The sequence below is a fragment of the Sphingobium bisphenolivorans genome (assembly GCF_000412635.1).
Classification (GTDB): Bacteria; Pseudomonadota; Alphaproteobacteria; order Sphingomonadales; family Sphingomonadaceae; genus Sphingobium; species Sphingobium bisphenolivorans.
On the sequence record NZ_ASTG01000030.1, the window covers coordinates 1 to 42,480 of the forward strand.

The following is a 42,480-nucleotide window of genomic DNA, read 5'->3' on the forward strand; positions in this document are numbered from 1 at the left end:
TGTTCGGTCACAGGCTCAACCGGGATCTGATCGTCAGCCACTGGCCGGATATCGAACGCGTCATCGGCGCGATGCGTGATCGCACCGTTACGCCCTCGCTGATCCTCAAAAAGCTATCCGCCTACCGCCAGCAGAACAGCCTCGCCGCGGCGCTCCGCGAGGTAGGACGGATCGAGCGCACGCTGTTCACGTTGCGCTGGTTCGACGATCCGGCGCTACGCCGCACGGTCACCGCCGAGTTGAACAAGGGCGAGGCGCGCAACAGCCTGGCGCGAGCGGTCGCCTTCCATCGGCTCGGTCGCTTTCGCGACCGTGGCTTGGAGAACCAGCAAACCCGCGCGGCTGCCCTCAACCTCGTCACCGCAGCGATCATCCTGTTCAACTGTCGCTATCTTGGGCACGCCGTCGAAGAAATGCGCCGCCGCGGAAGCCAGATCGATCCGGCTATGCTGTCTCGGCTCTCACCATTGGGTTGGGATCGCATCAATCTCACCGGCGATTATGTCTGGTCCGATCACCTCGATCTCGACGCCAATGGCCTCATGCCGCTGCTCATCAAACCGCTACCGTGAATCTGTGTCCGCATAATGCACAGGGGCCGAATTGCAGAAGATCGCGGCCATGCCCTGGCCGCCACCGGCCAACGGCGAGAGTTCTGGATGAACGCCCTGCGGCTAGCCGGGCACTGCCAATTTATGAACCTAGCACGAGAAGTCGCATGAAAGCTTCCGCAAGCCGACCACGACCGATCTGGACTATGCGATCCAAACGGTTGCCGAGCGGCCCGGGATTGATGCCAATGGGGCAAAGTCGCCAGCGCGCACCAGCGTAACCTTCCCAATCTTTCGCTGCTAACCCGGCCCGATTTGCGGAACCATCATCATCAATGTCGTCTCATTGTGATTGTGCACACCAAGAAGCGCAGCGAAGCACCGTCAACGTAGGATTACTCTAGTCCTGATTGCGCAGCTTCCGAAAGCCTCATACTGCGTCAATTCTTTCGCCTAACCGCACGCACAATTCGTCGAGCGATCTGACGACGAAATCTGCCTGCTCATCGGCATGTGCGCCAAAGTCGGTTGCATCTGAGAGACCAGTCGTCACACCAATGCTCGCGGCGGACGCGGCCCGCGCCATTCTCATTTCTAGCCCTGGGTCGTCACCCACGACGATCAATTTATGCGTCGCATCAGTCGGCAGACCCATCAAAGATCGGGCGCAATGCAGTGCTGCGAGCGATGGCTTGCCGAGTATGACAGGCTCGATCCCCGTCATCGCGGTGATGGCCGCATTAATCGCGAAGCTAGTTCCGATCTTGCGCCCGCCCTCCGAAGCGAAAAAGGGAACATTGGACGCCGTTGTGAGCTGCGCGCCGTCTTCGAGGTCCGCGAGCACCGCCTCCAGATCGTCGAACGTGAATGCGCGGTGATAGGCGACATAGACAGCCTCAACCGCGCAAGAAGGAGCGGCATTTTCGACGACTTCGATACCAGCGGCACGCAGCGGCACGAATGATTCGCTACGCCCCAGCGCCCTGACTTTGCGGATCCCCCGTTCAGAAAACCAATATGCAGCGGCCGTCGTCGGCGTCATCACAGCACTGTCAGGCACCTTCAACCCGGCAACGCGCAGGTTATACGCATATTGAGCCGGGGCTATGGCAGACCCATTGGTGAAAATCCTAAAGGGCATGCCGCGCGCTGTAAGTTCTTCCAGCAGCACTTCTGCGCCCGGAAGCGGGCGATATCCAGAACTGGCGCTGTCGCCAAGTACAAGCGTGCCGTCCATGTCGAAAATGAAACCCGATGCACCAGCAAGCCGGGCAGCCAAGCCGTCAAGCGATTCACTGACCATTACATTTTGCCCGCGGAAGCGCCAGAATGAAGTGCCAATCGTAAACCTTTTCTGTCGATTACGACATCTTTCAGGGTCGGGTTAGCAATAAGTTCTCGTAGCAATTTCATCAACGGCGCAGCCTCCGGAGTATAGGTTGCGCGGCTGGGTCCCATCGCAAGCATTGCGTCGACCTGATCCGCCGGCATCACGGCGCGCAACAGAAATTCCTCATCGTCCAGATGCGCGCCAAACTTGCGACGGAGATCCGAATAGTCAGGGAAATCCGGTTCACCAGCTATCTCCTTTGCCCGCGGTCGATCCATGATGACATCCAGGATCACCGGATCGATTGGGCTCGTCGGACGCCCAAGCTTGCCCATTGCATAGCGCAAAATCTGATCCGATACCTGAACGTACCGCTGGCCGCTGACGATATTTGTTGTCGCCTGCGTCATCACCATCTGGGGAAAGGGCGTTACCATGATAGGATATCCAAGTTCAGCACGAACACGCTCCGTCTCTTCGACTACCGCGCCAAAAAGGTGCTCGAGCTTCAGTTCACTCAGTTGTCGACGAGTGGTGGTCATCACCCCTCCCGCGATCTGGTGACGCAGAAAACTGGCATCGAAGGCTTGAGGCGTGCCCGGTTGGAGGCCTTCCGCCTTAGCCAGACGCCACCAATAATCGGTAACGTTTGCTAGAGCCCTGTCATCGATCGGCACACTATGGCCTGCTTCCCGCAAATTCGCGACAAGCCTACCGGCCTCGGGCAACGAACTGCCATCCCCGAGGGGGCCGATACCGACATGAATGCCATCGACAGCTCCGCAATCGGCGGCCGCCAAAGCGGTAAGTGGACCATAACCGATCGTGCAGTGCGGGTGGACTTCCAGCGATTTCCCGCCGATCACCGCCTTGATCGCCGGTGCGAGTGTCTTCACGCGATCTGGAGATAGCAGGCCGCCCGGATCTTTGATGTAGAACAGGTCGATATGGGGCGATCTGGCGAGTTTCGCTGCGAAATCTGCATAGAATGCATCATCGTGCACGGCAGAGAGGGTGAATGTCAGCGCCGCCATAACTTGCGCATCACCCTCTTCTTTGATGAGCTGAGCTGCTTCAAGAACCGCATCTATGTCATGCATGGGATCAAGAACAATGAAGCGGCCGATGCCATTATGTTGGAGCCGGCGATAGACGATTCGCATAAATTCGGGACCAGCCTGCTGCCAAGCAATGAATCGTAGGCCGGTGGTGATAAATTGAAGCGGTGTGTTGGGCATGGCAGCCCGGACACGCCTGATACGCTCCCAGGGATTGTTACGGAAATAACGCACTGCTACGGCCATGTGGGTCGATGATGTGAAATCGATTGCTCTAAAGCCTACGCGATCCATCTGGCCGGCGACCTGGAGGATCTTTGCTGTATCGAGGCCTGTCGCGCCCCACAGCGACTGGTTGCCATCGCGCACCGAAACGTCGACGAGATTTATTTCAGCCATTGTTCAAATTTCCGAAGAAGCGGGTGTCGACGTCGCCGGCACGGAATCGCGGATCAGCCGCGATAATGGCGTGAAGCCCAGCTGTTGAATCCATGCCTTCTAGCTCGAATACCGATAAGGCAGCAGTCAGGCGCTCAATAGCCTCGGCTCGGTCGTTGCCATGGACAATGAGCTTCCCGGCGAGGGAGTCGTAAAAGGGCGGGACGAGGCCGCCATTGAATATATGGGTATCGACGCGTATGCCTTCGCCCGCCGGCCACTTGGCCGATGCGGCGCGCCCGGGCGAGGGCTGGAAATCTTCGCGCCAGTTTTCGGCGTTGATGCGCACCTCAATGGCATGACCGCGAGGCCGTATCATCTCCTGTGTCAGCGCCAATTTGCTACCGGCTGCTACTAACAGCTGTTGCTCAATCAGATCGACGCCGGTGATCGCTTCCGTTACGGGATGCTCTACCTGGATACGCGCATTCATCTCTAGGAAATAAAAATCGAAAGTAACGGCATCTACCAGAAATTCGACCGTACCTGCTCCTCGATATGCCAGAAACTTGGCCAAATCGACCGCCGCCTGCTCGATAGCCGTGCGCTTGTCATCGGGAAGAAGGGCTGCTGGAGCTTCCTCGACCAGCTTCTGGAAGCGGCGCTGTATCGAACAGTCGCGCGTGCCCAGATGAATCGCATTCACACCATCGCCAAGCACCTGCACTTCGATATGCCGGCCGCTCGTGATAAAGCGCTCGACGTAGATGCGTGGATCCCCGAAGGAAGCCTGCGCTTCAGCCATGGCAAGATCGATCTGACCATCTAGCTGCGATTCATTATCGACTCTTTTCATTCCCTTACCGCCGCCCCCGGACACAGCTTTGAGCAATAGCGGATAGCCCGTTTCCTGCGCGCGCCTTCGCGCTTCCTCCTTATCGCCTGCCTCACCGCCCGGGACCACCGGGAGGCCCGCTTCGATGCCGACCTTACGCGCCATCAGCTTGTCACCCATTGCCTCGAGGCTGGATGAGGAAGGGCCGACGAAAGCGATCCCCGCTTCCGCGCAAGCACGGGCAAGGCCCACATTTTCGGAGAGAAAGCCATAGCCGGGGTGCAGCGCATCCGCCCCACTTAGTTTGGTCGCGGCGATCACCTTGGCAACGTCGAGATAGCTTTGCGCCGAGGGAGCCGGACCGACCTTTACGATATGATCCGCCAGCCATGCGGCCGCGCTATTCAGATCCGCTTCGGACGCCCCAAGGACAGTCTCGATGCCCAGACGCTTTGCTGTGCGAATAACTCTAAAAGCGATTTCGCCGCGATTGGCAATGAGGAGACGCCTGATCATTTGACGAGCATCAAAATGGCGCCGGCATCTACCATCGCGCCATTCTCGACTAAGATTTCCGCGATCTCGCCTGCACAAGCTGCGGGGACGGGATTGAAGAGCTTCATGGTCTCGATGATACCGACATTGGATTCTGCCTCGACGCTGCTGCCGACCTCAACGAAGTATGCAGTTCCAGGAGCTGGGGAGCGGTAAAAGACGCCAGGCAAAGGTGCGCGAATGGCATGCATGCCTTCGGGAACCGGGATTTCTTCCTGACCCGACTGGGCAGTCGCCCCGGCAGGCGACGCTTCGTCTTCGAGCGACCACGCCTGGCTCCAGCCTTCCCCTTGACCTTCTCCTGCATCGGCCCTGCTGACGCGAAGCCGATAGCGATCGGTTCGGATGTCCAACCGATCATATTGACTGCCTTTCAGGATTGTGACGATTTCGTTCACATCCTCAGGACTTAGAGGCAGATCACCTTTCACGCATGCACTCCGATCTTGAGATAATCGCGGGCCGCGAGAATGATGCGGTCAGCAAACACTTCATCATTAAAGTGAGCATCCACCGCTTCGACCGGAATAGCGCTGGGAATGACTTTGCGAAGATATTCGGCGAAGGGGCCGGGCACATTGATATCGTGGAGATGCCCTTCCGGGCTGTCATGGCTGGAAAAGCCGCCCAACGGTACGAAAAAGCGTACAGGTCCTTTCGCTTCAATGACCATTTTGGCATAGTGATCGGCCAGATTTCGTAGCTCCTGCATCTGTGTGCGAACAGCAGTCAGCGCAGCATTATGCATGTGATAGCGCGTGCCTGGGAACCGCTTCTTAGCCTCCGCTAACGGCCCGCCGATGATGAAATCGGCATTGCCGGGAGCCAAGATCGTCGGAATGCCCTTTCGCAGCGCCGCCATCGCACGCTCAGGACCACCATCTGTAAGGCCGCCGTGAAGATGGTCGACGATTTCTGTTGCCGACAAATCGAGCACTAGAGCGACATCACGTCCTTCAACGATCGCATCGAGGGTTCCGCCGCCGCCGCCAGCACAATGGAACACCATGACTTCGTTGCCGTCGTCCTGAAGCGCTTCCCTTACACGTCGAACTGATGCTTCGGTAGTACCCAATGTGGTCATAAGAACGAGAGGTCGATCTTCCCTCTGTGCGGCAGGGTCATAACCCTTCGCCATGCCAGCAATAGCGAGCGCGGCGTTGCGATAGACATCGCGGCTGATCGAATTGATGCCTGAGACATCCGTGACGGCATTGGACATTATGATGTCCTTCGCCCCTACGAATGGTGCAGTGAACCCCGACGCCATGGTGGAGACCATCAACTTGGGAAGACCATAGGGAAAGGCCTTCATGACCGCTGTGCCAAGCGTTGTTCCCATCGACCCGCCGATAGAGATAATGCCGGAGAAGGGTTGCGCCTCATGATGATGAAGGGCAACTCGGATAGCACCCTCGATCATCACAGCCTGGCATTTGCCCTCATGACCAAGCGCACGCACTCTCTCAATGCTCCACCCCGCCGCTTCAGCAACCTCTTCGGGTGGAATCTCGGGGCTTCCGACCGTACGCCGCACGCTTGGATCGAGATGGACTATTTCGCATCCAGCTTCTTCAAGGCAGGTTCTGAGAAAACGTCCCTCGAATTCTTTCGTGTCGTGGGTGACGATCATCAGAACAAGTGGCTTCTTTCCAACCATCCTCTTCTCCATTATAGCCCGCTGATTTGCGCACGCTGATAGACCGGCTCCATCATTCAAGAATTCGGGGTACTCAGGCCGAGGATCTCACGCGCCTCTGCGGAAGATGCGATGTCAATCCCCAGTTCCGTCGCGATGCGGCGGGTTCGAGCCACGAGCTGTTCATTGGTCGCTAACTGCCCGCGGCTATAGTAAAGATTGTCCTCTAGGCCGACGCGCACGTGTCCGCCCAACAGCATAGCCTGTGTGGTCGCGGGCAGCTGCGCCGCCCCAATCGCCGACACACAGAAAATCGACTGCGGCGGCAAAGCCGCGATCATTGCCGCTAGGATATCGTGACTATAGGGCATGGCGCCTTGAAAGCCCTTGTCTGCGCCCAGGACCATATTGATGTAGTAGGGAGGCTTGTCATAGCCTTTCTGAATGAGTCGTGTTACATCCTGCAATATATGGGTTGGTGAAAATACCTCCCATTCAGGCTTGATGCCCCTGTCCGTCATACGCTGCACCAGCGTTTCGCAGCGGCTGGGCGGCGTGATTACGCATATTTCCCGTCCGCCATGGACGTCGACGAAGGTCATGCCATCGAAGGTCGCCATCTCCGCACCGGCTTCGCAGCCCTTTAGTCGTTCCTCGAAGCTTGATTCGAACAATCCGTCCGGCCTCTCGACAAGCATGTCACCGCTTGATCCGCCCCCGGTGGAATTGTTTATAATGATGTCGCAGCAATCGCGAATACGTCCGTTAATATCACGGTAAATATCCGCGTTACAAGTTGCGCCATCATCCGGCCTACGAGCGTGAAGCGCAGCAACTGCTGCCCCTTCCTTGTAAGATGCGTATACGGAAGCTGCAATTTCATCGGGTTGCGTGGGAAGAAGCGAACTCTGCTTCTTGGATGCCATGCCGCCCGTAGGAGCAACGGTGATAATCAGCTTGCTCACGACGAAACACCTTCATGGATGGAGGGAGTGGAAAGCGCGGACACGATTTCAGGGGGCAATGGAATGCCTCGCAATCTTCCGCTCTCCTGGTCGATGGCAGACCAAACGCGCTTTTCGAATGCCTCGATCGCCAGATCCTCACCTCTGAAGACGCGATGTGACACCTCAAAACTACTACGGCCAATCTTGGGAACGGAGGTATGCACCTGAATTTCTTCACCAAACCGACTGGGAATATAAAAACGGGCTCCGGTATCCACCATCGGAAAACCAACAATCCCGTACCTCTCAATCATAGCGCGCTTGTCAATACCGGTCACCATGCGAAAAATCGCGGCGGTGCAGCTGTCAAACATTCGGAAATACTGGGGATAATAAACTATCCCGGCGGGATCGCAATCACCCCAACTTATCTCAACGGAGATTTTATTTACAAACATGAGGGCATGTCTCACGCTATGCCGGACGCCGGACGTGTCGGCGCCGAATTAAACCAGTTCGAATTGAGATATTAGACCGTTTTGCAGGCCTAGTCTCATCAGACGCCCGCCTGCATCTAGCAACAGTTCATCGTCCCTCGCGTCCTTCAACGTCGCCGTGGCCACGCCAGCCTCTCTAAGCGAGCCAATCGCGTCTTCATGCGAACTGGAACGCGTCCCACCGGTGCTGCCCATTTGCAATTGAGCGGCAAGATACTGCCTTGCATTTGCGCCATGCTCATGGGCCAGCGCTGCTTGGAAAGCCTGAAACGCGGCTCGCTGAGTAACGTGAGCGCCCAAGCGCGGTAATTTACTCGTTCCATAGTTGACAGGCCAAGTCGCTGCTTTCAGGCGACGAATCCGATTACCTTCACACTCATATATGATAAAGAACTTCACCGTCATCATGTCGCCTGGCGCCAACGGTCCAAACGGAAAGTCTGGCCGCGACTTTAGTGCATGAAAATCCATGTCGATCTCACGAAAATGACCCGACGGGCCATCAAAGCCTGTGATAGGCCGAAATATCTCACGGATACCATTTCGAACGAAATGGAACAAATTCAACCATTCATCGCGGCCCGTCACCGTTTGACCGCCATCCTCCCAGACCACATCCTCCGTAAACCATTGATCCACGAGATTAACGTAATCCCCGGAATTGAATGCATCTATATATGTGGTGAAATCCATTGTTTTAATTCCCAACTGGTAAGTTTGATTAGACTTGGTTTAAATCGGAAACTGTCCTGGCAGGGTTTCAACTGTAATCCAGCGAGTTTCAGTAAAACTATCGATCCCCTGTTTGCCTCCGAACCGGCCATAGCCAGACGCTCCGGTACCCCCGAAAGGCATCTGCGGCTCGTCATGAACCGTGGGCCCATTGATATGACAGATGCCTGATTTGATCCTCTTCGCGAGCATCAACCCCTTTGCGATATCGCGTGTGAAGATAGCCGCAGAAAGCCCGTATTGGCTGTCATTGGCAATCTCCACCGCTTGGTCGGCATCGCGAGCACGGATTAAGGCCACGACCGGGCCGAAGCTCTCGTCGCGATAGAGATCCATTGCGGGAGTTACGCCATCAAGCACGATGGCAGACATCACCACATTGTCCCCTTTTCCGCCCGTCAAGATCTTGGCACCTTTCTCGATCGCATCGTCAACCAACTCGTTGACGCGGTTCACAGTGCTCATGTCGACCACCGAACCCAGCGGCGCCTTCCCTTCACGCGGGTCGCTCGCGACAAGGGTCGCCGTCTTTGATGCAAACTTTTCCGCAAAAGCCTCTGCGACTGCGTCAACCACGATAATTCGCTCGGTGCTCATGCAAATTTGGCCTTGGTTCATAAACGCACCAAAAGCTGCCGCCTTGACGGCTTCGTCGAGATCGGCATCTTCCAGAATCAGGAGCGGCGCCTTACCGCCAAGCTCGAGCAGGCAAGGTTTAAGATTTTCCGCCGCCCGACGAGCGATAATCCGACCGACATGGGTGCTGCCAGTAAAGTTGATACGCTTGATCTCTGGCGCGTCGATCAGCGCGCCGACTACTTCTGCAGCATCTTCTGGCGCATTAGTCACGATATTTACTACCGACTCGGGAAACCCCGCGTCAGCGAAGGCCTCGACGATAAGCGCGTGGGTATTTGGACATAATTCACTAGCTTTGAGGATCACCGAGTTCCCACAGGCAAGCGGCACCGCGATAGCACGAACGCCGAGAATAATCGGTGCGTTCCAAGGTGCTATCCCAAGCACGACCCCGACAGGTTCCTTCATCACAAGGGCCAGACAGCCGGGCTTGTCCGAAGGAATTACTTCACCGCATATTTGAGTAGTCAGCGCTGCCGCTTCTCGGACTATACCGGCAGCAAGTTCCAGATTGAACAATGCCCAACCACGTGTGGACCCAGTCTCTTGCATCATCGAAGCAACAAACTGGTCCTTGCGGGCCTCCAAGGCCGATGCCGCCCGCAGCAGAACCATGCGACGAGTGTTGGGACCCAGCGCTGCCCAGACCTTTTGACCTTCGGCAGCCCTATTGCCTAAGTTCGGAATGTCAGCGGCCTGCATAGCCTCAGCCGAGGATGCTACTTCGCCAGTGAGTGGATTGATTCGTTCAAACCGCATGTTTCCACCTCTTTAGTGGTAAATAGAAGATCAATGGAGAAAGCAGGCCGTCCCTACGAATCAGAAATTAAATCTAGCTCGAATTCCGTAAGTCCGAGGAGCTTCAAGTGTAACTACAGGAAGACCGACGATTGGTTGTACAAACGAGGTCGCCTTTAACGTCTCGTTCTCGATATTATCGATATACACAGCAACAGAGTAGCGGTTTTCAGGGCCGCGCCATGTCAAACTCGCATTCGACATCATATATCCTTGCTGAGCGAGATCGTCCAGCGGGTAGGCGTCGTTATAGGCTGTCAGTCGTTCGTTTTCGGGACCAAAGAACCATTCGTTCCCGACGATCGCGGAAAATTCCGTGAGTGCTGCGCGCATTGACGCCTCAGTCACGCCGTTAGGCAATATCATGGTCATACTCCCGGAACCCAAGTCGTGTGAAAGGCGCTCCTGAGACGAATCGGCAATCGGGCCGTTGCAAGCGGCCCCTCGGAGATGGCGCGCGCGTCGAAGATCAGCAGATCGGAACGGTTTTGGTCATGTCGATCGGCGATATTGATATACCAACCTTCATCTTCGCCAGGCCCGCGCGGGATGAACGCGCCCTCCTGGAAGCTAGTCTCGTCAGTCCCGTGATAGGTTTGGACTTCGCCGGTCGTCAGATCGATTTTGCCGATCATGTTAGCGCCCATGTAGGTAGGGCCGGCCATCAATATCCGCCTCTCCGGATCCACCATTGAGATATAGGCGTAGCGATAATCCCGACCGACGCATCGCGGATCGATGAGCGGCAGCTCACCGCCATATGGGGCCAAACTCTTCGATGAGAATCCTCCATCGACGGCGTTCGACGTCATGTCGAAAGACCAACGCGTGGGATAGGGGACGCCATCCTGAGGATCCGCGGCCGATCCTGCGATGTCGCCGATGTAGGGGAAGCCATTCCGCTTGGAGATCATCATATCGAGATGGACTATTGTGCCTTCGTTAAAGCCGTTGATGACGTGAAAGCCACACGACGTAGGCACTTTGAACCATCGGATATCGGTCGTACTGCCGGCTCGCGGCATAATGCCAACCCAACTAGGCAAACTCCCGTCCCACTTCCAATGATCCCCACCTGCCTTCAAGCGCTCGGGATCCATTGTCGTCGGAAAGATTGGAAAGATCACGTAATCAGTCGTGATCGCGAAGTCATGGACCATCCCGACATATGGGGGATCGAACCACTCTTCTTTAACAAGATTCCCACTTTTGTCCTCGATCAGGAAGCACATTGGCGACGAACCATCACCTTCACATTCATAGCTAAACAGAAGAAGCTCACCCGTAACGGGGTCTATCTTCGGGTGGGCTGTAACTGTTTTACTTTTAAGCTGCCCATTCCAAGTGAAATCGCCCAAGGTGGCTAGAGTGTCCGGATCGACAGCCATCGGCACATGGTCCTCCTTGAGCACCAGGAGACGGCCAGCGTGCCAAATTGGCGCGGTATTTGCGGTCCCTCGGCTTTTCCCGGCGACTTCAGGTTTATCAGTCCACGGATTGCGATATTTCCCATAGAGAGAACGTCGGGCAGCCCGCTCAGCTTTCCATCTTTCGGTCTGAATATAGCGCATCTTGAAATCGACATGGCCGTTCTCGAAGTTAAACATCGAGATCATCCCGTCCCCATTCACGTAAATGTCGTCTCCCAGATATGGCGGATATTGGGGATCCGGGCCGGAGCGATACCATCTACCATTAAGATCCGGGGGAACATCACCCTCCACCTCAAGATCATATATATCGCATTCAATTCTACTTGGAGTGTTGTATCCACTGAAAGAGAGACCGTCAGGAAATAGCTTAGTCATGAACGCATGCCTTTTTAAGTGTTACGCGCCTGCGCTTTGCTGCAGGAACATATTCAGCGAATAAAACATTATGAAGTTTGACTAGCGGCGCGAATAATCGTGTATCGGTTGGGATTGAGGACTCGCCTATATTCGATGGCCGCCCGTCGCTCCCACTATGAGGCACCTTCAGACGAGATCGGCACGAGTCCGCCATTTCACGACGCGTACGCGTAGCGTTGCCGCGTTCGCATCGCGGCGCTCCTATCACCATACATCCTCTCCTAACTTCCCAAACCGCTGCGTCCCTTCATCGGGATCATGCAAGCTATGAGCGATGTTGTCGGCGCATACATTGCAGGCGAGATTTACGATGTCAAGTGGAGAAGCGAGGCGGGTAGCCGTAGTTCGTGAGACCTCAATCGAACGCGCCACCTTCGGCTTCCAGATTGGGGAAGGGCCTGAAATAAAGTTTCGCGCAGTTCAGCGGCCAACTAAGTCGTGATCTGTAATTTGCGATCGCTTGGCGGTTGTCCCTTGAGGGTCTCAAGGATCTGCCCGCACTCGCCGACCCTGAGGCCGGTGGTGCTGTATCGGGTCTCACAAGGCCGGACGTTGCATTGACTTGAAGCGAGCTCGGCGGCCCATCCCTCGACCTTCGCAGATCATCCGACCCTGCGTTCCCTCGCGGGACACCGAAGTCGACAAGCTTTCTCACCGCAATCGGGAGGCAGGGGCGCAGATGCTCGCGAATGTCCGACAGATCGACAAAACCGGTCAATCGAGCGCAGCAGATGATCCGCCGGCACATGCCGCTCCAGGCTGAAGGTGTAGAACAGCGCCTCCTGCGCCACTGTCAGCTCGCCCATCATCGACCCGTCTCCGCCACTCGCGCAGACTGAATCAGGACACCGGCGCTACTTCAAGGCCGAGTCTTTTTAACGGATAGGGACGATAGCCGAATGTGGCGCACAGGCCGCGGATCGTGTTGTCGAGAAGCCGGTGTACGCCAGTTGGGCAAGGCTGGCCGCATCATGCGGATCGGTCTTGTTCGCCTTCATCGCCTTCAGGCTCTGGTGGGCCTGACGCGCGTCGATGCAGATGATCGCGACACCAAGTTCGCGCAGCCCGAGCGCAACCGACGGACTCATCCGGCCCGTTTCGATCACAGCGCGCTCAATGGGACCATAGCGCTCCAGCACCGCGGCGATCGCCTCTGACGTGCTGTCTACGCATTGCATTCCAACCTTGCGCCCATCGGCATCGACGACGCAGACGTGCGACGTTTCCATCGACAGGTCCAATCCGGCATAATTTCGGATCGAACGGTTCCGCAGCATAGCCACCTACTACGACAGGTACCCCAAGAACAATCTCGTCGCCATCAAGCTCGTCTGTACCCACATCTGCGCTGTGAAATCCGCAGCCCAGGCGGAGATACGACCTTTGAAATTTATGAATATGCCTGCGCACCTCCAATCTGACCCATACACATTCGATCGGGTATTTGGCTGCTGCGGATTTATCGACCGCTTGTCCGTAATCATTGAGAATACCCGAGGTTTCTGCCAAACTCCTCGCATGAGCAAAGATCGTCCCTACCACCATGGAGAGCTTCAGAGTGCGCTCCTTGACCTTGCCGTTGTTGAAATCGAACGGGTTGGCTACGGTAACCTTTCCCTTCGGGAAATGGCCGCCGCAACCGGGGTGTCTCGGGGAGCGCCTTATCGACATTTTGCTAACAGACGCCGTTTCCTGGAAGCCCTGATCTCTCATGGATTAAGGATGATTAATGACGGCTTGGCCCAAGCAGCCGAGCCTTATGAAGCGCCTATCGAAAAGGTACGTTCCGTATTTGATAGATACCTTCGGTTTTCCGAGGAGCATCCGCAATTATATCAACTATGTTTTGCAGCAGATATATTTATAGATCTCCCGGCGAGCGACGATTATATGCGAGACGTACAGAATAAGTTTAATATATTTTCTAATTATATATCTCTTTTGGTGCCGAAACATGATGAGCATTATTTAGAGGCTCTTGCAATTTCTTGCTGGTCTCTCCTGCACGGATTTGCGATGCTTTCGACCACCCGCCGCCTTCAACACATTTTGCACGATAAAAAGTACGATACTCTATGCAGATCATTTGTGATTGAAAAATGCCTTTCTTTGCCAAATGTTATGCCACGAGTGCGGCATGGAACTATGGTTATCGGCGCCGATTAGACCCCGATTACGAAGTACGCCTAGAAAGTTATGTAGATTATATATGGTGAGTTCCGCTATTCGTGATTTGGATAATTAGGCGTGCAATTTTCGACTTGATCATCTGTCATCCAACTCTGGATAAGTCATAGGAATTTAATGACATACAAGTCATATGCATTTTTGAGGGGAATAAAACTGACGAAGCCGTGATGACGCGCTATGACGAACGAGAGCTACGGAAGTCCGTTGGAGACAGCCCCACATGGCGGCTAAAGAACCGGGAAAAATAGGCCGGGTCCGGAAACCCGAGCGAGTAGCCGACTTCAGCGACCGTTAGATTTGTATAAAGTAGCGAGCGCCGTGCTTCGAGCAGAGCGCGCTGATTAAGCACTTGGGTCGGGGACATGCCGGCAACTTTCGAGCAGGCCAGGCGTAGGGTCGTTTCGCTCACCCCCAGCGTTTCGGCGTAGACAGAGACGGGCTCTCGTTCCCGGAACCTGTGCTCGATCCTCTCCCTAAGACGCGCGACGATTCCGGCATAATAGCCTGGTCTTCTAATCGGCCTGTCGTCTAGCGTAGCGTTGCGCAGAACAACGACGAGAAGCGAGAGAAGAGTTGCATCGACGGCTGCCCGGTGGCCCGGTGCCGACCATGCCAGTTCGCGCATAAGTTCCTGCACAAGACGCTCAGCTGTCTCCTTTTCGAAATGCGACAACGTTAGCGCTCTTGCGGCGTCAAATATCCGTGCAAGCGCGTGATCATGGCGCGCGAGGTCGCTAATGTATCGCGTCGCCATCGTGACGACCGTTCCCGATGAATCCTCATCCCAGGAAAAGCCATGCACCACCGTCGCCGGTACGACCAGAAGGGATGGCGCTATAAAACGCAGCACCTGGCCATCGGCACGCATACTCCCTCCACCGGCCCAGATCAGGAAAATATGGCAAAGCTCGGCGTGAGCATGTGGCTTGATCGTCCACTCACTTGGCCGGGATCGATCGTCTAACGACTCGACATGTGTAAAGCAATCTTCGACGAGTCTATGTGGCTCCCCATAGAGGTAAAAGGTTGGGATCTGCTGCCGTGCGGTCATGGTCCGACTATAATTTTTGCCGTTGAATCGTCCAATCTTTTTATCGGCCGTGACATGGTGCGTAGCGTATTGCCAGCTAATTTGGGGCGTGGGGTGGCCATGCGAGCCCGCCGTACCAATAAGAGGATTAGATGCGAACCCAAGTCGCAATCATTGGCGCCGGTCCGGCCGGCATGCTCCTTGCACATCTGCTTGCCGCTGAAAACATTGAAGCGATAGTCCTCGAGCGGCGTGATCGCCATTATGTGGAAGGGCGCGTTCGCGCCGGCGTGCTGGAGCAGGTGACCGTGGACTTGATGCGTCGCCTCAAATTGTCGTCTCGACTGGACCAGGACGGCTTAGTTCATAGCGGGACCAATCTGTCATTGGACGGTCAAATCATTCATATCGATTTGGCGAATTTGACCGGTGGCTCCACCGTAACCGTCTACGGACAACAGGAGGTAATGCGGGATCTGTTCGACGCGGCCGAGCCACGCGGAGTGCATGTGATCTGGGATGCGGATGAGACCATGTTGCATGATGTCGATAGCGAACGGCCCTTCCTGACTTGGAAAAAGAATGGAACTGAGCATAGGCTCGATTGCGATTTTGTGGCGGGGTGCGATGGTTTTCACGGCCCTAGTCGGATGGCAATTCCCAACAACGTGCTTAAGACCTTTGAGCGCGTTTATCCCTTTGGGTGGCTGGGAATTCTGGCGGACGTACCGCCTGCCGGACATGAGCTGATTTATGCCAACCATGAGCGTGGTTTTGCACTCGCCTCCATGCGCTCGGCCACACGTAGCCGTTATTATATCCAATGTTCGCTGAACGACCGGGTAGAGGATTGGCCCGATGAGCGGTTCTGGGATGAAGCGTGCCTACGGCTCGGACGAGATGTTGCCACCAAAGTGACGCGAGGTCCATCATTCGAAAAAAGCATCGCGCCGCTGCGCTCCTTTGTATCCGAGCCGATGCGTTGGGGCCGTTTGTTTCTGGCGGGCGATGCAGCGCATATCGTGCCTCCCACCGGCGCCAAGGGCTTAAATCTGGCAGCGTCGGATGTGATCATGCTTAGTCAAGCCCTGCGCGAATTTTATCGCGACCATTCTTCCGCAGGCATCGACAGCTACTCTGAACGCGCACTGTCGAGGGTCTGGAAGGCGGAGCGCTTTTCGTGGTGGTTTACGTCTATCACGCACCGCTTTCCCAACATGGATGGGTTCGATCGTCGCATCCAGATGGCGGAGCTGGATTACATCCGCGGCTCGATAACAGCGCAGCGATCGTTGGCCGAAAATTATGTCGGCCTACCTTTGGAGACGATATAAGCACTAAGATTTACGATAACCGCACGTCGGCGCTAAGGGGCGAGTTGTTCGACAGAATGACTATTATGTGGGCGTCTTCGGTTTATCCGGCATGACGTGCTTCCCTGATTGTTACCAGTCCGAGGCAGCGTCCGGCTCCTTCATAAACTACACCCGATCATAATTGGAATTTTCCAGCTCAAAACGGTCCAGAATTCGGGATGCAGTCACCGCTCTCTTCTATCGCAGGGAAACGCCATCTCAAACGGGACTCAGCGCATCTGCCGTCACTCGAGGCGCCCGCAGCGCTGCCGTCCGCGCTCAGAAGCTTCGTACTGCCGGAGCCCGATGAAAAGGCTACCACTCGAGGCTGGCCTGCTCAATCGTCGTCGTGTTTTGGGCGACGAATGGGTGGACCGCTCGCTCGCCAATTGCACATCGTGCAATAGCGATTTCTAGGCGATGATTACACGTATCGCCTGGAATGAAATCCAGGCCGCACCGGGCTCGATGACCATATCCGGCGCCTACTTGTGCTGGCGTTTGCCGCCAGCCTCGGCCGTTGGGAAGAGTCTGCACTCCATGTCCGCGCCGGCTTGACCGGTGGCGGCTTCACGCGCGACGAGTTGACGTAAGTGCCCATGCAAATCGCTATCTAAGCCAGCGTGCCCGCCGCCAATACTGCCTTTGCAGAAGCCGGGAAAATCATTTCTGATATCGATGCAAACCAGTAATCGACGTGAAACGAACACCTTCCATAGCTCGCTATCCAGCGGCGCTCTGGTATCAAATATCTCCGATCGCCAGAATGAACCGAACCGTCATTCGGATAGTCCAGCTAGATGTGTCCAAACCCAACCAACACCCTGAGCATGGCGGATTTCTATGCAGTCGCAAAGCGCTTCGCCATGCGGGCGCCTGCTCCACCTTTTGCGGCAAGCTTCGCGCCATATCGCATGACGGTCTTGGGATCACGCCAGCGATAGGCCTGCATGATCGCCGGCAGACTTTCAGCGGCAGCAAAGTTGTCCTGTGCCACCCCGACCCGGATCGAATGCGACGACACCGCCGTCACCCAGCGCTCAAGCTCGGCGTTCGACATCTCGCCGAGCAGCTTCTTCGCATGGGCCGCGCGGATCAACCGCCTGTAAATGAGCGTGATGCTGTTGGGATGCAGCGCCCTGCGCCCGATCGCCGCGACCGTCCCGTCAAAATGCGTCTCGACGCGCCGGAACAACGGCCCCTTGTCGATATGCGCGGCCGCGCGCCAGCGCGCGATCGCCTGCATCGTCGGGGGCGCAAGATAGGCCCAGGCCCCCTCCCCTTCGCGATCTGTCTTGCTTGTCGGAATGAACAAGGCCCCTGCCCCGTCCGCATCCGGCCCGTGGATATGGTCGACGGCGATCGCCACCAACTCCGAGCGGCGCCCAGCGCTGTCATAGGCCACGCGCAGCAGCGCCGCGTCGCGATAGCCCAGCAGATCGCGCCGGACAGCCTTGAGAAGATGGGCGAGGCACACGCCGGAGGGCGGTGAATCAAAATCGGCAATGTCGCCCTTGAAGCGGATCGCGCGGGCCTGCTTCTGGCGCACGCCCACTGTCTTGCGCGCCGCTTTCATTTCGAGCGTGACCAGCTCCCCGGCGGTGGGATCGGGCAGGCCCGCCATACGATAGGCCCAGCCAATGTTGACGATGTAGCGTTCGATCGTCGCCATCGCGCGGACCTTTTCGGCCGAGGCGTCAATCCCGGCGATCTGGCGGATATAGGCCGCCACGGCGCTGACCTCCGCCTTCGGCGGATCGAGACGCCGGCGACGGCACCACGCTCCCCAAATTTTCAGATCCGAGCGGAAGGCGCGACGCGTGTTGTGCGACCAGGCCCGCACGGCCGCCTCGATCAGCTCAGCCTTGATCTCCCGCACGGTTCCGGCGAGCGCGCGCACATCGTCGACAACCTCCCCGACATCGGCCGAGGGGGGCGGCAAGGCCGCTGGCGGCCCGGAAGGAAGAGTTTCAGGCGGGAGCGCGCTCATGCGCCGAGGGATAGCGCGCCCACTTTCCAATGTATAGGGTGTTGATAACGATCCATTATCAACACTATGCGTCCGGGCATGCTTTACCGAGAGGTCGTTTCAGTTCACTATTGGCTATGGAAAACCGGCCCTCGCCCATCCGATACGGTCCCGACTATACCCCAAAAATGGTCACGGCGATAGCGGCCGCGACAGCCGCGATTGCCCGTCTCGATGCCCGGATTATCGTCAGTCCGGTGGCCAAAGCATGGTCCACGCGCGCCGCGTGGAGCGGCTATGCGCGGGCCTTGCAATTGCAGTCGGCCGAGGTTGAGGAAATTGACGTATTTTCGTGGGGCTGCGACCTCAAAATCCCTGGTCGTCCTCCCCTCCCCAGCCATCTCGACCTGTTCGACCGCTTCGCGGAATGGCGAGCAGCGTTGCAGGATGACGATCGGCTTCGCTGGCGCGACCGCCTGCCGACCGCGATCGGAGATCCAGCAACGGCGACCGAGCACGCCCCCCTTGTCCGCGCGCTCGATACCGTCCGCCAGCTCGCGCGGATCGACCACAGCATCATGGCCTGGCTGTCCTTGCCATTCGCGTTGCGCGACCGCGGCCTTGTGGCTAGCCCCCTCCCCTGCCTTGCCGGCGGCGCCAAGGCGTTCCGGCTGAAGCCCCGGCCCAATGACGATGATTGGCTGGCCGTGCTGCGCGCCCTCGAAAGCGCGGCGACGATCGCGCTGCAGCGGCTGCACAGCCTCGAGCGGCACTATCGCGACGCTCAGCGCGCGATCGCCGCCGAATACCGCCCTGGCGCCCTCCCTGCGCTGCTGGCGCTGATCCAATATCGCCCTTTGCTCTCCCCGCAATCGGCTGCAGAGTTACTTTGCATGAGTATCGCCGGAGCGAGCAAGCTGTTCGAGCGCGCCGCGACGGCCGGTCTGCTCGTGGAAATTACGCAGCGGCGAAGCTGGCGCCAATTTCTGACGCCGGACCTGGCCGCAGATTTTGGCTATGTGCGGCCAAAGCGGGGACGGCCTGCTAAAGAGCCCCCTCCCCTTCCCGTCGATCGCGATCTGGCTGCGGTATTCGATGCGTTCGACACCGAAATGGCTGCATTAGACAATCTCCTCGCTAGGAAATGCGAGCTCAATTAATTCCAAAGCGCGCTTCTCCCTTCCAGGAAATATGCGTTTTATCAGCCACTTATATTTGTGCAGCGTTATGTGCCGCATATCGTGCGGCGTCTTGTAGCGCAATGTATAACGCGCTGTGTGCTGCGCGGGCGTATTCGCATGTGCGTGCGACTGCGCGGCTACGCGCGCGCTCTAACGCGCCGCTACAGTGTGATGGTGATGTGCATGCAGCATCGCGTGGCCCAGCACGTTCGAGTGCGGACGCGCGGCATACTTGCACAGCGCCTATACCCGCGTTATCACATCCGCATACGGTTGGTGCTGCGCATCCTTACGCACGGTCGGCCTGTGCCGCGCAGGTGAACGCGCGGCCTTATATTAGAGGAGCTAACGAATGCCGGTCATCACCATCGCGCAGAGCAAAGGAGGCGCGGGTAAAACCACACTCGCTCTCGCGCTCGCGTCTGAATTCGAGGCACTAGGCGGCTCCGTATTCATGCTCGATGCTGACCGCCAGAACAGCCTGCTAAACTGGCACCGCGATCGCCGCGAAGAGGGAAGGGGAGGTGACTCCCTCATCACTGTGGAGGATGCCTCCCAGATCCGCGACGCCGAGATCGGCGCAGCTATCAAAAGGGCGAGGGAAAGTGCACAACTGGTGATCGTGGATTCTGAAGGGACGTCCAACTTCAAGACCGCATATGCCGCGATGGACTCTGACTTTGTCGTGATACCAACCCGCTCCTCGCGCCTCGACCTCGAAAGAACCGTGGAAACCAGCGAAATGCTGCAGAAGATGGGTGGCGGGGTGCCATACCGAGTCCTCATTACCCAAACCGGACAGGTCGCGCGCTCGCGCGCCGAGTGGGAAATCGATGCCCAAATCAGCAGTGCATTGCCGATATTCAAGGAGCAAATGCACACACTCGATGCATTCCGCGCCATGTCGAATTTCCGCATGACCCTCGCGGAAGTGGAGCAAGCTGGTCTCGCCAAAACGGAGAAAGCCCGGCGCATAGCCCAGAGCATCCTCGCCGACGTCCTCGGCGAAATTCAGAACAAGGAAGCATCCAATGGCTGAACCCAAACCCGCAACTCCGGCCATGGGTGACATCATCGGCAAAACCCGGCAGCGCCTCGAAACGAATGACGATCCAACCGCTCGCCTCAAAAGCCTGATCGCGTCTACACCGCCGGCGGGTGCCGCGGTCGACCCATCCCCAACCCGGGAACCGCTCCGGCCAACGCCCCCGGCGAATTATTTTCCGCAGGTCCAAGCCGAAACCGCCGCAATTCCCAAGCGCAAACCAATGCGCGGGCCAGCGCGGACCAAACATATCACTATGCGCCTGTCGCAGCCCGAGCGTGACCGACTAGTCCTCTGGTGCGAGGCCAGAAACCTCAGCCTACCCGACGGCATCATCGCCTTGCTCGATCTCGCCGAAGGGGAGGGGCCGGTCTGACGCCCAGGATGCGTTTATGTGAGTAATTGGGGGCAGGGGCCTATGCACGCCCACGTTGCTGCACGAAGGATTTACAAAACCCCTCCCACGACTTGTAAAGTGCATCCCCAACCAGGTTATCCAATCGAGACCCCATCGTCTTGCGATACCCGCTCGCAATGAGATCCTTGTCCCAACCACCGCCATAATCCGCAACGATCGTCAACAAACGCGTGTCGGGGCAGAAGTGCAGGGAATCGCGGGGAAACGGCTTACGCTCGATAATCTTCGGCCGATCCGCGATCGCGATCGTCTCCACCGTGCCCTCACGCCGCGCGCGCCGACCAACCCTAGGACGATCCAATTCGCGCGCGGTTTCCTTCTGATCCTCAAGATCCTTGGGGTGAAACATCAGTTTCACGGCCTCGACCGGCCGACCGCGGCCCGATCCCCGGATTTCCTCCCATTCAACCGTGAAATCCGCCAGTTGATCGATCTCCGCCTTCGACTTCGCCAGCACATCGCGCCGGAACTCGGCAAAGTTCTTAAAGCTGCCGTCAGGAACTCCAAGCTTCCGCCGCAGTTCATCGACCTTCATTTTGTACACCCGGTTCTGCCGATTGATGATCAGACACCCCAGATCGTAAAGGGAGAGAGCATAGCGAGACTGCAGCGCAAGCATCACACCGAGATTGACGCGCGCATAATAGTCCGAACGCTGCAACACCCGCTTGAAATTATCCGAGAACTGAAATTCGACGACGCTCATCCCGTCTTCGGAAATTTCCTCGACACAGCTCGCCAGCAACGCCTGGGACATCACCGCAGGTTTACCCTTCGACGTCGTCGTCCGAATACGAACAATGACCCGAAGCAATTCATCCATCACGGTCTGAATACGCTCATTACCCTTGTGGGAGCCTCGAAGCTCCTTCTTCGTAATAACGAACGTCTTGTCTTCATAGGCTTCCGGACCAGCCTTGCGCAGCATCAACGCAAAAGCTTTGCGCGCAGCAGCGCCAAGCGAGCCGGTCTCGAACTCGGACTCGACCAATTCGCCGGGTTTGCTTACAAAATCGAGATCACGGCGGCGAATCACATCCGCAACGCGCAGCGTCCGGCTCAGACTCTCCAGCCCTGATGTTACCTCGATTTCCGATATGTCCGAATCGAGCTTCATATGAGTTGCATACCATCAACGTGTCATAAAGAGAACCCGCCCCCGTTTACTCACATAGACGAACCCCCGCCGCCTCATGAAAGAGGGCAGGGCGCTCTGTCACCAGCCCCCTAGTCCTCACATGAACGCGCCGCGAAACCCGCAGAAATACACGGGTTTAGGAGCGCCCCCGATTCCTCACATAAACACGATCGGTTGGCCTAGATCATTCAGCTGCCGAAAGACCAAACAATGTGCGCCCCCAGCGACTCACAATAACGCGGCGCCAAGCTGCTGATCCGAATCGGTTTTCCGGGGCTCCCCCGTCCACTCATATAAACGCCGATCCAAAGGACTGACCGCTTACCACTGCAAGCCCAGACGCCCCCGATCACTCATATAAAGAACCGCACGACCGGCGTCAGCCAATCCCGACCGCCACCATCGCCCTCAAAATCGACCCCAAATCCAGCACAGTCGGCCAACAAAACGATTCATTGGGCTGAATCAAGCCCTTCCAAAGGCCACTTCATATCGAATCCCGGCCACCCCCAATCGCTCACATTAACCCCCGGACGCTCATTTAGTTGCCCCCTTCCGCTCGCATTAAAGCCCCCTCGCGCTCACGCTAAAGCCCCCACCGGCTCATATAGAGGCATATCAACGCATTGAGTTTCAACGACTAAATGGCCCTGAATCTTAGAATCCTGAATCTATAGAAGCTCCCGCGCTCCGCTTGGGCGTTTTTATAAGATGATTCTTTAAGAGGGATGCAACCGCGAGGTTCGTTCCAGACACCACCGGCCTGCCCAATCGGACACCGTAACCCACAGCGCATCAAACAACGGCCCTGGCACTTTGATTATGCTAGAGGCAGCAAACTGTCGACCATCGCAGCGTACATTGCCTCCACCTCCGTTTGCGACGTAACGCGGCTATCAGGGCTATCAGCTGGCGCTGTCCGCCACGGTATTCCTCTCATAACGCGCTTCGAGCGACGTCAAGGTCCAAGTAGGGGAGGGGGGAGGGCGATTCACTGCCCAACGCAGGGTTTGCGACAATCCCTCACCCCTTACTCTGATGAAAGGCCCCTGCTATGCCGACCACGTCGGAAACCTCCGCCGAGCGCAAACTCAACAGCTTCCAGCGCGCCTGGGAATATGCCTGCCGTCGGAGCGAGCGGGCCGGCTATCCCCAGACCATCGTACGAACCGGTCTTGTCGAACAGCCATTCCTGGTCACCGCAACCCCAGACAAAAACGCCGAGATTGCTGCACAGGTCATGCCGTGACAAAATACCCCGCCCGGAAACCCTCTATTCTCTCAACCAGCTGGCGCCCGAAATGTCCGCCACGATCGACCAAGTGGAAAAGACGGTGTGAACAGGCCGACCGGGCCATCCGGTTCCGGCGATACATAGGGTGAGATCGGATCGCTCACGGGATGGTGACGGGCTACACTGCCCCGTGTCTTGAGTATCCCGGCAAGCCAGTCGAGATCGTCGAGCATATGGGACGCACCGCGTCCGGCGAGCGCATAATAGATCGAACGCTGGTAATCATCGCCTCGCTCTCCCAGAATCCGGCCCAGCTTTCGCCGACCATCTGGATGGCGGGTACCGACAAGATGCACAGCCTCGAGCAGCTCCACCACAGAGTAATACGCGTCGTTCGCTTCGACACCGATCGACAGCGCCGCAATCGCCCGGCGCTCCGGACGCTGCACATGATCCAGCGACGCATCGACAAGCGTGATGTCGATATCGATCCGGCCAGGCAGTTTCTTCGGGCTGCTCATGTGACATCTCCTAGACAAGCAAAAATAGGAACATATCACGAACAGGGCCAATCGACCAGAGCAACTTCCTCCAGACCGTTATCAGGCGATACGCCATGTGCTATGCTCCTCACCGAACGCCAGTGGACAGGAGAATGTGCATGCTGACAGGATCAGCGGCATGCCCCCGATGTCGCCCTGGATCGTTCCATGTGGCTGGTTGATCGCGGGGGCAGGGGGCACCAACGTATCCCGATCGATCCGATCGTGCGCAACGCGCTCGTGCGATGGTACGTCGGAAAGGGCAATCACGACGACGAAGAAGCCGGCGTGGTGCTCGTCGAACAGGCTAGGCTCGGCGACATGTGGATCGCTTGCGACTGCCTGGGCGCGCAAGTCGCTCCGCCGCTGATGACCCCGGCCTATCTCAGCGAAGCGGAAACTTTCTACCTCAGACGTCTGACGGGTCCGGGAAGACCCGAACATCGCCTCGATTGTCCATTCTTCCATGCCCAGGCCGCTCCCGGACACATGGCGGCTGCCGATCCGGTTCGGCCAGTCGACCGTCTCGATGGCTATTTCTCGGTGCTGAAGAGGGCTCCGGTTCGTCTCGCGCGCGCACCCGACGACAGCGCGAGCGGACGTATTCGCCAACCACATATCCCGCGGCTTGCCCGGTTGATGTGGCGACTACTCGATCTTGCAGGTCGCAACCAGGCCATGCTGTCGCCCAGTGACGAACGGGGCATCGCCAGCGAATTTGCCGCAATCCAGCAGGTCGCCGCTCATATCGAAGTTGCCCCAGGCGTCGAGTTGGCGAGGGTGCTATGGACGCACGGTTCGGCCTTCCGGCACCGGCGCGTCTATGCCGGTATTCGCGCGCTTGCTCCCCGTTGGCCACGCGGACACGCGCCGCAAGGTTTCCTCCTGCTGTTTGCCAACAGCATCGAGGGCAATATCATCCATGCCGCCGGCTGCGATCCGATCGAGATCGCGACCCGCATCCAGCACCCATCGATCCATGGCACACCCGTCGCCGGCCCCTATCTGGCACTGATCGTCATCGGCGAGCTGCCGCAGGTGAAAGGCTACGCGCCGCTGCGCGCTTACGCCCAGCCCATCTATTCCGGCCAGCGCTTCATACCGGTCGATTCCGATTTCGAACGCACCGTCTTGCGCGATCTCCTGCGGATCCAGCACCGGCTCGACGAACATTATTACGACAGCGCGATCACCAAGCCCTTGTTCGATATCCAGACACCCGTTGGGAACTGCCGGCCCGACTTCATCATCGAAACATACTCTCGTGAAACCGGCGAGAACCGTATCGCCATAGTCGAGGCGATGGGCTTCGACACAGACGCCTACCGCGACGCCAAGGCGATCACGCATCCGCGCATGGAAAAGATCGGCCCAGTCATCGATATCAATGACGCTGAACTTCGCAACGGCTTACTGCACGCACGTCTGCTGGATTTGATCACCAGCGGCTGAAGCCGCGGCCTGGCTCGCCATCATTTTTTCCAAACACACGAAAACGACCAACCTGGCCTGAGGCCCGATGGGCCACGAAAGGCAAGGGGGAGGGGAGCGGAATGGACTCGCCGGAATGAAGGCGCACGGCCGTGAAGGACGGGTCCGCGACATTCCGCAAGGAGACGTGTCTTGGACGCACTAGAACCCAGTCCCGAAATCACCCTGCCGCTTTCCAAAATCGTCAAAGGAGATAATCCGCGCCGCTATTTCGACCGAGCCAAGCATGAGGAACTCGTGGCGTCGATCCGTCGGCGCGGCGTCTTGCAGCCCATCCTGCTCCGACCAAAGGAAGGGTTCTTCGCTATCGTTGCCGGCGAGCGGCGTTATCGGGCCTCACTCGAGGTTTACGGCCCGGAAGGCGAAATCCCGGTCGTCATTCGCGACATGACCGATCAGGAAGCCCTCGAAGCGGCAATCGCAGAGAACCACGATCGCGACAACGCATCGGAGACCGAACAGGCCGATGCCGCCGTGCGCGTCCTTGCCGCATGTCATGGTGACCGCGCGGAAGCCGCAAAGCGTCTGGGATGGTCACGCACCATGTTCGATCGCCGGCTTGCCCTCGCGGAACTATCCGAACCGGTCAAAACCGCGCTGGATGAACGCCGGATCAAGGTCGGCCATGCCGAACTGCTCGCCGCGGTGCCGAAGGACAAGCAGGACAAGGCTCTCGAAACCATCCTTACGGCCCAGCTCGACGTCGCCAAGACACAGGAGCTTCTCAAGCGTGTGACACAGGACCTTGCGTCCGCCTGTTTTGACAAAAGTGAATGCACCAGGTGCCCCTATAATTCCGCAACCCAGCGCGCGCTCTTCGAGACCCATGTCGACGACGGCTATTGCACCAATGCCGGATGCTTCCAGCTCAAGACCGAAGCCGCCGAGGTGTGAAGCGCCCCGGCTTTTCAGGAGGCAGTTTCCATTGGGCTATGCAGCCATATCGAGGTTCTCGAGGGCTGCATAGTAATTGTCTTCAGCCTCAGCGGGCGGGATGTGCCCGATAGGGCCGAAGAGCCGGTGATTGTTGTACCAATCGACCCAGCGCAGCGTTGCCATTTCCACGGCCGAAACGCTTGGCCATGACCGCTGCCGCCAGATGACCTCGGCCTTGTAAAGGCCGTTGATCGTCTCGGCCAAGGCGTTGTCGTAGCTGTCGCCGACGCTACCAACCGAGGGAACGAGCTTGGCCTCGGCCAAGCGCTGAGTATAGTTCATCGCGAGGTATTGAACTCCCCTGTCGCTATGGTGGATCAGCCCGTCATCGGGGCCTGGCCTGCGGGCATGAATTGCCTGCTCCAGGGCATCCAGAACGAAGCCTGCAGTGGCTGATGTGCTGACCTTCCACCCCACAATCCGCCGAGCAAAAGCGTCAATCACGAAGGCGACGTAGACGAAGCCCGCCCAGGTATGCACGTAGGTGAAATCGACAACCCACAGAGCGTTGGGCCGGCTGACGCGAAACTCCCGATTGACCTTGTCCAGCGGACACTGCGCCTTCGGGTTGCTGATGGTGGTGATCGTCTTCTTTCCACGCCGGACGCCCGCCAGCCCCATGGCGCGCATCAGCCGTTCCACCGTGCATTTCGCCACCATGATGCCTTCACGCCGCATCTGGTGCCAGACCTTGCGTGCGCCATAAAGGCCGAAGCTGGCCTCATGGACCCGCTTGATCTGTTCCCTGATCTCCTCATCGCGCCGGGCACGTGCCGGACGCCTTCCGGGATCGGCACGGCGCGCGGCATGTTCACGATAAGAGGAAGGGGCGATTGCCAGCTCGCGGCAGATCGGCTCGATCCCCAAATCCTCGCGATGGGCGTCGATAAACGCCATCATCATCTCCCGGGGCGGTCGAGCTCCGCCATCGCAAAATATGCTGATGCCTTGCGCAAAATCTCGTTGGCCCTGCGCAGTTCCTTCACTTCGCGCTCAAGCAATCTCAGGCGTTCCCGGTCATCAGCGGCAAGCGCCGCTGGCCCCGCTCGTCGGCTCGCCTCCTCGCGGCACCAGCGGCGCAGCGTCTCCAGCGAGCAGCCGATCTTCGCCGCGATCGACTTCATCACTTCCCACTCCGAGCCATACTCAGCTCGCTGCTCCGCCACCATACGAACCGCCCGCTCGCGAACTTCAGGTGAAAATTTGTTGGTCGTCTTGCTCATATCGGATGCTCCTTCTCACAAGTTGGAGCCTCCGGAAAAGCCGGGGCGCTTCAGTGATCCGGTTTGAGAAAGAAGCGCAGGCTGAAGCCGCGGCAAGGGCTGCGCTCGCAAGATCGCCTAATGATGACGGGGCGCCGCCCGCCGATACGGATACCGATACCGTGCCGTCCGCGACTTCGCAGCATGGGGAAGGGGAGGGCGAGCCACCTTCGGCACAGTCCGAAGCCAATCCATCGCCGACGCTTGCTCCGGCCACTCCGGTGAAAGCGACGCAAAGCTCCCCGAAGCCCGGTGTGACCGCCAAATCGATCGCCGCACGCACGAAGGAATTTCGAGAAGCGACATGGCGAACCGCCCTTGCGCGCGCGCTTGCCGGCAATACCGATCACGCCCGGACGACCATCCTTGTTGCGGCGATGTCGGGCAGCCTTGCACAGATCAAGGCCGAAACGCTGACATCGCGCGCAGGTTTCCTGGTCGGCGAGACTTTCCCGGATCTCGATTATGCGGAAAAGATCGCTCAGATCCAGGCGCTGAACGATGCCCGCTCGGCGAACGTCTTGTCCGTCATTGGCGCCGCTTATGCCAAGGACGTCCTCAGCTTCAGCCACGTCGCCGATCTCGCACGCGTGTTCCAGGTCGATCTGCGCGACAGCTGGCAGGCCGATCAATCCTTTCTCGAGCGGTACACCAAGGACGAACTCAGCTTCATCGCCCAGGAATGCGGCCTCGTTGCCCACATCGGCGCGAAGGCTTTCGCCAAGCTTCTCGCCTCCAAGAAGACCGAACTCATCACCGGTATGCTCAACCGCAGTGGGTTCGACTGGGCCGGACGACTGCCCGGCGCAATGACTCTCGACAGCATCTATGGCCCGCCGCCGGCCCCAACACCCGTTCCCGAGGAAGCCCCCGCGCGCGTCGCCGAATTCGTCGCCTGATTACCCTCCCGATCCCCACACGAAAGGACTGAACACCATGCTTGTCACAAGCCTGCTGCCGCTGCTCGCCCGCTATTCGCTCAGCTTCGATCTTGTCGCAGGACCTGACGACACCGTCACCCTGACCATCATCCCCCGCAAGGCTGAAGGCGCCAGCGACACTCTCGACAAAAGCGAGACACGCCCGATCGCCATTACGGCAAGCGCGACCGAGATCGATGCCGAACTCGCCAGGGGATCCGAAGGAGCACTCGGTCAGCTCATCGCCGCGCGCAAGACGCTCGCTGACCAGCTGGCAGGACAGCGCGAGGTCGCCGAAGCCGCCAAGACGGCCGCGATCGAAGCAGCGAAGGCGAAATCAGCCTCGACCCCCAAGATCCCGGCATCCAGCCCCGCGGCCAAAGCCCCGGCTCCGGCCTCTCCGCCCGCGGACGCGAAAGCGGACGAGCCTGCGAGCCTGTTCTGATCCCTCACCATCCGTTTCGACAACCAGCAGTCAGGAGACCCTAATGCAGATCAATCATCTCGAACGCGCCTACCGCTACGATGGCATTGACCTCCCCGTGCCTCCGCACCTCGCGGCCGAGCCGAACGCCCTGCGCACCTACCATGCGACACTCTATCCCGCGATTATCAACGCAGAGATCGTCGATGCCGGCGTGGTCGGAGGCGTCCATGTCACCGAATATCGCCGCGCCGTCGGGACAAAGGGCTGAGTATGGCGCGCCGCAAGCCCGCACCCATACCGCCCGCGCCCCGCAAATCCCTGCTCGAATGGATCGAATGCGATGACGGCAATCCTCCTGGAACCCAGCTCCCCGCCTGCAGCATCAAGGCCCAGACCCTCCATGCGCGGGTCGCCACCAATCCAGCCCTGGCCGGGCATGGTATCTCCGAACCGATCCCCGCCCCCACGGGACTTGCACTCCCGCCGCTCGGCTAATCTTGTCGGGCGGTCACCCGCGGTGTCGAACAATATCCCCGTCCTGTTCGATGGACCGCTGGCGCCGCACCACAAGCTGATCGGTCAATGGGTCGCGGCGCGCACTGCGGAGACGCAAAGCTTCACGCGTCCGGAAGCGCGCCGCCATATCGAACGGGTCTTCAGCAAGGCGGTTCACGAAATCCTCGGCCCCGTCGACATGGTCGAGCTACGCACGGTTGTTCTTCACGGTGACGATCACGGACCGCCTGCAATCGCAGTCGTCTGCGATAGCCTGGGCCAGATTGACCTTGGCTGGATCGAAACCGGTGATGCCCCGATCCGTTGGCGCGCCACTGTCTACAAGGCGCTTGGGCAGACGCTGGGCCGCGCTCTTCCGATCTTCGGATACGACGACCTCTTCGAAGAAGTCTCGATGTACTATTGGGAAGGCGAGACCGACGATGAAGCCGCCCGCCAGAGCATGATCGACATGTACGGCGCCGACGAAATCGAAAACAGCGAGATGACATTGCCGTCGACGATGAACGCGCGGCGCCCCGAATGGATGATCGCGGACAATGCCGCGCGGCCCTCACGTCTCCCGGCACGCTTGCGCCAGCTCCTCGCCGAACTTCACGACGCCCATGCAGCGCTCGGCAAATGCGATCCGAAACGCAGCGCCTGGCATTTCGACTTCGAGACGGTCTGCGAATATGTCCCCGGCATCGAGGAATGCGCAACCCTGCCGCCGCTGACCCTCGTACCCTTCGACCAGTTCGCGCGAGAACTCGACGATATCGGCCGCCATGGCATGGAAATGGGCTTCATGGACTTTTGCGGCCTGTGCCCTCTGCCGGACGCCAAGCGTATCGACGACTGGTTCGCCACTTTGCGCGCCGGCGCGCGCTTCCTCGACTGCGCCCAGGCCCTGCTCAAATACGACCCGACAAGAAGGTGAGACTTTCATGTCCGATTATTCGACCCATTTCGAAGCCGTTGACGGCCGTCTCGTCCTGGCCAACGCGATCCTGCTCTACCGCAGCGATACACGGGGATTGTCCCGTTCCTCTGGCGATGACAGCTTCGCCTTCGCCAGCATGCACCCGGTCACGCTCGACAGCGAGGATCGCCCCACTATCGAAGCGGGAACACCGCTGACCCGCGCGCATCTGCGCCAGTGGACCGAGGCACTCGGCCGCACCGCCATCCCCCATATCCTCCCCGAGAATGTGCTTGTCTCGAACCCTGACGTCCTCGTCTGGTGGGTGGCCGAGCAGGTACGTCCTGCCTATTTCGCCTTATCCTCCCCACCGGACGACCTGCGGGTACTTGGCGCACGGACCATCGTCCCCGTTCCCTATCCGGCACACCTCTTCGTCGCCACCCGGTCAGGCCTCGGAATCTTCGCCCTGCCGGCCAACCAAAGGCCCACGGCGGATACCAGGCTGCTGCATTCGCCGATCCTCAACGTCTTTGTCGAAGGACATTTGTGCTGGGGTAACATCGCGCGGCCCAAACAACTCTCTCCCGCCGCCATCCCCGAGTTCGAGCGCGCCGTGTTCGACAGCTGGTCCACCCATCCCAATCCCGGTCAGGAGTTTACGGTGAAGGGGAAGGGCGGTCTGATCGCGCTTTGGGACGATCTCGCCGCACGTCGGGCACGCCGGTTTCCGGTGAGCCGCCTCAAGCCGTTCATCGCCGGCGCCCGCCGAAGGACCGGACAAAAGCAGCGCGCCAACCCAGGCGATCCGTTCACCCTCGAGCGCCTGATCGCCGCAATCGCAAGGAAATGACCATGATCGCAGACGATCCGACGGCCGCGGCTATTCTCGCCGCCGTGCCTTGTTACCCCATTCCGCCATCCGGCAAGTCGCCCGCAATCGATGCTCTGCGATCCGCGCCTGCCGGTCATGGCATCGCGGTGGGATGCGACGCTGTCATGCTGATCCTGCGCCGGCCTTGGCTCGCGCTCGATGTTCCAATCACTTCCGCGATCGCCGGCTATCTTCCCTATGGCTCTGCAGGAGTGCCCCGTGCCGACCTCCTTTGCGGCCTGATTCCGCAAGAATTTCGAACCTCCATGCTCGATCACTTTCGCGCCGCACTCCCCAATGAGGCAGCGGTATTCGTGCTATGGAACGAGGTCACCCGGCAATTCTCGCTCAGTTACCCGACGATCGACGAAGCGACGCCCTCGCGCCTCGTCTACCGTACACCCGTCCTCCCGCCTGGCTGCTATATGGTCGCGGATGTTCACAGCCATGGGCGAGCGCGCGCCTTCTTCAGCGCCACCGATGATGCGGACGATGCCGATACGACCAAACTGGCGCTCGTGTTCGGCAGGATCGATGATCCCACCGGCCCCGAAATGGTCTCGCGCCTGTGCGCCGGCGGCATGTTCCTCCCCCTGCCACGCAGCCCATTCGCAGGAGAACGTCATGCACAATGACATGCCACAGCGCCATTTCCTCCCCGCCGCCTTCAGCCATCGACCAATCCGGATCCTCCTTGTCGGGTGCGGCGGCTCAGGCTCGCAGATGCTCATGGGATTGACGGCTCTCGATACCGCCCTACGCGCCATCTCCTCGCGCTCTCTCGATGTGACGACGGTCGATGACGACATCGTCACCCAGGCCAATCTTGGCCGTCAACCCTTCTACCCATGCGATGTCGGAACCTCGAAGGCGCGCACGCTAACCGAACGGATCAATCTCGCGCACGGCCTCGACTGGAAGGCCATCCATGGCCGCGCTCCTGACGCCGCTAGGCTTGATGCCACCGATCTCCTCATCACCTGTGTCGACACCGCGTCCGCGCGTCGCGCGATCGGCGCGGCGATGGAAGAGGAACGCAACAAGCCCGACTATTGGATGGACCTTGGAAACCGCGCAAATGACGGGCAGTTCATCATCGGCTGCCCAGCGCCTGAGCGAGGCGAGGAAGAAGCACGCCTGCCCACCGTTCTCGAAGCCTTTCCCGAACTCAGCCATGAAACACTGCCCGATAACGACGCGCCCTCCTGCTCGATCGCCGAGGCGCTGGAACGGCAATCGCTGTTCATCAACCGCGTCGTCGCGAGCCACGCACTCGCGCTTCTGTTCGACCTCTTTGGCCGCGGTTCCATCGGCCACGCTGGTGCGTTCATCAACCTTGGCTCGGGTCAGACCGTGCCAATCCCGCTCCCACGAATCTGCTGAAACTTGCAAAAATTGCCATATTTGCTATTTTGGGAGGATCATTTAGCCAAAGAGAGTCGCATGGCCGATCCCGCAATCGCCGCACCCCCGAAAAAGAAGGTTCCGCTGACCACCTTCCACAACCACACGGGACAATATCTCGATCTCGGGCGCCGGACACCTGTCACCATCACCAAGCATGGAAGACCTGACATCACGTTGGCCGAAGCTTCCTACTTCGAGCGGCTTGAACGAATTGCGGCCGGTCAAATTCTCTCGGTTCTGGATCTGGTTGCCGTCGACGCCGCCGACATGACCAGTGAGCATGCGGCCCTCTTCGAAGCGGCCCGTCCGACGAGAGAGGAAATCGCGTCAGATCGTTGGAACGATGACCCCGCTTCCTAAGGTCGGTGACATACTCCACTACGTCTACCTGTTCACCCACGAACAGCAAGCTGGTCGCGACGAGGGCGTCAAAACACGCCCTGTCATGGTAATCGCCACACAGGGACAGCGGGTGTTTACAGTCGCGATCACGACGAAGGCCGACAGGCAAGCCTCAACCCTGGCAATACCCGATCAGGTAGCGGACGCTGCGGGGATCGCCCGCGGCACCTCAGTCGTCGTCGACCAGTATAATCACTTCACCTGGATTGGTTACGATATCCGACCTGTGTCACCGGAACCTTCCTATGTTGCCGGTCGCATGCCTCCAGGCTTCACCAATGCAGTTATTTCCGCTCTCAAAGCCAACGCGACCGGAATCAATCGAGATTGAGTCCTCACATTACTCACGCTCAAGCATAAGCATTTGAGGTGATCAATGCCTCCAAATCAGCAAACCCAGACGGTTCTCAGGCCCTACGGGCCGCGTTAGGGAAGGGGGAGGGGCAATGGTGATCCAAAGGAGATCACCATCATGCTCACCACACGCAGCCAGCGCTGGCGCGACCGGCGCTGCCACTGGATACCAGACGCGACGGAAATCGATCCGAAACAGCTTGCCGTCGATGTCATAAGCACGAAGAACCAGGCGGCCCCATTCGTGCGGGCACATCACTACACCGCCTCGATGCCTGTCGCGCGCCTGTCGGCCGGCCTTTTCGCCAATGCGGGAGGCGGCCGCTCGGAACTGGTCGGCGTTTGCGTCTTCTCGCACCCGGTCAACAACGCCAGCGTTCCCAAGAGCGCGGGCCTTGCCGATCCGCGCACCGCCTGCGATCTCGGTCGTCTTGTCATAGACGATTCTCAGGGTGGCAATGCCGAGACCTTCCTGATCGCCCGCGCGTTTCGGCTCCTGCGCCGCGAGAAACCCGAAATCCTCTCCGTCATCTCCTATGCCGATCCGGTCCGCCGCGTTGATCCCGACGGGCGGGTGATACTCCCCGGACATTGCGGCCTCATTTATCGCGCCGCAAACAGCCAATATTCCGGCAGATCGAGCCCGCGCACCGACCTCATCCTGCCCGACGGGCAGCCGATCTCTTCACGCGCGCTGTCCAAGATCCGCAACGCCGAATGCGGACAACGCTATGCGATCGATGCGCTCCTCAGTGCCGGGGCACGCCCACCCCGCTTCGGCGAAGACCGCGCGGACTGGCTCGCCGATCTTGAGCGCACGGGCTTCCTGCGCCGACGACGCCATCCCGGATGTCATACCTATCTCTTCCCCCTCACAAAAGCGGCACGGATCGCGGCGCGCAAGGTTCCGAGCCTGCCCTATCCGGTACTCGATCGAAGCGCGACGCTGGGCGATGTAACCGCATTGCCGCTGCTCCACCATGCAGCGTGAGCCCTCGCGCGAGGACCAGTCGACATGACCGACGCCTTCGATCCCGCCGATGCGGCGTGCTGGATAGCGCATGGCCGTGCCCCGCATCATGCTCATGCCATAGCCAATGCCTGGCGCGCCTTTCCTGACCTGCCAAACGATACGCCGCTCGAAGCGCGCATGGCCCGCACCCGCGAGCGCACCGCGATGCTCAAGCCACTCCACGAACGAATAGTGCAAGAAGGCGAGCAACAACGCCAGGCGGCAAACTTCGCCCATGTCGAGCGGAAGGTTGCCGGGGGCAGCACCGACAGCCGGGATAGGGGCATTCTCCATGCCCGTGCCGTCTATGGCTATGACTGGGACGAAGCGGTAGCCTGGGCCGATGGCAATTACGCAGCGAAGGCAGGATGGGAGGCCCGGCCACCATCCCTTACTCGCCAGGGCAAACCCGATCGCCGCCGCGGCGCCTACGACCAGGGATTTCTCGATGGGGGAGGGCGGCCCGATGACATTTTCGACGTCGCCCGCCGATCCCTTGCCGCAGTCACCCCCGAACCTGCCACAGCCACCAGCCCGCCCTCCTCACGGCCTCTGCCTAGCCAGTGGCCCGCGCCCACCGATCTGCCGACACCCGTCTCATGGCACCGGCGTTTACTGCTTCTCGGCGCGACTGAACACGCCGCGGGGACAATCGGCATCCTCGCCATGCTCCATGAGCGGATAGGCCATGACGAAACCACAGTTTGTCTGATCGACGCCCAGACCGGCCTTTACGCCCTTTCTGGCGCGACCGGGCTGCCACCCGGGGATGACGAAGCACTCCGGGCGCATCTTCGTCAGCGTGATTATGCCGACATACTCGCGGTTGCGGAAGAAGCTGAACTCGCACGACTCGATACCGACTCTCATATCTTGCCACTTGCGCGAACAATGGAGCGCACGCGCAACTCGCTGCTCCAACAACGGACGCAGTTTCGTCTCTGGCTTGCCCGCGGTCGGGCTCGAGGCGAGCAGTTTGCAGCCGGCCATATTCGCTGGAGCAAAATGGCAGCAGGGCTCTCCGGACGTCTCGGCGATTTCACTGTCCGCTACGCCGGCCCCGCGCATCCGCGGGGACACCGGATCATCGTCGAAGACGCCTATGGCGAGACCGCAACAGGTTACCGCACTGCGCGCGGCCATGATCTCAATCCCGAAATCGTTATCGGCAACAAGAGCCATCTGCGATCCGCGATGACCGAGCTGCTGCGCCAATATGCCGCGGCCCTGCGCCTGGGATGATCCGATGCGCGATCAGCTCCAATCCGACCGCCCCGCTTCGCGCTGACAGGAAAGGGAAGGGGGAGAGGGGCGGGTGCTTGCCATTGGAGCATCACAGGAGTCCCCCTATGAAAATCGAACTGCGACGTATCACCCACAGCGCCGCGCTATCCCAAGAAACCACTGCCTATCGCGCGGAAATCTGGATCGATGGCGAATTGGCCTTCCATGCCCATAACCAGGGGCACGGGTCCGCCGATTTCTTCGACAAGGTCGGTTGCTGGGATCTGGCTGAGGTCGATACGTGGCTGAAGGCCAACCGGGCGCCAACCGTTCTGGGCGACATAACCCTCGATCATGATCTCGAAGCCGAAGTGAGCGATCTGCTGACACGCGCACTCGAAGGCCGACGGCTGAAACGTCTGCTGCGCACCAATCTGGTCACCATCGAGAAGGACCAGATCTTCCAACATCCACTGCGCAAGCGCCCGATCGCTACCATCTCTAGCGCCGTGCTCGCCACCAATCCCAAGGCTGTCGTCGTCAATGGCGCCGGAGACGAGGTCTTCGAGCACGCCCTCGACCTGCTGATGACCCGTTAGTGACGCTCCAGGTCGGGCCGTGGGCCTGACCGCGATCTTTGCCATGCCCGCGCTGCGACGCCCTTAGCGTCACTCCCGTTCCCGCATGGACTGCTCGCCCCGACGTGCCCCGCACCCCCAGGGCAGGCCGAGCCCTCAACATCGCCTGAAAAGGAAGCTTCCATGCGAAACAGTGCATCCGCGCTGGCGCTCCAGCTGTGCCTGGACTTCGACCAGCCCATCAAGCCCTCGCCAGAACCGCCGAAGACATCCCCTATCGCCTCCGACCTGTTCGAGGTGAAGGCAAAGCCGCCGCACGTGCTGCCGGTCGATTTCTCGTTCGCTGGCGGAAGGACACTCGCCCCGTCGTGGAAGGGCCGCGCCCATGACAATATCGAGGCGATCCGCCTGCTGAACCTGATCGATCGCGAAAATCGAACTGCGACGCGTGCGGAACAGGAAGCGATCGCGAAGTTCATCGGCTTCGGCGCGTCCGAGCTTGCCAACAACATCTTCGCCCGCCGTGGCGATGAATACCGGCAGGGCTGGGAAGAACTCGGGCAAAGCCTTGTCGCTGAAACCACCGAAACCGAACTTCAGTCGCTCAAGCGTGCCACGCAATATGCGCACTATACGCCTGAATACATCATCCGGGCCATGTGGGAGGCCGCCCGCATCCTCGGCTTCACCGGCGGCCAGATCCTCGAACCCGGTTGCGGCAGCGGGTTGTTCATGGGGCTGCGGCCGGACTTCCTCTCCAGCGACACGCTCTTCGTCGGTATCGAGAACGACCCAGTCACCGCACGCGTTACCGGTGCCCTCTATCCCAGCCAGCTCATCCGTTGCATCGATTTCGACAAGGCATCGCTGCCCGGCGATTTCGATCTCGCGATCGGGAATCCGCCCTTCTCGAACGTAACGGTGCAGAACCGTTCGGCTCCCGGACGCCTGGGACTCTCGCTCCATGATTTCTTCATCGCCCGGTCCATCGAGCAGCTTCGCCCCGGCGGCATCGCCATGTTCGTCACGTCGCGATATTCACTCGACAAGAGCGATCCTAAAGCGCGGCAACATATTGATGCCATGGCCGATTTCCTCGGAGCGGTGCGCCTGCCGGGGAAAGCCATGCGCGACGAGGCGGGCACCGACGTCGTCGTCGACATCCTCCTCTTCCAGAAACATCAGCCCGATGCCTCCCGTCCCCGGCGCCACTGGCTCGACCTTGCCGACATAGAAGGCAGCGACGAGGGTAGTGGTCCGCTGCGGATCAACAGCTACTTCCTCGATCATCCCGATCATGTGCTCGGCACTCATGAATGGCGCAGCGGCCAATATGGCATGGAATATGGCTGCGCCGCCGCACCTGACGCCGACATTCCCGCCCTGCTGGCTGCTACGCTGACGGAAATCGCGTCCCGCGAGGCCGGTTCCTTCAGGCCAATCGAGCGGACGACTTCGCTCCGCGACAGAACGGACGTCTCGCTTGACCTCTCGATCGGCACTGCGGCCGACGAGGCCGATTTCAAGGAAGGCAGCTATCTCGTATCCGGCGGCGCACTGCACCAGATCGTCGATGGCATACCCACGACCGTCGCGGTCAAATCCGGCCGGGGCGAACCGGGTCTCTTCGCCAAACATGCCAACGTCATCCGCGCGCTCATCCCGATCCGAGACACCGTCCGGACCATTCTGCGCGCCCAGCTAAACGACGAACCCTACACCATCCTGCAGGAGCGGCTGCTCACGCACTACCGGGCCTTCGTCAAGAAGAACGGCCCGATCAACCGCACCGTCACCACGATCCGTACCGACCCGGACACGGGAGCCGAGAAGGAATATCAGCGGCGCCCCAATCTTCAGCCCTTCCTCGACGACCCCGATGTCTGGCTGGTCGCCTCGATCGAAACCTATGACGAGGCGAACGACGTCGGCACGCCGGGTCCGATCTTCACCGAGCGCGTCGTCAAGCCCCCCGTTACTCATGAAATCCACTCCGCGCAGGATGCCCTCGCGCTCTCCCTCCATGAACGCGGACGGGTCGATATAACCCTGATAGCCGAGTTGCTCGGCACCAGCGAGGCACAGGCGCTGAGCGACCTGGCTGAAGACGTCTATCTCGACCCCATCCGCAGCACGCCGCATTTCAACAACTGGGTTCCCGCAGACGAGGCGCTTTCCGGCCCGGTCCGCACCAAGCTCGCCCTAGCGCGAGAAAAGGCCGATCTCGATCCCCGTTTCCTCGCCACCGCCGCGGCGCTGGAGGACGTGCAGCCGGTCGATCTCAAGCCGAGCGAGATCACCGCGCGGCTGGGAGCTCCCTGGATACCGACCGATGTCATCGAGACCTTCATCGCCGAAACGATGGAGATCGAGACCCGCATCTTTCACACCGTGAACATCGCGAGCTGGACCGTCGACAAGTCTCCCTTCGAGGGACATGTTAGCTCGACCTCGACCTGGGGAACCCCGCGCCGCAGCGCCGCCGACCTCATCGAGGACGCGCTCAACTCCCACATTCCCAAAATTTACGACGTCATCCGTGAGGCCGACGGATCAGAGCGGCGCGAACTCAACACGATCGACACCGAGGCTGCCAAGGAGAAGCTGACGGCCATCAAATCGACCTTCGAGACATGGGTCTGGCAGGAAAGCGACCGCGCTGACCGCCTCGTTCGCATCTATAACGACGCCTACAACAATCTCGTGCCCCGCGCCTTCAACGGCAAGCACCTGAAGCTGCCGGGCGCATCGGACGCCATCCGGATGCGCGATCACCAGAAGCGTGTCGTCTGGCGGATCATCGCGGCCGGCTCCACCTACGTCGCGCACTCGGTCGGCGCCGGCAAGACGTTCAGCCTCTGCGCCGCCGTGATGGAGCAGCGCCGGCTCGGTCTCGCCAACAAGCCAATGGTCGCAGTGCCCAATCACTGCCTCGCCCAGATCGCCCGCGAGTTCCTGATGCTCTACCCGACCGCACGGATCCTCGTCGCCGACGACACCAACTTCGTGAAGGAAAAACGCCAGCGATTCCTCGCGCGCGCGGCCACCGGCAACTGGGATGCGATCATCATCACCCATGATGCCTTCAAGTTCATCCCGACTCCGGCGACGTTCGAGAAGGAGTTCATCGAAGACCAACTCGCGAGCTACGAAGCCCTCGTCGACAACATCGACAGTAATGACCGCGTCTCCCGCAAACGCGTCGAGCGCCTCAAGGAAGGGCTTCAGCGTCGCCTCGAGAACCTGCGTTCCCGCAAGGACGATCTCGTCCATATCGGCGAGATCGGCATCGATCAGATCATCGTCGATGAAGCCCAGCAGTTCCGCAAGCTCACTTTCGCGACGAACCTCGGCGACCTCAAGGGCGTCGATCCTGTCGGTTCACAGCGCGCGTGGGATCTCTATGTCAAATCCCGCTACCTTTCCGGTATCAATCCCGGACGCGAACTGATCCTCTCATCCGGCACGCCAATCACCAACACGCTCGGCGAAATGTACACGCTGCAGCGGTTCATGCAGCACGACGAGCTTTACTCGAAGGGTTTGCACGAGTTCGACGCCTGGGCCGCCAATTTCGGCGACACGCGCACCGAACTCGAACTGCAGCCCAGCGGTAGCTACAAGCCGGTCACCCGCTTCTGCGAATTCGTCAACGTCGCCGACCTGATGGCGATGTACCGCAGCGTCGCCGATGTCGTGCTGAAGGACGACCTGCGCCAATATGTGCAGCTCCCCACCATCCGGGGCGGCAAGCGGCAGATCGTTGTCGCCCAGTCCGCCGCGCCCTTCAAAGCCTATCAGCGGGTGCTCGCCAAGCGCATCAAAGCCATCGAAAGCCGTAGCGGTCGCCCGCAGAAGGGCGATGACATCATCCTGTCGGTCATCACCGACGGCAGGCACTCGGCGATCGACCTGCGCTTCGTCGATGCCGGGATCGGCAACGAAGAGGGCAACAAGCTCAATCTCCTGATCGAGAACGTCCACCGCATCTGGCGGGAGACCAGCGAGAACCGCTACACCGACCCGGAAACCGGCAAGCCCTATCAGCTGCCCGGCGCCGTACAGATGATCTTTTCGGATCTCGGAACCGAGGCCGCCATCGAGACGCGCGGCTTCTCCGCCTATGTCTGGATTCGTGACCGGCTGATCGCGATGGGCATCCCTGCCGATCAGATCGCCTTCATGCAGCATTACAAGAAGAACAGCGCCAAGCAGCGCCTGTTCAATGACCTCAACCAGGGGCGCAAGCGGATCGTCCTCGGTTCGACAGCGACAATGGGAACCGGCGTCAACGCACAGCAGCGCCTGAAAGCCCTGCATCATCTCGATGTGCCGTGGATTCCCTCCGATATCGAGCAGCGCGAAGGCCGGATCGAGCGCCAGGGCAACCAGAACGACGAAATCGAACTCTATGGCTATGCCACAAGCGGCTCGATGGACGCGACCAACTGGCAGATGCTCGAGCGCAAGGCCCGCTTTATCGCCATGGCCATGTCGGGCGACCGCTCCATTCGCCGGATCGAAGATGTCGGTTCGAACGTCAGCCAGTTCGCCCTCGCGAAAGCCCTTGCGTCCGGCGATGACCGTTTGATGAGAAAAGCCGGGCTGGATGCCGAAGTCGCCCGGCTGGAGCGGCTGCGCGATGCCCATGTCGACGACCAGTTCAATATCCGCAGAACCATCAGGCGCACGATCGACGCGATCGATGAGGGCAGGGCGCGGATCGTCAGGCTCGAACAGGATATAGCCCAGCGTATACCAGCGAGGGAGGATGAGGTCATATTGGCGTTGGAAGGCCAAATCATCTCCGACCGCAAGGCTGCCGGCGAGCGGATCATCCGGAAAGCCCTCGACCTGCGCAAGAGTGGCGCCGACACCCTTATCATCGGATCACTGAGCGGCATCGACCTCAAGGTCACCAGCCACCCCGCCCTGAGTGACGACGGCAGGCGCTACCTGCGCGTGATGATCGCACCGGTACATCACGGCCAGGACCGTGCGTTCGAGATCAGCGAGAAGACCCGGTGGAGCACAGCACTTGGCCGACTGGAATCCTCTCTCGCCAATCTCGATGCCGACCTGGCCGAAGCGAGAGGAAGTCTTGAAGCCAATGAGCGGCGCCTGCCCGCGTTCCAGGCACGCCTTGGTCAGGAATTCCCCGAAACCGCGTTGCTGGAGGAAAAACAGCGCGAACTGGCAGAACTCGAAGCCGAACTGGCCGCGACCAGGGGTGAGTTCGATTCCGACAATGACGATGAGGCACGGGCTGACCGGGGCGATGGCGAGGCTCTCGATTGCGTGGAGCCGGTGCTGGACATGGTCGTGGGTGAGTGAACCGCAGAGAATGGAGCAGACCGTTAGGGCAATACATGACCTGAGTTGGTAGATGCGTCGCCGAGATCATCCTTGTAAATCTTCCATGTGCCGGAAGATTTACAAGGATGACACCAGCCCCACGGGCTGTCACCATTCGAGCGTGAGCGCAAAGGCTGCGACAATTGCCAGAATTACCGGCGTTCCGGTCAGATAGAGCTTCTGCCAGCGCCACCATGTTCCCGGCACGAACAGCAGGACCGCGCGCACCGATCCAAGGCCGCGCCAAAACCGTTCGCGCCACAGCTGAACCGCGACCATTGTCCCCGAAAGAAAGAGCGTGAGCATGCAGACAAGCGTGGTCGCCGCATACAGCGCCGTCCAGTTCATGATCTCGGCTTGCGACATCTCGCCTTCACCTTTCGCATCTGGATCCCGAACCCCATGAGCCTACAGCACGCTGCCTGATTCTCCTAAATCACAGGGGTAGACAATCGGATCTCCACCAGATCACCGCCAGACCCCGGCCCACGCTCTCCGAGATCGCGGCCATATCGCGCACGCGCGAGCCTCATGGCCCAAAGCTGAGAGGGGTGGGGAAGGGGGGCGGCAAGGCGGATCGCGCAACGCAGTCCCGCCGTTTGCCCGCCCATCCCGGAGATAGATATGCACAAAAACCCGCAGGCCGGTTCCCGCACCGAGCGCATCGCCATCCTCAACGACCGCTGCCGGCAGGGCCTCGATCGCGGTTCGCGCACTGTTATCACCAGAAACTGCCTTGCCCGCCTGGCTGGTGAAGGTGGCCTCGTTGCCGAGCTGCTCGCGCAAGCGGCGATCATGGCGGCCGTGCGCGGTGCGAGCTTCGATCGCGACAGCCCTGAACGCGACATGGGTTCAATCACCGTCCGCGAGGTCAAAATCCTTTTCAAGATCGATTTGTATGATCCGGGCC

Annotated in this window: 40 protein-coding genes, 2 pseudogenes and 1 other annotated feature; of the genes and pseudogenes, 23 read left to right on the plus strand and 19 right to left on the minus strand. The window is 59.4% G+C overall.

The window, feature by feature from the left end; translation table 11 throughout:
• On the plus strand, positions 1–572 hold a 572-nt coding region (locus L858_RS20545; protein WP_022684414.1), incomplete at its 5' end, for a Tn3 family transposase.
• A 409-nt stretch (positions 573–981) separates the two neighbouring features.
• On the opposite strand, the gene L858_RS0117615 is transcribed toward L858_RS20545, so the two are convergent.
• The 13 genes and pseudogenes from L858_RS0117615 to L858_RS20555 all read right to left on the minus strand — a co-directional run bounded on the left by L858_RS0117615 (position 982) and on the right by L858_RS20555 (position 13,086).
• Entirely contained in the window at positions 982–1,854 is an 873-nt protein-coding gene (locus L858_RS0117615) for an HAD-IIA family hydrolase (protein ID WP_006961053.1), read from the minus strand.
• Positions 1,854–3,338 carry a biotin carboxyl carrier protein gene (locus L858_RS0117620; RefSeq protein ID WP_006961055.1) on the minus strand — a complete coding sequence of 495 codons (1,485 nt, stop codon included), beginning with the start codon at positions 3,336–3,338 and terminating at the stop codon, positions 1,854–1,856. The genes L858_RS0117615 and L858_RS0117620 overlap by 1 nt, the downstream gene beginning before the upstream one ends.
• Positions 3,331–4,668 (minus strand): acetyl-CoA carboxylase biotin carboxylase subunit, encoded by a 1,338-nt coding sequence (locus L858_RS0117625; protein WP_006961056.1) that lies wholly within the window; start codon positions 4,666–4,668, stop codon positions 3,331–3,333. The genes L858_RS0117620 and L858_RS0117625 overlap by 8 nt, the downstream gene beginning before the upstream one ends.
• Positions 4,665–5,138 (minus strand): acetyl-CoA carboxylase, encoded by a 474-nt coding sequence (locus L858_RS0117630; RefSeq protein ID WP_006961057.1) that lies wholly within the window; start codon positions 5,136–5,138, stop codon positions 4,665–4,667. The genes L858_RS0117625 and L858_RS0117630 overlap by 4 nt, the downstream gene beginning before the upstream one ends.
• Positions 5,135–6,367, minus strand: coding sequence for a Tm-1-like ATP-binding domain-containing protein (locus L858_RS20550; RefSeq protein ID WP_022684416.1), 1,233 nt, complete (start codon positions 6,365–6,367; stop codon positions 5,135–5,137). Before L858_RS20550 ends, L858_RS0117630 begins: the two co-directional genes overlap by 4 nt.
• Before the next feature lie 56 nt (positions 6,368–6,423).
• Positions 6,424–7,311 carry a beta-keto acid cleavage family enzyme gene (locus L858_RS0117640; RefSeq protein WP_022684417.1) on the minus strand — a complete coding sequence of 296 codons (888 nt, stop codon included), beginning with the start codon at positions 7,309–7,311 and terminating at the stop codon, positions 6,424–6,426.
• Positions 7,308–7,751 (minus strand): acyl-CoA thioesterase, encoded by a 444-nt coding sequence (locus L858_RS0117645; protein WP_022684418.1) that lies wholly within the window; start codon positions 7,749–7,751, stop codon positions 7,308–7,310. The genes L858_RS0117640 and L858_RS0117645 overlap by 4 nt, the downstream gene beginning before the upstream one ends.
• A 48-nt stretch (positions 7,752–7,799) precedes the next feature.
• Positions 7,800–8,483: a nuclear transport factor 2 family protein gene (locus tag L858_RS0117650; RefSeq protein ID WP_022684419.1), complete on the minus strand. Its 684-nt coding sequence runs from the start codon at positions 8,481–8,483 to the stop codon at positions 7,800–7,802.
• Between the two features lie 39 nt (positions 8,484–8,522).
• A complete protein-coding gene (locus tag L858_RS0117655) occupies positions 8,523–9,920 on the minus strand; it encodes an aldehyde dehydrogenase (protein WP_022684420.1) in 1,398 nt (465 codons plus the stop codon).
• Between the two features lie 60 nt (positions 9,921–9,980).
• Positions 9,981–10,331 (minus strand): hypothetical protein, encoded by a 351-nt coding sequence (locus tag L858_RS0117660; protein ID WP_022684421.1) that lies wholly within the window; start codon positions 10,329–10,331, stop codon positions 9,981–9,983.
• On the minus strand, positions 10,328–11,767 hold the full coding sequence (locus tag L858_RS0117665; protein WP_022684422.1) for a carotenoid oxygenase family protein: 1,440 nt from the start codon (positions 11,765–11,767) through the stop codon (positions 10,328–10,330). Before L858_RS0117665 ends, L858_RS0117660 begins: the two co-directional genes overlap by 4 nt.
• A gap of 712 nt (positions 11,768–12,479) precedes the next feature.
• Positions 12,480–12,618, minus strand: a pseudogene (locus L858_RS22350) (IS5/IS1182 family transposase); the annotation flags it as partial.
• A 66-nt stretch (positions 12,619–12,684) separates the two neighbouring features.
• Complete coding sequence (locus tag L858_RS20555) at positions 12,685–13,086, minus strand: IS110 family transposase (RefSeq protein ID WP_022684423.1); 402 nt, start codon at positions 13,084–13,086, stop codon at positions 12,685–12,687.
• Between the two features lie 115 nt (positions 13,087–13,201).
• On the opposite strand from L858_RS20555, the gene L858_RS21410 reads away from it, so the two are divergent.
• Complete coding sequence (locus tag L858_RS21410; RefSeq protein ID WP_081628124.1) at positions 13,202–13,975, plus strand: TetR/AcrR family transcriptional regulator; 774 nt, start codon at positions 13,202–13,204, stop codon at positions 13,973–13,975.
• 199 nt (positions 13,976–14,174) lie between these two features.
• On the opposite strand, the gene L858_RS0117685 is transcribed toward L858_RS21410, so the two are convergent.
• Entirely contained in the window at positions 14,175–14,867 is a 693-nt protein-coding gene (locus L858_RS0117685; RefSeq protein WP_337770945.1) for a helix-turn-helix domain-containing protein, read from the minus strand.
• Positions 14,868–15,181: 314 nt separating this feature from the next.
• Between L858_RS0117685 and pobA the strand changes: the two genes are divergently transcribed.
• A complete protein-coding gene (gene pobA, locus L858_RS0117690) occupies positions 15,182–16,363 on the plus strand; it encodes a 4-hydroxybenzoate 3-monooxygenase (protein ID WP_022684426.1) in 1,182 nt (393 codons plus the stop codon).
• An 862-nt stretch (positions 16,364–17,225) separates the two neighbouring features.
• On the opposite strand, the gene L858_RS0117695 is transcribed toward pobA, so the two are convergent.
• Entirely contained in the window at positions 17,226–18,374 is a 1,149-nt protein-coding gene (locus L858_RS0117695) for a site-specific integrase (protein WP_022684427.1), read from the minus strand.
• A gap of 116 nt (positions 18,375–18,490) precedes the next feature.
• On the opposite strand from L858_RS0117695, the gene L858_RS0117700 reads away from it, so the two are divergent.
• The 3 genes from L858_RS0117700 (at position 18,491) to L858_RS0117710 (ending at position 20,955) form a co-directional block, all read left to right on the plus strand.
• Positions 18,491–19,513, plus strand: a complete 1,023-nt coding sequence (locus tag L858_RS0117700) for a hypothetical protein (RefSeq protein ID WP_022684428.1) — start codon at positions 18,491–18,493, stop codon at positions 19,511–19,513.
• Positions 19,514–19,886: 373 nt separating this feature from the next.
• Entirely contained in the window at positions 19,887–20,573 is a 687-nt protein-coding gene (locus tag L858_RS0117705; RefSeq protein WP_022684429.1) for a ParA family protein, read from the plus strand.
• Positions 20,566–20,955, plus strand: a complete 390-nt coding sequence (locus tag L858_RS0117710; protein WP_022684430.1) for a hypothetical protein — start codon at positions 20,566–20,568, stop codon at positions 20,953–20,955. Before L858_RS0117705 ends, L858_RS0117710 begins: the two co-directional genes overlap by 8 nt.
• 40 nt (positions 20,956–20,995) lie before the next feature.
• Here the strand turns inward: L858_RS0117710 and L858_RS0117715 are convergent, their stop codons facing one another.
• The gene (locus L858_RS0117715) at positions 20,996–22,114 is read right to left on the minus strand and encodes a replication initiation protein (RefSeq protein ID WP_022684431.1); all 1,119 of its coding nucleotides are present in this window, start codon (positions 22,112–22,114) and stop codon (positions 20,996–20,998) included.
• A gap of 1,075 nt (positions 22,115–23,189) precedes the next feature.
• Between L858_RS0117715 and L858_RS0117720 the strand changes: the two genes are divergently transcribed.
• Positions 23,190–23,384, plus strand: coding sequence for a hypothetical protein (locus tag L858_RS0117720; protein WP_022684432.1), 195 nt, complete (start codon positions 23,190–23,192; stop codon positions 23,382–23,384).
• Between the two features lie 32 nt (positions 23,385–23,416).
• On the opposite strand, the gene L858_RS0117725 is transcribed toward L858_RS0117720, so the two are convergent.
• Entirely contained in the window at positions 23,417–23,890 is a 474-nt protein-coding gene (locus L858_RS0117725) for a hypothetical protein (RefSeq protein ID WP_022684433.1), read from the minus strand.
• Between the two features lie 189 nt (positions 23,891–24,079).
• Here L858_RS0117725 and L858_RS0117730 point away from each other — a divergent pair, with 189 nt between their 5' ends.
• Positions 24,080–25,363: a hypothetical protein gene (locus tag L858_RS0117730; protein ID WP_022684434.1), complete on the plus strand. Its 1,284-nt coding sequence runs from the start codon at positions 24,080–24,082 to the stop codon at positions 25,361–25,363.
• Between the two features lie 171 nt (positions 25,364–25,534).
• Positions 25,535–26,290: pseudogene (locus tag L858_RS20560) on the plus strand (PRTRC system ParB family protein); the annotation flags it as partial.
• A gap of 42 nt (positions 26,291–26,332) precedes the next feature.
• On the opposite strand, the gene L858_RS0117740 reads toward L858_RS20560, so the two are convergent.
• Positions 26,333–27,561, minus strand: a protein-coding gene (locus tag L858_RS0117740) for an IS3 family transposase (protein ID WP_128830678.1) whose coding sequence is annotated in 2 segments (ribosomal slippage) — positions 26,333–27,273 and positions 27,273–27,561 — 1,230 coding nt in all. Because the reading frame shifts where the segments join, the coding sequence is not laid out codon by codon here.
• Positions 27,164–27,280 (minus strand) — a sequence feature (AL1L pseudoknot). (Overlaps the previous gene by 117 nt.)
• A 53-nt stretch (positions 27,562–27,614) precedes the next feature.
• Here L858_RS0117740 and L858_RS20565 point away from each other — a divergent pair.
• The 13 genes from L858_RS20565 to L858_RS0117810 all read left to right on the plus strand — a co-directional run bounded on the left by L858_RS20565 (position 27,615) and on the right by L858_RS0117810 (position 41,549).
• Positions 27,615–28,499: a hypothetical protein gene (locus L858_RS20565; protein ID WP_022684436.1), complete on the plus strand. Its 885-nt coding sequence runs from the start codon at positions 27,615–27,617 to the stop codon at positions 28,497–28,499.
• Positions 28,500–28,536: 37 nt separating this feature from the next.
• The gene (locus L858_RS0117755; RefSeq protein ID WP_022684437.1) at positions 28,537–28,965 is read left to right on the plus strand and encodes a PRTRC system protein E; all 429 of its coding nucleotides are present in this window, start codon (positions 28,537–28,539) and stop codon (positions 28,963–28,965) included.
• 43 nt (positions 28,966–29,008) lie between these two features.
• Positions 29,009–29,215 carry a PRTRC system protein C gene (locus L858_RS0117760; RefSeq protein ID WP_022684438.1) on the plus strand — a complete coding sequence of 69 codons (207 nt, stop codon included), beginning with the start codon at positions 29,009–29,011 and terminating at the stop codon, positions 29,213–29,215.
• Between the two features lie 249 nt (positions 29,216–29,464).
• Positions 29,465–30,382, plus strand: coding sequence for a hypothetical protein (locus L858_RS20575; protein WP_238564993.1), 918 nt, complete (start codon positions 29,465–29,467; stop codon positions 30,380–30,382).
• A gap of 7 nt (positions 30,383–30,389) precedes the next feature.
• Complete coding sequence (locus L858_RS0117770; protein WP_022684441.1) at positions 30,390–31,217, plus strand: PRTRC system protein B; 828 nt, start codon at positions 30,390–30,392, stop codon at positions 31,215–31,217.
• 2 nt (positions 31,218–31,219) lie between these two features.
• Positions 31,220–31,873, plus strand: a complete 654-nt coding sequence (locus L858_RS0117775; RefSeq protein WP_081643391.1) for a PRTRC system protein A — start codon at positions 31,220–31,222, stop codon at positions 31,871–31,873.
• Complete coding sequence (locus L858_RS0117780; RefSeq protein WP_022684443.1) at positions 31,863–32,621, plus strand: PRTRC system ThiF family protein; 759 nt, start codon at positions 31,863–31,865, stop codon at positions 32,619–32,621. The genes L858_RS0117775 and L858_RS0117780 overlap by 11 nt, the downstream gene beginning before the upstream one ends.
• Before the next feature lie 60 nt (positions 32,622–32,681).
• The gene (locus tag L858_RS0117785; RefSeq protein ID WP_022684444.1) at positions 32,682–33,005 is read left to right on the plus strand and encodes a type II toxin-antitoxin system prevent-host-death family antitoxin; all 324 of its coding nucleotides are present in this window, start codon (positions 32,682–32,684) and stop codon (positions 33,003–33,005) included.
• Positions 32,989–33,378, plus strand: a complete 390-nt coding sequence (locus L858_RS22080; protein ID WP_022684445.1) for a hypothetical protein — start codon at positions 32,989–32,991, stop codon at positions 33,376–33,378. Before L858_RS0117785 ends, L858_RS22080 begins: the two co-directional genes overlap by 17 nt.
• A gap of 141 nt (positions 33,379–33,519) precedes the next feature.
• Positions 33,520–34,392 carry a Mom family adenine methylcarbamoylation protein gene (locus L858_RS20580; RefSeq protein WP_022684446.1) on the plus strand — a complete coding sequence of 291 codons (873 nt, stop codon included), beginning with the start codon at positions 33,520–33,522 and terminating at the stop codon, positions 34,390–34,392.
• Positions 34,393–34,416: 24 nt separating this feature from the next.
• Entirely contained in the window at positions 34,417–35,655 is a 1,239-nt protein-coding gene (locus L858_RS0117800; RefSeq protein WP_022684447.1) for a hypothetical protein, read from the plus strand.
• Positions 35,656–35,762: 107 nt separating this feature from the next.
• A complete protein-coding gene (locus L858_RS0117805; protein ID WP_022684448.1) occupies positions 35,763–36,236 on the plus strand; it encodes a hypothetical protein in 474 nt (157 codons plus the stop codon).
• Between the two features lie 162 nt (positions 36,237–36,398).
• Complete coding sequence (locus tag L858_RS0117810) at positions 36,399–41,549, plus strand: helicase-related protein (protein WP_022684449.1); 5,151 nt, start codon at positions 36,399–36,401, stop codon at positions 41,547–41,549.
• 129 nt (positions 41,550–41,678) lie between these two features.
• On the opposite strand, the gene L858_RS0117815 is transcribed toward L858_RS0117810, so the two are convergent.
• Complete coding sequence (locus L858_RS0117815) at positions 41,679–41,918, minus strand: hypothetical protein (RefSeq protein ID WP_238564994.1); 240 nt, start codon at positions 41,916–41,918, stop codon at positions 41,679–41,681.
• A 276-nt stretch (positions 41,919–42,194) separates the two neighbouring features.
• Here L858_RS0117815 and L858_RS0117820 point away from each other — a divergent pair.
• Positions 42,195–42,480: hypothetical protein (locus tag L858_RS0117820; RefSeq protein WP_022684451.1), on the plus strand; the 286-nt coding region annotated here is incomplete at its 3' end.

Coding starts and splice junctions, on each gene's coding strand:
- L858_RS0117725 (WP_022684433.1), bottom strand. CDS start 23,890: ATGAGCAGCCCGAAGAAACTGCCTGGCCGGATCGATATCGACATCACG.
- L858_RS0117730 (WP_022684434.1), top strand. CDS start 24,080: ATGTGGCTGGTTGATCGCGGGGGCAGGGGGCACCAACGTATCCCGATC.
- L858_RS0117700 (WP_022684428.1), top strand. CDS start 18,491: ATGGAAAACCGGCCCTCGCCCATCCGATACGGTCCCGACTATACCCCA.
- L858_RS0117685 (WP_337770945.1), bottom strand. CDS start 14,867: ATGCGTGCCGATGGCCAGGTGCTGCGTTTTATAGCGCCATCCCTTCTG.
- L858_RS0117645 (WP_022684418.1), bottom strand. CDS start 7,751: ATGTTTGTAAATAAAATCTCCGTTGAGATAAGTTGGGGTGATTGCGAT.
- L858_RS0117760 (WP_022684438.1), top strand. CDS start 29,009: ATGCAGATCAATCATCTCGAACGCGCCTACCGCTACGATGGCATTGAC.
- L858_RS20550 (WP_022684416.1), bottom strand. CDS start 6,367: ATGGTTGGAAAGAAGCCACTTGTTCTGATGATCGTCACCCACGACACG.
- L858_RS0117720 (WP_022684432.1), top strand. CDS start 23,190: ATGCCGACCACGTCGGAAACCTCCGCCGAGCGCAAACTCAACAGCTTC.
- L858_RS0117755 (WP_022684437.1), top strand. CDS start 28,537: ATGCTTGTCACAAGCCTGCTGCCGCTGCTCGCCCGCTATTCGCTCAGC.
- L858_RS0117775 (WP_081643391.1), top strand. CDS start 31,220: ATGATCGCAGACGATCCGACGGCCGCGGCTATTCTCGCCGCCGTGCCT.
- L858_RS0117715 (WP_022684431.1), bottom strand. CDS start 22,114: ATGAAGCTCGATTCGGACATATCGGAAATCGAGGTAACATCAGGGCTG.
- L858_RS0117665 (WP_022684422.1), bottom strand. CDS start 11,767: ATGACTAAGCTATTTCCTGACGGTCTCTCTTTCAGTGGATACAACACT.
- L858_RS0117780 (WP_022684443.1), top strand. CDS start 31,863: ATGCACAATGACATGCCACAGCGCCATTTCCTCCCCGCCGCCTTCAGC.
- L858_RS0117770 (WP_022684441.1), top strand. CDS start 30,390: ATGTCCGATTATTCGACCCATTTCGAAGCCGTTGACGGCCGTCTCGTC.
- L858_RS0117615 (WP_006961053.1), bottom strand. CDS start 1,854: ATGGTCAGTGAATCGCTTGACGGCTTGGCTGCCCGGCTTGCTGGTGCA.
- L858_RS0117695 (WP_022684427.1), bottom strand. CDS start 18,374: ATGAGCGCGCTCCCGCCTGAAACTCTTCCTTCCGGGCCGCCAGCGGCC.
- L858_RS0117625 (WP_006961056.1), bottom strand. CDS start 4,668: ATGATCAGGCGTCTCCTCATTGCCAATCGCGGCGAAATCGCTTTTAGA.
- L858_RS20580 (WP_022684446.1), top strand. CDS start 33,520: ATGCTCACCACACGCAGCCAGCGCTGGCGCGACCGGCGCTGCCACTGG.
- L858_RS0117655 (WP_022684420.1), bottom strand. CDS start 9,920: ATGCGGTTTGAACGAATCAATCCACTCACTGGCGAAGTAGCATCCTCG.
- L858_RS0117650 (WP_022684419.1), bottom strand. CDS start 8,483: ATGGATTTCACCACATATATAGATGCATTCAATTCCGGGGATTACGTT.
- L858_RS20555 (WP_022684423.1), bottom strand. CDS start 13,086: ATGCTGCGGAACCGTTCGATCCGAAATTATGCCGGATTGGACCTGTCG.
- L858_RS0117620 (WP_006961055.1), bottom strand. CDS start 3,338: ATGGCTGAAATAAATCTCGTCGACGTTTCGGTGCGCGATGGCAACCAG.
- L858_RS0117805 (WP_022684448.1), top strand. CDS start 35,763: ATGAAAATCGAACTGCGACGTATCACCCACAGCGCCGCGCTATCCCAA.
- L858_RS0117705 (WP_022684429.1), top strand. CDS start 19,887: ATGCCGGTCATCACCATCGCGCAGAGCAAAGGAGGCGCGGGTAAAACC.
- L858_RS21410 (WP_081628124.1), top strand. CDS start 13,202: ATGAATATGCCTGCGCACCTCCAATCTGACCCATACACATTCGATCGG.
- pobA (WP_022684426.1), top strand. CDS start 15,182: ATGCGAACCCAAGTCGCAATCATTGGCGCCGGTCCGGCCGGCATGCTC.
- L858_RS0117810 (WP_022684449.1), top strand. CDS start 36,399: ATGCGAAACAGTGCATCCGCGCTGGCGCTCCAGCTGTGCCTGGACTTC.
- L858_RS22080 (WP_022684445.1), top strand. CDS start 32,989: ATGACCCCGCTTCCTAAGGTCGGTGACATACTCCACTACGTCTACCTG.
- L858_RS0117815 (WP_238564994.1), bottom strand. CDS start 41,918: ATGAACTGGACGGCGCTGTATGCGGCGACCACGCTTGTCTGCATGCTC.
- L858_RS0117710 (WP_022684430.1), top strand. CDS start 20,566: ATGGCTGAACCCAAACCCGCAACTCCGGCCATGGGTGACATCATCGGC.
- L858_RS0117660 (WP_022684421.1), bottom strand. CDS start 10,331: ATGACCATGATATTGCCTAACGGCGTGACTGAGGCGTCAATGCGCGCA.
- L858_RS0117800 (WP_022684447.1), top strand. CDS start 34,417: ATGACCGACGCCTTCGATCCCGCCGATGCGGCGTGCTGGATAGCGCAT.
- L858_RS0117785 (WP_022684444.1), top strand. CDS start 32,682: ATGGCCGATCCCGCAATCGCCGCACCCCCGAAAAAGAAGGTTCCGCTG.